We start from the raw sequence: 57,671 nt of genomic DNA on the forward strand, positions 1-57,671 counted from the left end.
CCAGCCGCGCCACTGCGCCAGGCTGCCGGAGATCGTCATCGACACCGGGCAGACCTTGAGCACCTGACCGCCGGCGCGCACGTGCACGCGCAGCCAGGGGTCTTCGGGGAGCCCGTCCGGGCGTGTGCGCCGCGCGTACTCGTCCATGGAAAGCTGCGGACGGCTGTGCTTGAGACTCGGCCGCACCGGCGCCACCATGTCGCCGTGGCCCGTCCGCCGCCCGTGGTCCTTGAGAGCGTCCAGTGCGCGCCGGGACAGGTTCTGCGCCTTGCGGTCGGGCACCACGGCGATCTCCATGGCGCACAGGGTGTTGAGTTCACGGCCCGAGTAGGTGTCGGTCATGCACTGGCGCAGCGCCTCGTCCCAGCCGGTGTCGGGCAGTGTGTCCGGGTCGCCGTCCCAGGCGAGGGGCACACTGGCCGCGCGGGCGACGACGGTGTCGTCGTCGTCGAACACCACGAGCTGGTGTTGTGCGTGCCGCTCGAACACCCAGTGGACCAGCGTCGGTTCGGGCCGGATGTACGCCGGCCAGGACGACTCCATCGTCAGCATCGCCGGCTCCAGGTCGGGCCGTTCGGCGAGACTGGCGACGTGCAGTTCGGTGCCGACAGCGCTGGTGGACATGGCGGGTCTCCTGACGTGTGTGGCGGAGGTCGTCTTCGGACGGTGTCGGTCGTCTTGGGGCGGCTTGGGTCGGCTTCAGTCGGCAAGCCGGCGAGCGGGCCGTGTACCGGTCGGAAGTGCCCTGCCCCGGTGGCGCGTTCGGAGCAGTTCGAGATACCGCGCCCGGGAGACGGGGCGCGCCCCGAGCAGCCTGGCGTGGTCGCCGTCGTGCTGTACGTCGACGGCGACGCCGCCGGCCTCGGCGAAGCGCCGCGTGAGCTCGGCGACGGCGACCTTGCCCGCCCCGCTGCGCAGGGTGAACTGCGAGTCGGCGCTGAAGACCGCGCCGATCCGCACACCGAACGTGCCTCCGACGAGTTCGCCGTCGTCCCACACCTCCACGCTGTGGGCGTAGCCGCACTCGTGCAGACGGCACAGGCCGGCGAGCAGTTCGTCGGTCAGCCAGCGTTCGGAACGGCCCTCACGGCACAGGGTGGCGACGCGCTCGAAGCAGACGTCGACGGTGGTCGTCCAGTCGGTGCCGCGCAGTTGGCGGCGCAGACTGCGCTGGATGCGGGCCTGGTCCACGAGGATGAGCGGCCGCGGGTCCGGTGAGCACCAGGCGACCGCGTACGGCTCCTCCGAGCCGGCGAGCAGTTTCACCCGCCCGGCCGCCACCTCGGACTCGTAGCTCATCTCGTTGAGGAGCCGGTGCTCGACGGTGTCGGCGGGAAAGGGGTACAACCCCTGCCGATAGGCGCTGAGCAGACTGTAGGGCCGCAGATCGTCTCCGAAGGCGACCGGTCCTTCGACGGGCGAGGCCGTCAGATCCAGTGACTCCCAGGCCGACTTGGGCCGCGGCAGGCCGGCGATCAGCATGCCCGCCTCACAGGAAGTCGATGTCGGTCAGATACCGGATGTAGCGGTCGAGCATCTCGTCGTCCACGGGAGGGATCCGGATGCCGCTGTCCCGCAGGGCCTCGTCCACGTTGTCCCGGGTGAAGACGGGGAACGTCGTCTCGAGATACATCTCCGCCACGCTCATCACGCCGGTCGAGCACCGGTCGATGAAGAGGGGGGCGAACGGAGTCATCGGGTGATCGGGCTGCTCCACCGCGATCTTGACCACCTGGTCGAGCCACTCGCTCCAGGGCACGTCGCGGATGGTGTGGCCGTGCGCCCGCAGCCGGTCGGTGAGTACGGCGACGTTGACCTTGCCCGGGTTGGTGAGGTGGTAGACCTCGCCCGCCGGGAGCTGCTTCGCGGCGATGTGGGCCACCGCCGCCGCGAAGCAGTCCACCGGCGTGTAGTCCAGCGGCAGTTCGGCGACGGGCGAGGTGCCGGTGTCCACGATGAACCGCTTCATCGCGCACATCTCCGTCGCGGTGTTCCACGCACCGGTCTCGCGGTCGCCCGAGATGTCGGCGGCCCGGTAGACGGCGACCGGGAGCCCTTCCTTCGCGGCGTTCTGCAGCAGCGCCTCGGCGACCCACTTGCTCTCGACGTAGCCGACGGACAGGTGATCGACGTGGGCGGCCGGGGTGCGCTCGGTGACGTGCCGGACTCCCGCGGTCCCGAAGCCGGAGACCACCGCCATGGTGGAGGTGTAGTGCACGGGGGCGTTGCGGTACCGGGCGGCCAGGCGGATGATCTCGCGGGTGCCTTCGACGTTGGCGGCGCGCATGTGCGTGTAGGGGTAGATGAAGTTGACGAGCCCGCCGGGGTGGTGGACGACGTCGACGAGGCGGGCGAGCCGGTCGAACTCCTCCTCCGGCAGGCCCAGTCGCGGTTCGGCCAGGTCGCCCGGCACGGCGGCGATTCGCCCCGCGGTGCGGTACGCGGCCAGGTCGTCGCCGAAGTAGTGCCGCGCGTTCGCCTGGACGCGGTCCATCGCGTGGCTCTCGTCACCGGCCCGTACGAGGCAGTGGACGGTCGCCCCGGTGGTGGCCAGCAGTTCGCGCAGCAGGTAGATCCCGAGGAATCCGGTGGCGCCGGTGAGGAAGATGTGGGCCGGCTGCTGCCAGGAGGCGGGTTCGGCCGGGACGCGCCGTACCGGCACGTCCAGCACGGTCTCGGCGGCGAAGTCCACCGCCTTGGCGTCGTCGGAGAAGGTCCCGGCCCTGGCCGATTCGACCGCGCCCGCGAAGCCGTGGAGCGTCGCGTCGTCGAGCAGCAGCCGGATCAGCGGACGCACCTGGGTGATCATGATGCCGAGGGACGCCCGGACCTTGGCGAGGAGCTGGGCCGCCAGGACCGAGTTTCCGCCCAGCTCGAAGAAGTTGTCGTCCGGCCCGACGTGGTCGAGGTCGAGCACCTGTCGCCAGATCCCGGCGACGGCACGCTCGACCAGCCCGGCGGGCTGCTCCGTGGCACTCGCCGTTGCCGGCCCCGGCGTAGGTCCGTGTTCGAGCTCGGGCTGGGGCTCGGGCAGGGCCGCCACGTCGACCTTGCCGTTGGTCTTCACCGGCATGTCGGTGATGCGGACGAACGCCGACGGGACCATGTAGCCGGGCAGCCGATCCGCGGTGTAGGCGCGCAGGGCCCGTGAGTCGAGGGAGTCGCCCGCAGTCGTGACGTAGTACGCGGCGATCTCGGTCTCACCCCGGCGGTGGTACGTGGTGACCACGGCGTCCGCGACCAGTGGGTGCGACGTGAGCGTCGCTTCGATCTCGCCCGGCTCGACGCGGAAGCCCCGTACCTTGATCTGCCGGTCGGCGCGCCCCACGATCTCGAGGTTCCCGTCACTCGTCCAGCCGCCGAGGTCTCCGGTCCGGTACATCCGCGTCCCGGCCCGCTCCGCGTGGGGATCCGGCAGGAACCGGGCGCGCGTCGCACTCTCGCTCATGTAGCCGCGGGCGACGCCGCGCCCGGAGACGTAGATCTCGCCGTGCTCCCCCGGCTGGACCGGGCGCATGTCCTCGTCCAGGACATGGACGTGGGTGCCCGGCAGCGGCCGGCCGACCGGGGCGGGCCCAAGCTCGGGAAGCGCCTGGGGTGTTATCTCCATCGTGCAGGAGGTGATCGTCGTCTCGGTCAGTCCGTACGCGTTCACCAGCCGGGACTGCGGCATCAGGCGCAGCGCGGTACGGCAGTCCTCCGCATGGACCGCACTGCCGCCCACAATCGTCAGCCGGACCGGGAGTTCCGTCGGCGCGGCGGCGAGCTCGGACAGGAACGCACGCCAGTACGAAGGGGTGAGGTCCATGACGCTGACACGGCGCTCGACCAGCTCGCCGGAGAGTTCGCTGGGTGCCCAGAGGCGGTCGGGGAGGACGAGCGTCGCTCCGTTCAGCAGCGTGACGAGGATCTGCTCGATGGAGGTGTCGAAGGTGATGGCCGCGAACTGCAGCACGCGGTCTTCGGGGCGGATTCCGTAGCGCTCGTTGATCTCGTCGAAGAGGTAGGCGAGCGATGCGTGCTCTACCCTCACGCCCTTCGGAGTGCCGGTCGAGCCGGACGTGTAGATGACGTAGGCGCAGTCCGTCCCGTCGACCGCCACGTCCAAGGGGCCCGTCGGTTCCTGCGAGGACGGTCCTTCGTCCGCCCCGGGAACCGGCACGGACAGGCCCTGTCTTGGGGAGCGGTCCGGTGTGCCCGGGCCGGTGAGTACGGCGGCACAGCCCGTCTCCTCGAGGAACGCTGCCACACGGTGGTCGGGCAGGCTCGGATCGACCGGCAGGTAGGTCGCCCCCGCCTTGAACACGGCGAGCATGGACACGATCAGTTCGATCGACCGCTCCATGTGGACCATGACGACCGAGCCGCGGCCGATGTCTTCGGCTTGCAGGCGGTGGGCCAACCGGTTGGCACGTTCGTCGAGTTCGGCGTAGGTGATCCGCAGCTCACCGTGCTCCACTGCGATCGCCTCCGGCTGCGCGGCAGCGCGGAGCGCGAAACGCTCGTGGACTAACGTTTTGCCGTCGTTTCCCATTGGTCCCCTCGGTTCAGTGGCGCGGGCACATCTGGTCAAGCGTCAGCAGCCCAACGGGCGTGGCTGTCTACTCAGCTCTTGCGGGTACGCAGCTCTTTTCGATACGCAGCGCTTTTCGGTACGCGCCTCTTTTCGGTACGCGTCTCTCACCGATACGACATCGCGAATTCCGGGCAAACGGAACCTCGATCCAACAGCCTTGCACTTCAGAAAGGCGTTCTGCCACTCACGTTCCGGTAGACAAATGAAGGGCGGTCCGGCGGCTCCCGGACTTACTCGGCGGTCCTTTACCCGTCAGAGAGAACCCCATCCGGCCGGAACTTGTCAACCAGCCCGTAGTCTTCAGATTCCGGTGCGTGACGGTCGCCACGTAAATCGATGTTTGACCTGATGGGAGGGTACCCATTGATGGGATGTGAGCACATTTCCGAATGGCGAAGCCAGGCTCCGGCGGAGCCTGCGCCGATTGACAAATGGAATTTCCATGGCAACCGCGAAAGACCAGAAAGAGCGTCGCCGTCAGGGTAGGCCGAACGGAAGCGTCATCCCGTCCAGCGCGTAGACACTTTGTCAAATGAAGTGCCGGCCCCACGGGCAGAACGTGTCATAAATGCTCGCCGAAACGAAAGGCCGCTCATACGGAACACCGAAATGTCGCCCTTGCCGGGCAGGTCCCGAACGCGAGGGCCCCGTTGGCGGCAGCGAGCAGCGGTGCGATGTCAGTGGTGGGTGACAGCATCGGACGTATGACGGACACCACGGCATTCGACTGGCGGTCCTTCCTGCTCAAGTGGAGCGCGGAGTGGGCCGATTCACTGACGGAGGGCGAGACGCGGAGCGAGGACGACGAGGCCGCGCGCCGGGCGCGCCGGCTGGGGTTCCCGCCCGCGTCCGAGGAGCGCATCTCAGCCATGGAGAAGCGCCTCGGCCGGCGGATGCCCCCGTCGTACCGGGAGTTCCTCGCGGTCAGCGACGGCTGGCGGCACGCGGGCGGTTTCGTCTGGCTGCTGGCGGGAACCGAGGCCGCGCACTGGCACAACGACGAGTCAGGACTCGCGGAGATGTTCGAGGAGGACCTGGACGAGGACGCCGGGCCCGAGGAGCAGCGGGACGTGGACATCTGGCGGCGCGGACTGCAGCTCGACGTCGAATCCGACGCCACCTACGTCGTCATGGACCCCGAGGACGTGGACGAGGACGGTGAGTGGCCGGTGTACACGTGGGCGGGCTGGCGGGCCGCGCCGCCCGAACGGCACGCGAGCTTCCTTGAGTTCATGCGGGACATGCACCGGGAGTTCCACTCCCTGCAGGCGCACCGGAGCGACGGCGAGCCGGCGTTCGTCAACGACACGACGCGAGAGCTGGACGCCCTGGTGGAGGAGGCCCGGCTGCAGGCGCTGTCCGGCTGCTGGGAGCGGGCCCGGAAGGCGCTGGACGAGGCCAAGGGGTACGGCAGACCGCGGGCAGCCGGGCTGGGCGACCAGATTCGCCGCCTGCTCGGACAGACGTACATGGTGTACTACGACGGCCTGGTGACGGACCCGCTGTACGCGCCCGAGCTGCTGCCACCGCTGGTCGCCGAGCACGCGGCGCATGCGTACCGGGACGACTCCACGCTGAGGTTCCATGTGCGGGGCGCCGACGAGGACCTGCTGTCACTGGCCTACGGGACGCTGGATCAGGTGCGGAACGGCACCTACCGGTACACGGCGGCCGGACCGTTCGGGGAGGCGGTCGAGCGGGCGCGGGAGCTGGCGCGGTGGGGAGACACCGACGGGGCGTGGCGGACGCTGAGGAACGCGCTGCCGCTGTGGGAGCCGCTGGGACCGGACCACTTGGCGCCGCTGGGGTGGGTGGCGGACCCGGTGCTCGGGCCGCTGCTGACTCCGGAGCGGGGCCGGGAGCTGCTGTCCACTCCAAGGGGCGGGCCGGTTCTTCGGTGACCCGGAGGGCGGCGCCGGGGCGGAACGGTCGCTGCTGGAGGCGGTGGCCGGGGAGTTCGGTGCCCAGCTGCAACGTCACGCGATGGTGAACGGCCGGCTGCACACGTTCACCACCCGTTCCTGGACGCGGCCGCCGAGGGATGGCGAGACGTACGCGACGATCCGCATACACCGATGAACCGCGACTGCGCCTATGAGCCGCGACGCCGGGTCCGGGGCTCCGCGCCGGCCGTCAGACCGCAGACAGCGGAAGGCTCACCCGTCGTCCCTGGCCGAACTCTTCGGCCTCGTCGTCACTGACGACCGCAAAGGCCCCGGCAGGAACCCCGGGCAGCGTCGCCACGCGGGACGCCGCCGCCAGCAGGGCCTCCTCACCGGCTCCGGTGAGGAAGAAGACGTAGACGTCCTCGGCCTCCTCTCCGTCGTCGAAGACCTCCACCTCACCCTGGTCTTCAAGATCGGACAGGAGGTCCTCGACCTCTTCGATCCAGGGAAACGGGTGGGAGCCGTCCGGCAGGCCGGGCATCGGCGGCAACGGCACGTGGACCTCGACAACCATGGTGGGCACGAGGCCATGGTCCCATCGGCGTGCCACGCTCCTGGAGTCCGGGGCCGATGAATCTCGCGGTGCCGGCGAGTCTGTATCCCCGACAGGCGATCAACCGCACTGGAGGAGAGCATCATGACCGCCACCTACACGTTCGACGTCTTTTCCAGCCTCGACGGCTTCGGCGCCGCCGGCGGCGACTGGACCGGCTACTGGGGCAAGCAGGGCCCCGAGCTCCTCGACCACCGCCTCGCCCTGTACGGCGACGAGCAGCGCATGGTCTTCGGGGCCACCACGTATCGGATGTTCGCTCGGATGCTGGCCGAGAGCACCGAGGACTCCGACGTGCGTGACCCATGGGTCACGCGGATGCGGAACACGCCGGCCACGGTGGTGTCGACGACCCTCGAAGGCCTCCTCGACTGGCCCGACGCCACCCTCGTGAAGGGCGACGCCGTCGACGTCGTCGCCCGGCTCAAGAAGGAGTCCGACGTACCGCTGCGCTCGCACGGCAGCCTGTCGATGAACCGGGCGCTGATGGCCGGCGGCCTGGTCGACCGCGTCCAGGTGACCCTCTTCCCTGTGATCACAGGCCGGACTGGACTGGACCCGATCTTCAAGGGCGCGGCCGACTTCGACCTCGAACTGATCGAGAGCCGGACGCTCGACGGCCACATCCAAGAGCTCATCTACCGGCCCACCCTGCACACCTGAAGTCATGCCGACGTCGCCGCCGCGCCGGTCTGCACCCTCACCGATACGCTCCGCGACCGCCTGAGCTTCGGGCGCACCGGCCCGCGCCCCTGGCCCGGCTGCCCGGCTGCCTGCCTCCCTGCCTCTCTGCCCGCGCCTGCGCCTGCGCCTGCGCCTGCGCCTGCGCCTGCGCCTGCGCCTGCCAGGAGCGTGCGCGCGACACGCGCGACAATGGAAGAAGAGCGCGTTCAGCGGTGACTGCGGCGGGCCGACGTCAGGCATGCATGGACCGGTTCGGCCCTGTTCGGGTGTACGGCCGCTTGGCGCAGAGCTGAGGGAGGCGGTCGGCATGAGCAACATCGCTCGCCGTATCGGCGACTTTTTCCGCATCAAGGCCAACAATGCCTTGGACCGGGCAGAGGATCCGCGCGAGGTCCTGGACTACTCCTACGGGCAGCAACTGGAGATGTTGCAGAGAGTACGGCGCGGTGTGGCCGATGTGGCAACCAGTCGCAAACGCGTCGAACTCCAGGCGACCCAGTTGCAGCAGTCGACGGGCAAACTGCAGTCACAGGCGCAGCAGGCGCTGGCGGTGGGGCGTGAGGACCTGGCCCGCGAGGCGCTGGCCCGGCGGACGGCGGTGACCTCGGAGCTCACGGATCTGCGGGACCAGCAGGCGTCGCTGCAGGAGCAGGAGGAGAAGCTCACGCTCGCCGCGCAGCGGCTCCAGTCGAAGGTGGACTCGTTCCGTACCCGCAAGGAGACGATCAAGGCCGGCTACACCGCGGCCGAGGCCCAGACCCGCATCTCGGAGGCCGTGACCGGCATCGGCGAGGAGATGGGCGATGTCGGCCTTGCCATGCAGCGTGCCCAGGACAAGACCGAGCAGATGCAGGCCCGCGCCGGCGCCCTGGACGAGCTGGTCGCCTCCGGCGCGCTGGAGGACGCCACCCTGCCGGCCGGCCGCGACGACCTCCAGGCCGAACTCGAGGCCGCGACGGCGGGCCAGGACGTGGAGACCGAGCTGGCCCGCATGAAGGCCGAGCTTCCGGCGTCCGGCGCTCCACCGGCCGTGGAGGGCGGCAAGGGCGGCCGGACTCCTCCGGATCAGGAGGCCGGCTCATGATCATCCGGATTCTGGGGGAGGGTCAGTTCGAGATCGCCGAAGACCGCATCGATGAGCTCAACCGGCTGGACACCGCTGTGCAGTCGGCCGCCGACGCAGACGACGAGCAGGCGTTCGCCGCCGCTCTGCCGGCCCTGCTGGACGCGGTGCGCACCCTCGGCGCGCCGCTGCCGGACGAGATGATCACACCGTCCGACCTGGTGCTGCCCGATGCGGACACCAGCCTGCGGCAGATACAGGAAATGATCTCCGACGAGGGTCTGATCCCGGGGTGAGTGGGACATGCGCAGCCGCTTTGAGCCCGATCGCCAGCTGACCACCCGCATGGTGGTCACGATGTTCCTGCTCGGGCTGCTGTACGTGGCGTTCATCGCCGCGCTGGTCGTGCTGCTCGAGTCGCTGCTTCTGGTGGTCGTCATAGCCGCCGGGCTGCTGGGTGCGCAGTACTGGTTCTCCGACCGGATCGCCCTGTACGCCATGCGCGGCCGCCTCGTCAGCCGCGAGGAGCAGCCACAACTGCACGGAATCCTCGACCGGCTGTGCGCGAGCGCGGACATGCCCAAGCCCCGAGTGGCCGTCTCGGACATGGACCTGCCCAACGCGTTCGCGACCGGCCGCAACGCGGACCACGCCGTCGTCTGCGTCACCACCGGACTGCAGCGTCGTCTGGAGACCGAGGAACTCGAAGGCGTCCTCGCCCATGAGCTGTCCCACGTCGCACACCGTGACGTCGCGGTGATCACCATCGCCTCGTTCCTGGGCGTGATCGCGGGCCTCATCGTCCGCTTCGCCTTCTACTCCCAGCTGTTCGGCGGACGCCAGCGGGACCAGAACACCGCGGCCGTGCTCGCGATCGTCATGGCCGTCTCCGCCCTGGTCTACGCGCTCAGCTTCCTGCTCATCCGGGCGCTGTCCCGCTACCGCGAACTGTCTGCCGACCGGGCCGGGGCCATGCTGACCGGCAAACCGTCCGTCCTCGCCGCGGCGCTGACCAAGATCAGCGGCGACGTCGCCCGGATTCCCACCCGCGACCTGCGCACCGCCCAGGCGTTCAACGCGTTCTTCTTCACCCCCGCGCTGGGGCCCGGCACCGTGGTGGCCAAGCTGTTCTCCACCCATCCCAGCCTTGAACGCCGGCTGGAGGCCCTGGCGGAGATCTCGGGGCAGCTCGGTGAGACGCCATGACGACGCACGACCTCACCGCCGGCCGGTCCGGCCCGGCCCGCCCCGTCCGCCCGATCCGCCGGCCGTGCAGAAGGAGCTGACCGCATGGGTTTCCTCGATGTCCTGTTCGGCCGGAGCAAGCCGGCCAGGCCCGACCTGGACCAGCTCTTCGGCCTGCCCTCGGCGGCGATCACACTCCAGGCCGCCACCGGCTTCGTCCCGACCGGCGCGGGCTCGGTGTGCTTCGCCTCCATCGAGGGCGGGGCGTTCGCCCGAATCCAGCAGGAGGTACGCGCCCTGCTGAACGCGGACTCCGAGCGAGGCGGCACCCAAGTGGAGTTCAGCCGCGACGCCTACGGCTACTCCTGGCTCCTCTCCCGCCGCGGCCCCGATGACCTGCCCGCGCTCGTAAGCGACCTGCACGCGGTGAACACCGCTCTTCAGGACAGCGGCTTCGGACCCCAACTGCTCTGCTCCCTGACCGTCTTCCACGACGCCGAGCAGCGCCCGCTCACCCTCGTCTACCTGTACAAACGCGGCACGTTCTACCCCTTCGCGCCCCTGCCGGGCGAGAAGCGCGACAACGCTCTGGAGCTCCAGGTCAAAGCCGCGGTCCAGGACGACCTCCGCCTCGAACAGGACCTGACCCGCTGGTTCCCGCTCTGGGGCGCCCCGGGTCTATGACCTGCCGGTCCCGGTGTCGGGCCGGGAGCCTCGCAGCCGTCCTCAGCGGTGTCAGAGGCGATCACCAGGCTGCCGCACATGACCAATGATCTCGGATTCACATGCTCGTGTTGCGGCGAGCACCACACCGAGCTGCCGATGGGCTACGCGGCCACGGCTCCCTGTGCCTGGGACCCCGGTTTCGCCGATGCCCCCGACAGCCTGCTCTCCTCGGACCAGTGCGTCATCAAGGCACAGCACTACTTCGTCAAGGGCCTGGTCGAGATACCGGTCATCGGCAGCGCTGACGTGTTCTCCTGGTCCGTCTGGGTCTCTCTGAGCCGGGGCAATTTTGCTCGCGCGGCAGACATATGGAATACCCCGGGGCGCGAATCAGAAGAGCCGTACTTCGGCTGGCTGGCTACAGAGCTCCCCCTCTACTCACCCAGCACCATCAACCTGAAGACCAACGTCCACACCCGGCCCGTCGGACAGCGCCCCTTCGTCGAGCTCGAACCGACCGACCACCCTCTCGCAGTCGAGCAGCGCACCGGCATCACCCTGGACCGAGTCCGCGGGATCGCCGAAGCACTCCTGCACTCCCCCGACAACGAAGCCTGAGCTCCGGCCGACGGGAGGGAGCACGATGAAAACGCTCTGCAGGACGGCTCCGACGCCGTGATCACATCAGCCACGTCGGGATCACCGCACCGGACCAGCGTGCTCCGTCAGCAAGGCCTCACTCCTCAGCGGAACTCGTGAACCACCTGGATCTCGCCGACCATGTGGGCGTTGAAGTCGTCAAGCTCCTCGGCCGGAACCCAGAGCTCGAGGATCGTCTGCCCGCCCGCCTGCTGGACGGGATACCGGTTCAAGAACCGCGACTCGACCTCAAAGCGAGTGACGAAGCCGGCGCCGTCGTGCTTCACGTTCCAGTCCCGCGCGATCCTGATGGCGTACTCCTCGTTGAGGACCGGGTAGAAGATCGGCTGCTCGGGCAGCCGGGGCGGCCAGGCACGCCAGTTCAGCTCCCGGACCAGATCCAGCTCCTTGGGGCCGGTGGGGCGCCACAGGGTCGTCGTTGCCTGCCGGCTGGCCATGTGCATCGCTCTCTGAACGTGGGCCGCTGGTACGGCGGATCGGGAGACCGGACGATACCGGCACCGCGAACGCGGCGGCTACGCAGTTTCCGCACTCGGCCGGCTCCGCGACCAGCAAGCGGTCTTCGTGTCAGCGAACGTGATCGCAGCGCGGGCTAAGCTGCGTTCATGAATACCGGGATGGCATTGCGCCGCGCACGGATTGGTGACCCGGTGCCCCTCTGAGCGCCGGGCGGGCCGGTGCGGGCCCGCTGGTCGGTCGAGGCTCCGGTGCTGTTGCGCGGGCTCCGCCTCCGTCGTGTTGATCACAGGCTCTACACATCAACCACGACAGGAGACTTCATGCCCACCGAGACGCTGCGGATTCCCACCACGGACGGCGAGGCCGACGCCTTCGCCGCCTTCCCCGGCCACGGCGAGCGGCACCCCGGGGTGCTGATGTACGCGGACGGTTTCGGCATCCGGCCCGTGTTGCGGGAGATGGCCCGCGAACTGGCCGGGCACGGGTACTACGTACTCGTCCCCCACCTCTTCTACCGGCACGGCCCGGCACCGCTGATCGACCTTCCCGCGCACATCGGGGAAGAGGCCCGGCCCGCGCTCATGGACCAGGTGATGCCGTTGATCGAGGCGCACACCGCCGACCGCGTACTGCGTGACGCCGACGCCTACCTCAGGTTCCTCACCACCCGGCCCGAGGTCGCCGCCGGGCCGGTCGCGGTGACCGGCTACTGCATCGGCGGGCTCTTCGCGATGCGCACCGCCGCGGCTCATCCCGGCCAGGTGGCTGCCCTCGCCGCGTTCCACGGTCCCGTGGGCGCGGACGGACCCGGCCCCCTCGCCGAGATCACCGCACAGGTGCACTTCGGCCACGCCGAGAGCGACCTGACGCCCGAGGCCCTGGGCGGGCTCAACCGGGCCCTGGACGCCGCAAAGGTCGAGTACACGTCCGAGATCTATCCCGGCACCGTGCACGGCTTCACCATGTCCGACACCGACGCCTTCGACCCCGCCGGACTGCAACGCCACTGGGACCGCCTGCTCCCCCTCCTCGACCGCACGCTGGCCAACGGCTGAGGCTCCGCAGCCGGGTTACCGGCGCGCTCACCGGCGGCGGGACCATCTCGCCGCCGGTGTAAGCCGGTTGCTCGTCGCCGGGGATGGCGGGTATCGCGTGTATCGCGGGCGTACCGAAATCGCATACGCCAGGACAGCGGCCCGCCGTCTCCAATGAGGGGCCCCACCGGTGGTCTCCTGGTCACGGTGCGACTTCCCGCCACACCGTAGAGATTCTCCCGAGCCGGGCCCACCGGATCGCATCGCCCGACTTCACTCAGCCCAGGCGGGATCCATCCCGGACCCACTCAGCGGTCACGCCACCCCGTCGCTCCGCAGGTACGCTCCCGCGCGCGCCGCTGTCGCGGCAGCCTCCGCGGCCCGGTCCGCGGCGGCTTCGTCGAGGGGATCGCCGCTGGTCAACAGGCGGTAGTAAAGGGGGGCGGAGACAGCGCGGATCACCTCGTGGGTGTCGGTGTCCTCGGGCAACTCGCCCCGGTCGACGGCCTGCTGGACGCATGGCGCCCACTCCTTGACGCGGATGTCGTAGAAGTGGTGCAGCGCCTCGGCCGTCCTCGGCTCGCAGGTGGCGGCCGCGATCATCGCCTTGAACAGCGCGCCCTGCCGCGGATCTGCCAAAGTGCGCTGCACAAGCCGGGCGTTGGCCTTCAGGTCGCCGAGCAGCGAGCCGGTCTCGGTACGCGGCAGTGACTGCTCTGCCATGTCCGTCAGCAGGTCGGCCACCAGGCCGGTCACCGTTCCCCAGCGGCGGTAGACGGTCGTCTTGCCCACCTCGGCACGCCGCGCGACGTCGCCGAGGTCCAGGTGGACGAAGCCGCGCTCGGCCAGGCAGTCCCCGGCCGCTTGGAGCACCGCCGCCCGCACCCGCGCCGTACGCCCTCCGGGCCGGACGGTCCCCGGCTCCGCACCGTCCACACCGCCCACACCCTCCGTACCAACCGAACCCATAACGGGACTCCAGTTTCATTAATTGCCGACGCCTGCTACGTTGAAGTCCATACTAACGGAACTCCAGAACCGTTAGACCTGTCGGCTGAGCAATTCAAGGAGTGGCCATGGAATACAAGCGGCTGGGTGCGTCCGGGCTCAAGGTTCCCGCGCTGAGCTTCGGTGCGGGCACCTTCGGCGGCCAGGGACCGCTGTTCGGCGCCTGGGGCACCACCGACGCGCGCGAAGCGCGCCGCCTCGTGGACATCTGCCTGGACGCCGGGGTCACGATGTTCGACACCGCCGACGTCTACTCCGGCGGCGCGTCCGAGGAGGTGCTGGGTGAAGCGATCAAGGGCCGCAGGGACCAGGTGATCGTATCGACCAAGACCAGCCTGCCGATGGGCGACGGCCCGGGCGACGCGGGTTCGTCCAGGTCGCGTCTGATCACCGCGTGCGAGGACGCGCTGCGCCGGCTCGGCACCGACCACATCGACCTGTTCCAGCTGCACGCCTTCGACGCCGGCACCCCCGTCGAGGAAGTCCTGTCCACGCTCGACGATCTCGTCCGAGCGGGAAAGATCCGCTACCTGGGAGTCTCCAACTTCTCCGGCTGGCAGGTGATGAAGTCCCTCGCCGTCGCGGAGCGGTACGGCCACTCCCGTTACGTCGCCCACCAGGTCTACTACTCCCTCGTCAGCCGCGACTACGAATGGGACCTGATGCCCCTCGGCCTCGACCAGGGCGTCGGGGCACTCGTCTGGAGCCCGCTCGGCTGGGGACGGCTCACCGGCAAGATCCGCCGCGACCGGCCGATACCCGCCGGCAGCCGGCTGCACCGGACCGCCGACTACGGCCCGCCGATCGAGGAGGAGCACCTCTACCGCGTGGTCGACGCCCTCGACGAGATCGCGCAGGAGACCGGAAAGGCCGTTCCGCAGATCGCCATCAACTGGCTGCTGCAGCGGCCGACCGTCTCCTCCGTCATCATCGGCGCCCGCAACGAGGAGCAACTCCGCCAGAACCTCGGCGCCGTGGGCTGGACGCTCACGCCCGACCAGATCGCGAGACTCAACGCGGCGAGCAGCAAGGCAGCGCCCTACCCGCACTTCCCCTACCAGCGCCAGGAAGGCTTCGCCCGCCTCGCCCCGCCCGTGGCGGACCTGGTAGCCCCTGCCGCTGCCTGACGTCGGCGCCCCGCACGCCAGTTCCGCCCCCTGGGAACAAGCGGGCCCGCGCGTCCCAGCGGCGTCACCGCGCGGACAATGACGGCTCAGGCGCCTGCCCGCGTCGTCAGCCGTGCGGTGGTCTCCATCAGCCGGACGGTGAACGGGTGTCGCGGAGCGGTGAGGAGCTGCCGCGCCGGTCCCTCCTCGACGAGGTCGCCGGCCTCCAGTACGGCGATGCGGGTGGCCGTCGCGGCCGTGGCCAGGTCGTGCGTGATCAGGACCAGGGACAGATCGCCCCGGTCGCGCACGAGTCCGGCGAGCGTGTCGAGAAGCGCCCGCCGGGTGACCGTGTCGAGGCCGGAGGTGATCTCGTCGCAGATCAGCACTCGCGGCCGGGCCAGCAGGGTGCGGGCCAGCGCGGCGCGCTGGAGTTCGCCGCCGGACAGCCGGCCGGGGCGACGGCGTACGAGGTCTTCGGTCAGGCCGAGGCCGGCGAGCGTGGTCAGCGCCTCGGCGAGGGCGTCCGCCTCGGCCAGACCTCGCAGCCGTACGGCCGTCCGGGCCACCTGGTCCAGGACCGGGCGGTGTTCGTCGAACGCCGCCCTGGCGTCCTGGAAGACGTACTGCACTGCGGCGAGTTGCCGACGTGTGCGGTCTCTCAGACTGCGCGGGAGAGGGACGCCGTCGAGAAGGATCTCCCCGTCGTGGTCTCGGTGCAGGCCGGCCAGGCAGCGGGCCAGGGTGGTCTTCCCGCTGCCCGAGCGGCCGACGACAGCAAGGCATTCGCCGGCGCGAAGGGTGAGTTCGGGCATGTGGAGCACAGCGGTCCGGCCGTGGCGGGCGGTGAGGGGCCCGGCCCGGAGGACCGCGCCGCCCTCGGAGTCCGGCTCGATGCGGGTGGCGGCGGCCTCGGACGCCAGGAGTTCGGCCGTCCAGGGGTGCCGCGGTGCGAGCCACAGGCGCTCGGCCGGCGCGGACTCCACCACCTGCCCGTCCCGCATGACCAGCACTTCGTCGGCGAGTGCGCGTACGACGTCCAGGTCGTGGCTGAGCAGGACGACGGCGATCCCTTCCCGTGCCACGGCGGCCAGTTGGTCGACGATGCTCCGCTTCGTCAGGGCGTCCTGGCCGGTGGTCGGCTCGTCGGCCACCACCACCCTGGCGCCGAGCAGCAGCGCCTGTGCGAGCACGACGCGCTGCTGCTGGCCGCCGGACAGCTGGTGGGGGAAGCGCCGCAGCATGGACGCCGCGTCGGGGAGCTGGGCCAGTGACAGGGCGCGCAGGACCCGCTCGCCGACGGCGGTCCGGCGCTCGCGGCGCGGCAAGTGGCGTACCTGCGTACGGGCGATGTCCCGCAGCAGCGCGCCGACGCGGCGCGCGGGATTGAGGACGGCGCCGGGCTGCTGCGGGACGTATCCGATCAGGCCGTCGGGCACGCGTACGTGACCGGTGACGCGTGCGCCGGCCGGGTATTCGCCGAGCAGGGCGAGGCCGGTGGTCGTCTTACCGCTGCCGGACGCGCCCACGAGGGCGGTGATGGTGCCGGGGAGCACCCGGAGGTTCACCCCGTCGACGATCGCCCGGCCGCCGACGTCCACGCGCAGGTTCTCGATCTCCGCGACCGCGTTCACGGCGTTCACGTCCGTTTCCCCTTCTTCAGCCCGGTCTTCAGTCCGGCGTCGACGAGCAGGTTGGCGCCCATGGTGAGGGCGACGATGAGCAGGGCGGGCACGACCACGGTCCAGGGCTGGACGAACAGACCGGTGCGGTTGCGGTCCACCATCACCGCCCAGTCGGTCGCGTCAGGCTCGACGCCGACGCCGAGGAAGGCGGCGGTGGCGACCAGGTACAGCACGCCGGTCAGCCGTACGCCCGCGTCGGCGGCGAGCGTGCGCGTGAGGGAGCGGCCGACGTAGCCGACGGCCGTGCGCCACCAGGTCTCGCCCTGCATGCGCAGCGCTTCGACCGCCGGGCGTGACGCGGCCTCGGCCGCCGCGGCCCGTACGATGCGGGCGGCGTCGGGGATGTTGACAAGGGCCACCAGCAGGGTGAGGCCGACGGCGCCCGGTGTGAACACGGCGGCGACGAGCAGGATCATCAGCAGCGACGGCACGGCGAGCAGCACGTCGAGGGGCCGCATCAGCAGCTCTTCCAGCCAGGTGCGGCGGGTCAGTGCACTGAGGAGCCCGACGGGGAACGCCACGAGGTAGGCCAGGGCGGTCGCGGCCAGCGCCACGAGCACCACCGAGCGCCCTCCGAGCAGCACTTGGCGCCAGACGTCGCGGCCGACGAAGTCGGTGCCGAGCCAGTGCCCGCCGCCGAGCGTGAACGACGCGGCGCGTGGGCCGGGTTCGCCCGCGAGCAGCGGTCCGAGGAGGGCCAGGGCGAGGGGAACGCCGATGACGACGGCGCCCAGTGCGAACCGGGATCTCACGCGGCCGCCTCCGACCGGGGGGCGAGGCGGCGCGCGACCAGGTCGGCGCCGAGGTTGAGGACGACCGTGGTGACGCCGAAGACGACGGCGAGGCCCTGGACGACGGGTACGTCGCGTTCGGCGACGGCGTTGATCAGGACGGTGCCGAGGCCGGGGATCACGTACAGCGCCTCCACGACGATGACCCCGCACAGCAGCCAGTCGATCGTGCGGGCCAGTTGCTGGGTGGCGGGCGCCATGGCGTTGGGCAGGGCGTGTCCGTACCGGATGCGGACGCCGGGGACGCCGTAGCGGCGGGCGTGTGCCGCGTACGGCGAGGCCAGCGCGTCGATCATGCCGGCGCGGACGAGGCGGGCGAGGGAACACACGGGGCGGGAGAGCAGGACGAGTACGGGGAGCACCAGTGCGGCGGGGTGGGCGAGGAGATCGGTGCCGTATCCGACGGCGGTCGGCGGGAGCCAGCCCAGGCGCAGGGCGAAGACGGTGACCAGCAGCACGCCGAAGGCGAACTCGGGTACGGCGTACACGCCGAGCGTCACCGAGCTGACCAGCCGGTCCACGGGTCCGCCCTCGTGACGGGCGGCGAGCACGCCGAGGCCGACGCCGATCGGGACGAGGAGCGCCACCGTCAGGGCGGCGAGCAGCAGTGTCGGTCCGAAGCCGTCCGTGATGTAGGTGGTGACGGGTCGCCCGGAGGCCAGGGAGGTGCCGAAGTCGCCGTGCGGCAGCCCGGCGGCCCAGTCGGCGAGGCGTTCGTGCGCGGGCCGGTCCAGGTCCATGGCCTCGCGGATGGCGGCGATGCGTGCCGGGTCGGGCTGGTCGCCGGCGAGGGCGACGGCGGCGTCGCCCGGCAGCGCCTCGGTGAGGACGAAGACGAGCAGCACGACGGCTGCCGTCTGCGCCGCACCGAGCAGCAGCCGCCGGGCGACCCAGGAGCGTGGTCCGCTCACCCGAGCCAGACCTTGTCGAAGCGGGCCCAGTCGAGGGAGTTGGCCGGCGCCTTGGTCTCGACGCCCTTGACGTTACGGGCGGTTCCGAGGATCCAGTCGGCGAAGCCCCAGATCAGGAAGCCGCCTTCGGCGTGCAGACGGCGCTGCATACGCTCGTACACGGCGGTGCGGGCGGTCTTGTCCTTGGTGGACTGCGCCTGCTGGTAGAGGGCGTCGAAGTCCTTGTGGTGCCACTTGGTGGCGTTGGTGGTGGAACCGGTGAGCAGGCGCTGGGAGATGTGGGCCTCGATGGGCATGGCGCCGGAGCGGTAGGAGGCGAGGGTCCCGGAGTCGAGGATGTCCTTCCAGTAGCTGTCCTTGCTGCCGGTTTTGACGGTGACGGTGACGCCCGCCTTGGCGGCCTGGTCGCGGAAGATGGTGGCGGCCTCGGTGAATCCGGCGGCGACGGGCGAGGTGTCGAGGGTGACCTTCAGGTTCTCGGCGCCGGCCTGCTTGAGCAGCGCCTTGGCGCGGTCGAGGTCCTGTTCGCGCTGGGGCAGGCTCGCGGCGTAGTACTCGTAGCCCTTGCCGAACAGGTCGTTGCCGATCTCTCCGGCGCCGGACAGGGCGCCGTCGACCAGTTCCTTGCGGTCGGCGATCAGGAAGAAGGCTTCCCGGACCCGCTTGTCGTCGAACGGCGGGCGGTCGGTCTTCATGACGAAGCCCTGCATGGAGCTGCCCGGGAGCCGGACGATCTCGATCTGTCCCTTGCCCTCGTGGGCGCGGGCGGTGGTGGGATTGAGCTCGTGGGCGTACTCGATCTGCCCGCCGAGGAGGGCGTTGACGCGGGCGGACTCCTCGTTGGCGACGACGAACTCCAGCTCGTCCAGGTAGGGGGCGCCGTCCCAGTGGTCGTCGTTGCGCTTGAAGACGGCGGACCTGCCGGGGGCGAAGGAGACGAAGCGGAACGGGCCGCTGCCGACGGGCTTGCTGTCGAAGTCCTGCTCGCCCTCGGGGACGATGTACGCGCCGAACGCGGCGAGCACGTTGGGGAATTCGGCGGTCGGGCGCTTGAGGACGAACTCGACGGTGCGGTCGTCCAGCGTGCGGCTGGCCTTGAGGTCGATGGGTTCGAGGGACGCCTTGGCGCGGAACGCCTTCGCCGGGTCCGCGATGCGCCGGTAGCTGTAGAGGACGTCCTTGGCGGTGACCGGCCTGCCGTCGTGGAAGACGGCTTCGCGCAGTGTGACCTTCCAGCGGTCCAGGCCGACGCCCGGCTCCCACGTCGCGGCGAGCCTCGGCTGCGCGGACAGGTCGGGGCCGTAGTCGGCGAGCTTGTCGAAGAGGGCCTTGGCGCGGGCGACGTCGGCGAACAGGTTGCTCAGGTGCGGGTCGAGCGTCTCGCTCGCGCCGCCGCCGGCGAAAGCGGCGCGCAGGCGGCCGCCGCGCCGGGGCTTGCCGCCGCCCTTGGCCGGGTCGGTGGCCGGTCCGGTGCCGGCGCAGCCGGCCAGGGCGAGGGCGCCGAGGCCGGCGGCGCCTGTGGCGGCGAGGAAGCCCCGGCGGCGCAGACCGGGGAAGCGCGGATCGTTCAAGAGGGCGTCGTTCACGGGGCCTTGGTTCACGGAGACGTCGTTCATGGGGACGTCGTTCATGGCGGTGTTCCTTGCTGCTGTGCGAGCGGATGGACGCGTGGGGGCTCAGGGAAGGACGGGGGTGAGGCGGGCGACCAGGTGGAGCCGGTCCCCGTCGGCGGTCGCGGCGGGCACGTCGCCCTCCCGCCACGGCGGTTCGGTGCGCGGGCCCGGCCCGTCGTACAGGGCCAGCACCTCGAAGCCGTGGGCCGCGAGGACGTGGCGCAGCTCCTGCGGGAAGAGCAGGCGCCACGCCGAGCGCTGCTCGACCGGCGGGGAGCCGTCGTCGGCGGTCCACACCCGCGTGCGGCGCAGCAGTTGGGCCGCCCGGTCCAGGCACAGGGTGGTGGTGGAGCGGTAGGCGGTGCCCTGCCGGGTGAAACCGCCGACGAGCGGGGCATCGAGGAGTTCCGTACGGCCGAGGAAGAAGGCGCCGTTGCGCATCTCGGCGACGAGCAGGCCGCCGGGCGCCAGCGATCGGCGGCAGCATGTCAGGAAGCCGTCGAGCTGGTCGTTGGTGTGGCAGTACAGCAGGGCGCTGTCCAGGCACACCACCGCGTCGAAGGTCCGCTCCCCCAGGTCGAATCCGTGCAGGTCGGCCCGGACGTAGTCGGGGCCGGGGTGCTCGGCGCGGGCGTACGCCAGCATCGCCTCCGACAGGTCCGCGCCGGTGACGCCGCGGCCGGCACGGTGGAGGTAGGCGGCGTCGCGGCCGGTGCCGCAGCCGATGTCCAGGACGCGCGGACCGGGCGGCCCGTACCGGCGCAGGCAGTCCTCGGTCCAGCGCCCGGCGAGCCGTTCCGGGTCGGGGAAGCGGGCCTCGTACAGCGCGGGGTTGTCGGTGAGCAGGTTCGCGGTGGTGGCGGTCATGTGCGGCGCGCTCCTCATGCTGTCGCCGGTACGGTCGCGGGGCGGGCGGGCAGGATCCGGCGGCGGTGCAGCCGGTGGACGCCGGCGGCGGAGGCGAGGCCGAAGGCCAGGCAGCATGCCCACGGCAGCCACGGCGTGTCCGTCCGCTCGCCCGCGTCCATGGCCCAGCCGACGATCGTGTTGCCGACGGCGGCGGCGATGCCGGAGACCACGTAGAACAGGCCGAAGTAGGTGCCGGTGAGTTCGGGCCGGCCGAAGCCCGGGATCAGTTCCATCACGAACGGCTGGGCCATCATCACACCCAGGTAGAGCAGCAGCGCGCCGGCCAGGACGGGCAGCGTGCGGAGCGCCGCGTCCGCGAGGCCGTCGGGGGCCGTGCCGTATCCCGACACCGCCATCGGCGGCACGAAGGACAGCCCCATCAGCGCGAGTCCGGCGCTGATCCAGCGCGCCCTGCTGCCCCGCCTCTTCAGCGCGCGGGTGACACGGAGCTGAAGCCAGAGGTTGGCCAGCGTGCCGATGAGGAAGACGAGCCCGGCCGCGCCGTCCCAGCCGGTGGCCCGCCGGGCCCCGTCGGGAAGCAGCAGGTAGAGCTGGTTCTCCATGGTGAACATGCCGACCATGGCCAGGGCGAAGGCCAGGAAGCCCCGGTTGCCGACCACCTCGCGCCAGTCGGCGACGACGCTGTTCCCGCTCGGCTCGACCCGGCGGGCCGGCAGCACCAGGGCCTGGGCGACGGTGAGCACCGCGAAGATCCCGGCCGCCGTGAGCGCCGAGGCGCGGAAGTCGACCAGCAGCAGGGCGCTGCCGAGCAGCGGCCCGATCAGGGCGCCGGTGGTGGCGAAGACGTTGAACAGGGCGAACGCCTCCGCCTTGCGCTCCCCCGCCTCCAGGGCGAGATAGGCCCGCACGGCCGGGTTGAAGAGCGCCCCGGCCAGGCCGCTCAGCACGGAGGCGGCGAGGAGTACGGGCAGCCCGTCGCCGAGCGCGAACAGCCCGAAGCCGACGGTGCGCAGGGCGCATCCGACGATGATGACGCCGCGTGCCCCCAGCCGGTCCGACGCCGTGCCGCCGATGAGGAACAGGCCCTGCTGGCTGAGGTTGCGCACCCCGAGCACGATGCCGACGACGGCCGCCGACATCCCCAGGTCCTCGCTCAGATGCAGGGCGAGGTACGGGACGAGCAGGTAGAAGCCGGTGTTGACGCCGAGCTGGTTGACCAGGAGGAGGCGTATCGCGAGCGGGAAGCCGCGTATCTCGCGCCATGTGTTCATGGACGCGCCTCCTCGGCGTCGCGCCTGCGTACCCCGAGGCCCGCGTCACGGCTCGCGCGTACGGTGCCGTCGGCGCCGCCGATGCCCGCCCACGGATCGTCGGCGAGCAGCAGATGGCCGTCGAGGTCGACCCAGCGGGCGCGGCCGGCGAGGTGGACGGCGGGGGCGATGCCGAGGGTGCTGGCGGTCAGGCAGCCGAGCATCAGGTCGGTTCCGGTGCCCGCGATCAGTTCGGCGATCCGGAGGGCGGCGCCGACGCCACCGCACTTGGCGAGTTTGACGTTGATGCCCTGGACGCGTCCGGCGAGGCGGCGCGCGTCCTCGTATCCGACGGCGTCCTCGTCTGCGATGACCGGCAGCGGCGAGCGCTCCGCGAGCTTCGCCAGCGCCTCCGGATCGCCGGGGGCCAGGGGCTGTTCGACGGCCTCGACACCCAGCTCCGCGAAGAGCGGCAGCAGTCGCTCGCACTCCTGGACGGTCCACGCGCCGTTGGGGTCCAGCAGCAGCCGGGCGTGCGGCGCCACGGCGCGGACGGCCCGTACCCGGGCCAGGTCCTCGGCCGGGTCCGGGGCGCCGGCCTTGAGCTTGAGGACCGAGAATCCGTCCCGTACGAGGCGCGCCGCCTGCGCCTCGGCCCGTCCCGGTGCGGTGATGCCGATGGTGCGGGCGGTCGCGGCGGAGGGCGGTTCTCCATGGCGGTCCAGAAGTTGGTGCACGGGGACGCCCGCGCGCTTGCCGACGAGGTCGAGCAGCGCGGACTCCACGGCCGCGGTCACGGCCGGCGGGGCGGCGGCGTCCTCCCCGGTGCCGGTCCGCAGGGCTTCCAGGGCGGTCTCGGGGTCGGCGAAACGGGCCAGCCACCGGGCCTGTGCGTCCAGCAGCCGCCCGAGGGTGTCGGCGTCGAGCCCGTAGTACACGCTGGTGACGGCCTCTCCGTGGCCGCGCCGGCCTTCGTGCTCGACGGTCAGCCACACGGCTTCACGGGCCGCCATCGTGGAGCGGGAGATGCGCAGCGGCTCGGTGAGGTCGAGGCGTACGGTGCGCCGGCCGGCCTTCACGGGTTCTCCTCCGGGGTCGTGGCGAGTGGATCGGTGACCGTGCGGCACCGGGCCCAGCCGGTGGCCTCCACGGCCGTGGGGTGCGGGATTTCCATGGGGCGAGTGGCCGCGGTGGCCGGGCCGACGCCGTGGGCGGCGGTGAAGTCGTCGTCGAACACGCTGCCGAGGTAGCGGTGCGGCCCGTCGGGGAAGACCGTGGCGACGACCGCGCCCGGGTGGACGCGGGCGGCCCAGGCGGCGACGAGGGCGACGGCTCCAGTGCTCCAGCCCCCGCTGACGAAGCTGGAGCGGGCGAGCCGCCGGCACGCGTCGGCGGCCTCGGCGGGGCCGACCCAGTGGACCTCGTCGAACGCGTCGTAGGCGACGTTGCGCGGGTGGATGCTGCTGCCCAGGCCGCGCATCAGCCGGGGCCTGGCGGGCTGGCCGAAGATCGTGGAGCCGGTGGCGTCCACGCCGATGAGCCGCAGGCCGGGCCAGTGGCGGCGCAGCGGGCCGACGATCCCGGCACTGTGGCCGCCGGTTCCGACGCTGCACACCAGCACGTCGAGGTGGTCGAGCTGAGTGGCGAGCTCGGCCGCGAGGGAGGCGTAACCGGCTTTGTTGTCGGGGTTGTTGTACTGGTCGGGCCAGTACGCGTCCGGGAGCCGCGTGAGCAGTTCGCGGAGCCGGGCGAGCCGGGCGGCCTGCCAGCCGCCGTCGGCCGCCGGGCGGTCCGCCAGTTCCAGCCGGGCCCCGTAGGCACGCAGCAACTGCCGCATCGCCGGCTCCAGTTCGGCGTCCCCGACCAGCACGATCGGGTGGCCGAGGGCCTGTCCGGCGAAGGCCAGTCCGATGCCGAGCGTGCCGGAGGTGGATTCCACCACGGGTGCTCCGGGCCGCAGTTCGCCGCGCTCCCTCGCGCCCAGCAGCATGGCGACGGCGGCCCGTGCCTTCATACCGCCGACGCCGAGTCCTTCGAGCTTGGCCCAGAAGCCGGGCTGCGGGCACGGCAGGTCGGCCGTGACGCGGGCGAGCGGGGTCCGGCCGAGCAGGCCGAGGAGCTCCCGGTTGCCCGCGGTGCTTCCGGTGCTTCCCGTACTTCCGGAGCTTCCGGAGCTTCCGGAGCTTCCGGAGCTGAGGACGGCCGTGGTCACAGGGCGGCTCCGTAGCGGTGGATGGTCCCCGGGCCGCCGTCCAGCCAGAAGAAGGGATACGGCTCCGCGCACACCGCGCTGACGCCGGAGCCGATCAGGCGGGGCAGGACCGCGCTGCCGGTCTGCGCGAACATCACCAGCGGTGTGCCCCGGCGCTGCGCGTGCCGTCGCAGCGGCTCGAAGGTGCCGTTGCCGAGGGTCATGCCGGAGGCGAGCACCGCGTCGCAGTGCTCCAACTCCGCCAGGGCGTCGGTGCGTACGGGCTCGCCCCATTCGGTCGTACCGCCCTTGAGGTCGCACGGGATGTACGCGAGGCCGCGCGCCCGCAGGGCCTCCAGCAGCGAGTTGACCACGCCCACCACGAGCACGGTCGCTCCGGGCGAGGCGTCGATCAGCTCCACCACGGCCCCGGCCCTCGCCCGGGACTTGTCCAGCGACGTGCCGGCGGGCAGTGGGCAGGGCTGTGCGCCGTGGGCGGGGCTGTGCGGGAGGGCGTGCATCAGGTAGGCGTCGAGGGCGGCGACCCGGACCGGTGGCAGCTCGTGTGCCAGGAGGCGGGCGACGTCCGCGCCGACGCAGTCCTCGACGGCGCCGTCGGGCAGTTGGCCGGGCTCGACCGCGCAGGAGCCCACGGCTTCGGCGAGGCGCAGGCTGAGTACTTCGTTGCGGTAGCCGGAGCCGCGTCCTTCGTGTCGTACGGCCTGACGGGTGGTGAAGGCCACCGCGATCCGCTGGGTGCGCGGTTCGGGGCCGATGCCGCCGGCCAGCACGCGCTCGACGAGGTCGTCGTACGAGGAGGCCAGGGCGGCTGGGCCGGTGAGGGCGGTCATCGGGTCACCACCCGGGGGCTCAGCCGTGCGAGGAGGGCCTCGGCCCGGTCGCGGGCGCCCGCGCCGTGTGCGTCGCCGGCCATGACGTGGCCGAGGTACTCGTTGTTGCTGCCCGCGGCTCTAACAGCCTTGCCGGGGTCGGCGAGCTGGAGTTCCAGCAGGCCGTCCGCCGTACGGACCGTGTCGGCGCCGTCGACGGCCTCCAGGACGCCGTCCTGGTCCGGCACCAGGAAGCCGATCGCGGCACTGGTCAGTCCGGTGGCGCGGCGGCGCAGGTCCGGCTCGCGGCCGAGGGCGACGTCCACGCAGGCGGCGGCGAGGTCGATGCCGGTCACGTGGCGTATGAGCTCGGTGATGCGGTTGCCGGCCGGCCGGGGGTTGACCTCGACCAGGCGTGGCCCGTCCGTCGTCAGTTTGATCTCGGTGTGGGCGACGACCCCGTCCAGCCCGAGCGCCTTGAGCGCCCGGCGCGCGGTCTCCTCGACGGCCCGGGTGTCCGCGGGGTCCAGGGCGGCGGGGAACATGTGGCCGGTCTCGATGAACGCGGGAGCCCCGCCGACGCTCTTGTCGGTGACGCCGACGACGTGCACGGCCCCGCCGTACGACACGGTCTCGACGCTGACCTCGGGCCCGTCGAGGAACTCCTCGAGCAGGACCACGGGGTCGCGGCGCTGGCCGCGGGCGTTGACGGGGAAGGCGGCGAGCGCGCGGTAGGCGTGTGCGAGGGCGGCCTCGTCGTCGACGCGGCGTACGAACATCCCGGCGCACAGGTCGACGGGCTTGAGCACCAGCGGGTAGCCGATGTCGCGCGCCGCGGCGGCGGCCTCGGCCCACTCCGCGCACACGGCGAAGCGCGGTCCCGGCAGGCCGGCCTCGGCCAGCACCCGGCGGGTGGCGTCCTTGCGGCACGCGTTCTCGACCGACTCGGGCGTGGGGCCGGGCAGTTCCAGACGTCCGGCGATCCGGGCGGCCGTCCGGAGGTAGTAGTCGCAGGAGGTGATCACTCCGTCGAAGCGCAGCGCGTCGTGGGCCCGCTCGACGAAGGACAGCAGCGTGTCGGGATCGTTGGTGTCGTCGGTCTCGTTGGTCTCCGCGGTCAGGACATGGCGGGCCGCGAGGAGCGGGTGCGCCGCGCCCTCCGGTGCGGAGCGCAGGTAGTGGTGCAGGTCACGGGTCAGAAGGGTGAACTCGTGACCGGCCTCCCGGACGGCCCGTGGCAGCAGTCTGCTCATGGACCCGACCCAGCTCTCGACCATCAGCAGATGAGCCACGACTTTCCCTTCACACAACGCGGTTGAGGTTTTTTCCGGTCAGGACGGCGGGCGCCGACGTCTGACCGGATGGACCTTAACGAAAATCGTTTTCATTGTCACCTGATGGGCCGCCCGGAACCGCAACGCGTGCGCGGAGCGGCGGCCGCGTCCCCGGTCGGCGGGACCGTGCCGACGGGCGACCGTGCACCGGTCCGGCCGCCGCCGAAGCGGCGGGGACGACCCGGAAGGTGATCACCCGTTTCCTTGAAGCGAACCTGCCATTCACCTTGTGCGCCGGTAGGCGCCGTGGCACGGTTACCCCCGGCTCGACCGGACGGCGGATGTGAACGCACAACCACCCCTCCGCGTACGTGCCTTGACCCTGCCCACGGCCTGACCACCCCTGGCGCGGGAGCCGACCGGAGACCCCGGACGACAGCACCACCGCACGGCCCGAATTGCCCGCAACCCGGACAACGAAAGGTCTGGTTCATCACATGAGATCCCCCGCGCGACGACTTCGCGTGCTCGTCCCCGCCGCCGCACTCGCCGCAGGACTCCTCGCGGCGGCCCCCGCGCACAGCGCGGACCGCCCCGACGTACGACTCGCGCCCGCCGCCACGGCCGTGGCCGACAGCTGGATCGCGGTCCTCGAGAACACCCCCGAGGGGTCCGTCCGGAGCGCCGCGGAACACCTCGCCGACACCTACGACGGCACCGTGACGCACCTGTACCGCTCATCCGTACGCGGCTTCGCGGCGAAGATGACCGCCGCCCAGGCGCACCGCCTCGCCGCCGACCCGCGCGTCGCATACGTCGAGCAGGACGCCCGGGTCCGCGTCAACGCGACGCAGTCGGACGCCACCTGGGGCCTCGACCGCATCGACCAGCGCCAACTGCCGCTCGACGGTTCGTACACGTACAACACCACGGCCTCCGGCGTCCGCGTGTACGTCATAGACACCGGTGTCCGCGTCAGCCACAACGACTTCGGCGGCCGGGCGAGCATCGGCACCGACACGATCGGCGACGGCCAGAACGGCAACGACTGCAACGGCCACGGCACCCACGTCGCCGGAACCGCCGCCGGGTCGGCCTACGGTGTCGCCAAGGCCGCCTCCATCGTCGGCGTGCGTGTCCTCGACTGCAACGGGTCCGGCACCGTCTCGGGCGTCGTCGCCGGCGTGGACTGGGTCACCGCCAACGCCGTCAAGCCCGCCGTGGCCAACATGAGCCTCGGCGGCGGCGCCAACTCCACCCTCGACGCCGCCGTGCAGAACTCCATAGCCTCCGGCGTCAGTTACGCCGTCGCCGCCGGTAACGGCAATCAGGGCGGCAGGGCGCAGGACGCCTGCAAGTACTCGCCCGCCCGCGTCCCCGAGGCCCTCACGGTCGGCGCGACCGACAACACCGACACGAAGTCCTCCTGGTCCAACTACGGCACCTGCCTGGACCTCTTCGCGCCCGGGGTGGGCATCACCTCGGCCTGGAGCACCGGCGACTCGGCCACCAACACCATCAGCGGCACATCGATGGCCTCCCCGCACGTCGCAGGCGCCGCGGCCCTGTATCTGGTCGGCAATCCCACGGCCACCCCGGCACAGGTCGGCGACGCGCTGACGGCCAACTCCACCACCGGCGTGGTCAACAGCGCCGGCAACGGATCCCCCGACCGGCTGCTGTACTCGCTCTTCTGATCCGCCCCGGCACGTGGGCGCGCCCCGGCCTGCCGGGGCGCGCCCACGCGCACGGTCAGGGCGGCGCATCGCCGAACTGCCGGGGCCCCGCCGACACCGGGGCCGCACCCGCACTCTGCCCGCCGCGCATGTGGACGGGCGCCTCCCTCGCAGCGCGATCCACCGCACCCCGTCAACCTCGCGTTCCACGAACGAGTGTGGATCCCACGCCAGTTCACGGCCCCGTACGTTTCAGGCAGACCACCGTCGACGCGTCGCGTGCGAGGATGTCGACCGTGACCACATCGTCTTCCCCACCTGTCGACGAGGGCACGCCTCGCAACGACGGCCTGGGTCCCCGTACCGCTGCCGCGCTCGTATTCGGGTCCTCGGCCGCGGTCCTGGTGGTCGAGATCGTCGCTCTGCGGCTGCTGGCCCCCTACCTCGGCCTCACCCTCGAGACCAGCACCATGGTGATCGGCATCGCCCTCACCGCGATCGCCCTCGGCTCGTGGCTGGGCGGGCGCCTCGCCGACCAGGTCAACCCGCGCCGGCTCGTGGGCCCCTCGCTCGGGGTGTCGGGAACGGTCGTGGCCCTCACCCCTCTCGTGCTGCGCACCAGCGCGGAGTGGGCACCGGCGATGCTCCTGTTGATCGCGTCGCTGACCATCCTCGTGCCGGGGGCGCTGCTCTCCGCGGTGACGCCGATCGTGACCAAGCTGCGTCTCACCAGCCTCGCCGAGACCGGAACGGTCGTCGGCCGGCTGTCGGGCGTCGGCACCGTCGGCGCCATCGTCGGCACGGTACTCACCGGCTTCGTCCTCGTCTCGCGGTTGCCGGTCAGCGGCATCCTGATCGGCCTCGGCGCACTGCTGGTGGCCGGCTCGGCGCTGTTCGAGTGGCGAACGCGCCGGTGGCGCGGCGCCCCCGTCCTCGCACTCGTCGTCGTCGCCGGCGGCCTCGCCACCGTGGTCGCGCCCGGTGGGTGCGACGCGGAGACCAGGTACCACTGCGCACGGGTCGTCGCAGATCCCGAACGCGGCAGCGGCCGCACGCTCGTACTTGACGGCCTGCGGCACTCCTACGTCGACGTCGACGACCCGACCTTCCTGGAGTTCAGGTACGTGCGCGCCATCGCGTCGGTGGTCGACGCCGCCTTTCCCGCAGGTGAGCCGCTCGCCGCCCACCACCTGGGCGGCGGCGGGCTGACCTTTCCCCGTTACCTCGCGGCCACTCGGCCCGGGACCCGCAGCCTGGTGTCCGAGATCGACAGCGGGGTCCTGCGCCTCAACCGCGACCGGCTCGGTCTGGGATCGGCGGCCGGCATCGACGTACGCGCCGAGGACGGCAGGCTCGGCCTGCGGCGACTGGACGCCGGCAGTCGTGACCTCGTCGTCGGCGACGCCTTCGGAGGCGTCAGCGTGCCGTGGCACCTCACCACGGTGGAGGCGATGAGGGACATACGGCGGGTGCTCGACGAGGACGGCCTGTACGTCGCCAACCTCATCGACCACGGCGCTCTGGCCTTCGCACGTGCCGAAGTGGCCACCCTCAGCGAGACCTTCGAGCACGTCGCCCTCGTCGGCGACCCCACCGACCTCGGCCTCGACCCGACCGCCACTCCCGAGGGCGGCAACATGGTGGTACTCGCCTCCAACCGGCCGGTCGACCTCCGCGCGGCCCAGGAAGCGCTGGACGACCGGCAGACCGGCTGGAAGATCGCCACCGGCGAGGACCTCACCTCCTGGATCGGCGACGCCCGACTGCTCACCGACGACTACGCCCCCGTCGACCAGCTCCTCCAGCCCTACAGCCCGCCAAGCAGCCGGTGACAGACACCTCGGGCGCCCCACCCGTGTGGCGGCCTCAACGCTTCTGCACGGTCGGCCGCGGGTACGGCCGAACCCTCCGGCCATGCGCCCGCCGGCAGCTCACAGCCACTCGAGGAAGACCGTGCCGAGGTTCAGGAAGTCATGTGAGACGTGCACGGTCTCCCCGTCGGACGTGAAGGCCCGGGGTTCCTCGCTAGATCACGCTGAAGGGCAACTCCGCCGCTTCGTTCTCCTTTTGGACTTCGCGTTCCGCCGATGCGAACGGACCGATGGACAAGTAGTCCAGAGCCCACCCCGTCGCTGCGGCAACGAGAAGAAAGGCGACCGAGGCGATCAGCGTCCGTTTCCTCTTCCGGGGGGAGGCGGACGGATCCACGCCCAATTGTGCGGCCGTTAACGCCGGATAGCTCTCGTCGGACGTCTCACCGGTGCTCGCTGGGGCACTGCGCCGCCGGGATTCTCCAGGGAAGCCGTTGCCCGGAGTGCTGCCGTCGGCGCTGCCGCCCGTCGGCCTCGAAGCGGTCGTTCCCTGTTGGGAGTTCTCACCTCCGCCCGGCCCCGGCTCCCCGGTGCCGCCTGAAGGTGTCGCTGCCGTCATCTTCCATCCCCCGGTGATCAAGGCACGTCATCACTCAACTGCTCGTGCAGAGCTCCTGTTCGGGAGTCGTGGCCCCACCGGCTCACCCTACTTTGAAGCTCCGTCACGCCACAGATGAGCGAGCGGCACCGCTCAGCCCGTCCATGTCGGTCAGGGCCACGCCGTCCGGGCGCTCGTCCTTGCGCGCCACATACGGAAGGACCCGGATATTCGAAGTCGAGCTCTGGATTTCGTCCTCGCGCACCCGTGACGGCGACCCACAACCCCCCGTTACCCGATCACCTGTCCGCATCCACGCCGAGGAGCCGCATGCATCCCGTACGCCGCCCCGCGCCCGCTCATCCTGCGTTCGGAGAACGCCGCCGCCTCCTCGGCCGCCTCCACTCGCCCTGCCGTCGCCTGCGCGGCCTCCCCCGCGGACGGCGTACGACCGGATACGAGGTACCGCCGTGTTCGTGGCCCGGTCCGGGACCGGTGAACCGCACCATGCCGAGCCGGACGGGCCCGTCGTACCGGACACTGAACCGGCCCACGTCGGGAGGCACTTGGTGAAGAGGTTCTTCGGACCGGTGAAGATGGCCGAGCCGCGGGTCTCCGACGCCGAACGGGAGCTGTTCGGCGGCCCGCTGCGCTACGACATGGGCTGGTCCCAGCACGAGCACGCGAGCCTGGACCTGACCATGATGAGCGCGCTGCGCTCCATGCCCGCGCTCGTCGGAGCCACCCTGCGCCTGGCCTGGCAGGCCGACCGGCGGGCGCTGCTGGCCGTAGTGGTCAGCGAGATCGGCCAGGGCATCGCCGCGGCCGTCGGGCTGCTCGCGGTCAACGCTGTCATGCACGCCCTGCTCGCCGGCACGGGCGACGCCGCCCAGCGGCTGCACGCGCTGCTGCCCGGGCTGCTGGCCGCCGCAGCCGTCGGCGTCGTCAATTCCGCACTGGCCGCGTGGTCGACCTCCCGCGCCGGGCGCCTGGAGCCGAAGGTCGAGCGGATCGCCACCACCCAGTACTTGGCCGCCGCCGCCGGCGTCGAGCTGGAAGCCATCGACGACCCCGACTTCCGCCGGCTGGTCGACATCGCCCAGCACGGCCCCGACTCCGCCCGCCGTATGATCGGCGCCTGCGTCGCCGCGCTCAACGGCCTGATCTCCCTGATCGCCACCGCCGGCGTCCTCGCGGTCCTGCACCCCGTCCTGCTGCCCATGCTGATCCTCATCGCCGCCCCGCGCGGCTGGGGCGCCATGCGGGTGGCCCAGGAACGGTACGTGTCGGTGATGAGCTGGATCGAGCACGTGCGGGCCGGCCGCCTCATCGGCAACCTGCTCACCGAGCGCACCGCCGCCCAGGAGGTCCGCCTCCACGCCGTCGGCGCCTTCCTCCTCAGCCGGTACCGGCGCATGGCGGAGAGCGCCGAAGCCGAACAGGAACGCCTCGCCTCCAGCAAAGCCCTGACCGAATGGGTCGCCTCCGCGCTGTCCGGCCTGGCCATGGCGGCGACCTACGGGTCCATGCTCTGGCTGATCACGGCCGGGCAGATGAGCCTCGCCATCGCCGGCACCGCAGTGATCGCGGTGCGGACCGGGTCCGCGAGCCTGGGCGCGCTGGTGATGAACATCAACCAGCTGCACGAGGAATCCCTCTACGTCCGCGACCACGGCCGCTTCCTCACGCAGGCAGCGCAGCGCGCCATCCCCGCAGGCGGCGCTCCGGTCCCCGAGCACATCCGGGAGGTCGTCCTCGACCAGGTCACCTACCGCTACCCCGACCGTGACACGGCCGCCCTGGACCGGGTGTCGCTCACGCTGCCGATGGGATCGGTCACCGCCGTCGTCGGTGAGAACGGCTCCGGCAAGAGCACACTGATGAAGATCCTTTCCGGTCTGCTGCTGCCACAGACCGGCACCCTGCGCTGGGGAGAGGCGGACATCACCGGCCTCGACCGCTCGCAGGTCTTCGAGCGTGTCTCCCTGCTCACCCAGGACTTCCAGCGCTGGCCCGTGACCGCCGCGATGAACATCCGCCTCGGCCGCCCCGACCACGCCGCCACACCGCAGGACCTGCAGCCATCGGTCGACTACGCCGGCGCCGCCCCCGTCGTCGCCAAACTGCCCGACGGCCTGCAAAGCCTGCTGGCCCGCATGTTCCGTGGAGCCATCGAACTCTCCGGCGGCGAATGGCAGAAAGTGGGCCTGGCCCGCACCCACTGGCGCAGCTCGACCTCGCAGGCCGACAGCATCCTCATCGTCGACGAGCCCACCTCCGCCCTCGACCCCGAAGCCGAGATCGAAGCGTTCGACCGCATCCGCCGACTCGCCGCCCCCGACCGGGCCGTCGTCCTGGTGACCCACCGCATGTCCGGCGTCCGCCACGCCGACCACATCTACGTCCTGCACCACGGACGCCTCGCCGAACACGGCACGCACGCCGAACTCATCGCCGCACACGGGCGGTACGCTGCCATGTTCGACGCCCAGGCCGCCCAGTACGCCCCCACCGCCACCATCCCGAACCCCACCGCACCCACCGTCGCGGATCCCGCATGACCCGACCGACCACAGGGCCCGCCGTGACAACACCCCCGCCACCGACCACGACGGGGCCTGCGCCCCGCGCCACCAGCCGGCCGATGGGGCGGTGCGGCAGGGCTCAGGTGCGGGCTCGGGCGGGGATCCCGAGCATAGAATGAGGGGAATTGCCCGCCTTTGGGATTGTGTCTCGCTGACGCCTGTCCACCACGCCATGGGCGCACGTGTGGGAAGCAGGCGCGGCGGGCGCGTCCCCGCCGTGTGACAGGTCGACCCGTATGGCTTCGCTGGAAGATTCCGCCCGCATGCTGCGCGCGCTGCTGCAGCAGAGTCATCTGGCCCCGTTCGAGGAACTCCCGGGCATGGTGGCCCGCTGCGCGGGCGAGGCCGGCCTGCGCGACGTGCGGATCTTCGTGGTGGACATGCGGGAAGAGGTGCTGCGCGAGGCGACCGGGCGGGGTCGGAACGCCGGGGAAGGGGGGCAGGAACTGCGGATCGACACCACCTTGGCGGGCCGTGTGTTCTGCGCCGTCGAGCCGCTGTCCGCCCCGGCCGACGGGCGGGTGCGGCACTGGCTTCGGGTGACGATCGCGGCGACCATGGAACCCGCCTACGCGACCGCGGGCGACGCCTTCGACTACGCGCTGGCCGGCGACACCGTCCACCTGGCCGTCTTCGACGCCATGGGCCACGACACCTCGGCCGGCCTGACGGCCAACCTGGCCATGGCCACCTGCCGCAACCAGCGGCGCCGGAGCAAGAGCCTCGCCGAGACCCGCGACGCCATCGAAACCATGCTGACCGATCAGTTCGCCCACACCCGCTACGCCACCGCCGTACTGGCCGACCTGGACCTGTCCACGGGCCTGCTCAGCTGGATCAACTGCGGCCACCACCCTCCCATCCTGATCCGGGACGGACGCTGGACCACCCACCTGGAATGCGACCCCACCCATCCGCTCGGCACCGATCTGGACCTGCCGGCCACCGTGTGCCGTGAGCAGCTCGAGCCCGGCGACCGGCTGCTGCTCTACACCGACGGCGTCATCGAAGCCCGCGACGCGAACGGGCGGGAGTTCGGACGCGACCACTTCGTCGACTTCGTCATCCGACACCAGGCCGAAGGCCACGCCGCCCCCGAAACCCTGCGCCGCCTCGTCCACGCCGTCCTGGACCACCACGACGGGCGCCTCACCGACGACGCCACCGTCCTGCTCTGCGAATGGCACGGCCCCGCCGCCCCGACCACGGCGAAGGACTACGCCGACTGAGGATCGCCCCTCGCGTGCGTCGGGGTCGGGGCACGGTGTGCTCCGTGACGGCTCGATCCCGCTGCTCGGTCCCTGCGGCGCCGCGGCGCCGCAGGGACACGGTCAGTCGCTCAGGTCGGGTTTACCGAAGAGGACGGCGTAGCCCGAGGGGAGCTGGCTGATGATCTGGTTGAGCTCGCCGGGGGAAACGGCGTCGGCCAGGGTGCTGAGTACGGCACTGGCGTCCCACTGGGCGGTTTGCGGACGGGCCCCGGTACGTTCTCCCACCCGTCGGCAGAATTCTTCGACGCCGTACGACTCGGCCCCCTGGCCCCCGTCGACCCTGAGAGCGTCCTTCAGCGCACCGGGCAGCTGGGCCGACAGGTCCTTGGCCTCCCCGGGCGTGATGCGGTGCGCCAGGATCTCCAGCACCGCCGTCGTGATCTTGGCGGCTTCCGCCTGATCCGCGTACTCACCGCGCTCACGCACCCGAGCCAGGAATTCGTCCTGCCTCATCGGTCTCTCCTCGGTTCGACAGCGGCGCACCCGACCGATCCGGTTCTTCCCCGGTCAGGTCCCGGGCTTCGTATCCCGTACCCGGGGGCCGAGGTCGTGTGCCGGCCCGGCGCCGGCGCCTCGCAGCGACGCCGTCCACCGGACGCGCCGACCTCGTCACTCCGGGATTCCACCCGGAGGCGGCGGGACCTGGCCGCCCTGCTGAGCACCCTGCCCCGGCTTCGTCCCCTGGCCTGGCTGGGCGGGCTGCCCGGGCTGGAGCGTCTCGCCGGTGAGCTGGCGACGGCCGCCGATTTCGATCTTCCGTCGCTGTGTCTTCTCCGTTTTCGGAATCCGGAGGGTGAGGATGCCGTCGGTGAGGTCGGCATCGATGTTGTCGCTGTCGGCCCCCGCCGGGAGGCTCGTGCGGTAGGAGAACCGCCCGGTCCGGCGGCTGAGCACCTTGCCCCGCTTCTCCTCGCTCAGCTCACCGGTGATCGAGAGCTCGTCGCCCTCCACCTCGATGTCCACGTTCTCAGCCGGAACACCGGGCAGTTCGGCCCGCACCACGTACGCGCCCTCTTCCTCCGCCTCCTCCGCCGTCGGCATCCACACACCCCCGCCGGCGGCTATCGGGGCCGCGGCCTGCTCCAGGAGCTTGCCCATCTCGCTCCACATGTTCTCGAACTCGCCGAAGGGGTCCGTCCAGGCCGGCCGGCGCCGTTCCGGAGCGCCACCTCCGCGTCGTATGGGCAGGGCCATGACTGCCTCCCACCGTGAGATCTGACCTCGTGCCGGGCGGGTAACCGCCGACCTGGCGATCAAACGGCCTTGACGACGGCGGAGCCGCCCACTGCTCCCGCTTCAGCTGTTGCCCGGTGCCCGGCCGGCTCACCGGCGAGCAGAGGAAACTCCGGCGGCTCTCATCGCCGTGCACCTGCTCGAACAGGACGCTGACACCACTCAGCGCCCTGACGCCGACCGGGCCGGCCGCTTGACCCTGCGACCCGGAGCGAGGTGAGCCGCACTGGAAATCCTCCCGTCCCGGCGTACAGAGCACGTACATATTCCGTCCAGCGGGCCCCTTGCAGAATGGCAACGCCCGCCGCCCACGCGGCCCCGCAAGAACGCATTGCCGCAGTACTGGTATGGCAGGCCTTCGTGTTGGAAATCTGATTCGACCAGTGAATCCAAGGGGAAAACACATGCCAGAAGCCGGCGGCTCAAAGGGTTCGACCGTATCCGACGACCCGTTCCTGTCCACCGTGGACAGGGTGTGCGCATGGCTCGGTTCCGCACCTGAGAAGGTCGACGCCCTGTCGGGCAGCGAGCGGAGCCGCGTCCTGGGTGAGGTGGCCGACATCAACACCGCGGCGGCCGGGGGTGACATGGGCGCGCTGTACGCGCAGCAGTATCTGCTCGACCAGATCTACCAGCTGTACACGAAGCTCCCGCGGCAGCAGAGCGCCGAGGGTTCCGTCGTCGTCTACGAGATAGCCCGACTCCTGGAGACCGCCACGGCGGCCGCCCAGGACCGGCTGATCGAGCCGGGCCTGCTCGAGGAGGCACCCACGGAGCCTCGTGAGTACCTGACCTGGCTCAAGAACACCGCTCGCGGCCACCGGGTGTACAAGCACCCCTACTACCACCAGTTCATCCGCAACACGGCCACGCACAGCGACCTGCGGAACTACGTGATGCAGGAGTCGGTCGTCGACGGCCGCTTCGACGACCTGCTCGCCATGCTGCAGGTGGGTACCGCCGGCGCGGCCAAGATGGAGATAGCGGCCAACTTCTGGGACGAGATGGGCAACGGCGACCACGAGCAGGTCCACACCCACCTCTTCAACAAGATCTACGAGGTCTTCGAGATCTCCGAGGACGAGCTCGCCCGCTCGCTCACCGCCACCTCGCTGCTCAACGGCAACCTCGCGGTCATGCTGTGCCGTCACCGCACGATGTACCCGGAGGCCGTCGGCTTCCTCGGCATGACCGAGTGGATGGCGCCGGACCGCTTCGTCCAGGTCGTGCACGCCTGGGAGCGGCTGGGCCTGCCGGAGGTGGGGATCACCTACCACAAGCTGCACATCACCATCGACTCCCAGCACGCGCAGGGCTGGTTCCACAACGTGGTGCTGCCCGCCGCCGAGTCCGCGGACATGCGGCGTGCCATCGCGCGCGGCATCCTGTGGCGGCTCAACTCCTCTGCCGCCTACCTGGACGAGCGCATGCCTTCCGTCGCCGCCTGACGTCCGACGTCCGACGCCCGACGACATCACTCTTTTCTGGAGGAGAGATCATGGCACTTGGCAGCGAACGCTTCGCCATCATCGACCTGCCGGAGGTCTCGGCCGACATCCTGCCGAGCTACGACGACTGCCCGGTCGACGAGTACATGGGCAACGGCACCCGCTTCAAGCGGTTCTCGCAGTACCGCCTGCGCCCGCAGGGCGACGACGCGTGGTCGTTCGAGCGCCTCGCGCACCGCGACTACACGACGTACAAGAAGTTCAACTCGGTCGGCGGCGGCATCCGCCGCGTCTACGAGCCGATCAAGGTGGACTTCACACCGCTGATCGAGCACGGCGTCCGTGAGTTCGGTCTCGACCGGTCGGAGGACTGGCAGATCAACGTCCACCAGAACCGGACCCGCGCCGACGGCGGGAAGCCCGGCCCCCTCACGCCCGAGGGCGTGCACCACGACGGCCACGAGTTCGTGATGATCGCGATACTCAACAAGGTGAACGTCGCCGGCGGCACCACCCGGCTGTGGATCCCCGGCGCCGACGAGCCCTTCTGGAGCGGCACGCTCGAGCCGGGTCAGGCGGTCCTCCTGGACGACCGCGCGCTGGCCCACGACGTCACCGACGTGCTCTCCGCCGATGGCGGTCCCGGCCACCGCGACATCGTGATCGTCGCCTTCTCCCGGTGGGCGGAGAAATGGTACGGCGAGGAGCACGACGCCGCAGCGCTCGCCGAGCAGTGATCCCGGGCGCCGCCCCGGGGTGAGGCACCACGCCTCGGGGCGGCGCCGCGCCCAGCAGCCAAGGGAGATCCTCCGTGATCGACTTCTTCAAATATCAGGCAGCAGGCAACGACTACTTGGTGATCGACCCTCGCAGCACCGACTTCCCCCTGACCCGTGAGGCGATCCGGCTGGTCTGCGACCGGCACCGGGGCATCGGTGCGGACGGCGTCCTGTACGGACCGCTGGAGACGCCCCGCCCCGGTATCCCGGTCACGCTCGATCTGTACAACTCCGACGGGTCCGACTGCGGCAGAAGCGGCAACGGCCTGCGGATGTTCGCGCTCCACCTCGCCGGGCAGGAGGCGGGTGCCTGGGCCGACGGGCGCGAGTTCATCCTCCGTACGGCCGCCGGCGACTGCCCCGTGCGGGTTCTGGACGCCGCCGAGGGCCGTGTGGAGGTCGGCATGGGCCGTCCCAGTTTCGACGCCGCCGATCTGCCCCTGCTCCAGGACGACGGCGTCCCGTACGGCGGCCGGGCGGTGCGCGTGCCGCTGACCGTGGACGGCGACGAGCTGACGGTCACCTGTGTGTACAACGGCAATCCGCACACCGTGGTCCTCGTGGACGCCCCGTCCGCGGACCTCGCCCGGCGGCTCGGCCCGGGGATCGCCCGGCACCCGCGGTTCCCGAACGCCACCAATGTGCAGTTCATCCGGATGGTGGACCGGTCCGTGATGGAACTGGAGGTCTTCGAGCGTGCCGCCGGATATGTGACGGCGTCCGGCAGCAGCGCCTGCGCCGCGGTGTCGGCGGCCCGCGAACTGGGGCTGTGCGACGGCCGGGTGGAGGTACGGATGCCGGGCGGCAGTCTGGAGATCACGGTCGCCGAGGACGGCGCGGTCACGATGACCGGCGACGCCGAGCAGGTCGCGGCCGGTTCCTTCGCCCCCGCCCTGCGCGCACGGCTCGACCGGACCGCGACCGCGACAGCGACCGCGTCGGCGAGGGCCGTACGGTGACTCTCTCCTCGTACGCGCGGGAGTCGCGCGACTATCCGGTCCAGCGGTGGGTCTTCGAGGACGCCGTGGGCCGCTTCGACATCGACCTCGGGGACAGCAACATGGTCCCCCGACGTCTCGACGCGCTCAACGTGCCGTCCGGGCTCGAACTGGACTACGGCCACGACCGGGGCCTCGACACCCTGCGTGCCGCGGTCGCCGGGCTCTACGGGGGCTCGGCCGAATCGGTGCTCGTCACCGTGGGCGCGCAACAGGCGCTCTACCTCGTCTACTCCGCGCTGCTGACCCCCGGGTCCCGGATGATCGCCTTCCGGCCCGGCTGGCAGCAGTCCTGGGACGTGCCGCCCGAGTTCGGCTGCAAGGTCGACCTCGTCGGCTTCCGGCCCGATCTCAGCTTCGACATCGAGGCCGCCGAAGCGGTGGCCGGGCCGGACGTGAAGCTGATCGTCGCCAACAGCCCGTGCAATCCGACCGGTCGGAGCATCGCCGAGAAGGACCTGCGCGGCCTCCTCGCACTGGCGTCGCGCACGGGGGCACATCTGCTGCTCGACGAGGAGTACGCGCTCGACCTCTCGCGCTCCGCCGCCGTCGGCGCCGACCGGGTGATCTCGGTGTCGAGCCTGTCCAAGGTGTACGGCTTCCCGGGGCTGCGGGTCGGCTGGCTCTACGGTCCTCCGGACGTCGTGGAGCTCTGTGCCCGGCGCAAGTTCCTGTCCACCATCTCCAACTCGGTGCTGTGCGAGACGCTGGCCGTCGACGTCCTGGCCCACCGCGAGGACCATCTGCGCGCCTACCGCGAACTCACCGGCCAGGGGCTGGAGCTGGTCCGGGACTTCGCCCGGCGCAACGCGGACGCGGTGACCCTCGTGGAACCCGAGGCCACCCCGTTCGCCTGGCTCTGGCTCACCACCGGCGAGGAGCCGCTGGCGATGTGCCGCAGGGCCCTGGACCTGGGCGTGCTGCTCATGCCCGGCGAGACGCTCGGGGCCACTGACGGCTTCCGGATCTGCTTCGCGCGCTCCGCGGAGACCGTGACCGAGGGGCTGAGCCGCGTGGAGCGGGTACTCAGACCCACGTCGTCCGTGACCGGTCCGGCCAGGCCGGCTCCACCGCTGAACCGCTGATCCGCCGAGGCCCTCCCGGTCGCCCGAACCGAAGGGCCGCACGGGCCGGCCAGGGTCCGGTTCCCGCTTTCCCTCTCCCGTACCGCCCCCGCCCTACCCCGCGATGCCCGCCCTACCCGCTCTGCCCGCTCTGCCCGCTCTGCCCGCTCTGCCCGCTCTGCCCGCTCCCTGCCGCACCGGGGCCCGGGTCGCTCACCCGCGCCCCCTGGGCGACCACCGTGAACAGCCGAACGGAGTTCTGTGACGATGAGCCTGCACACCGCCGAGTCGCGCATCCAACTGTCCTTCGGACAGGAGCAGTTGTGGTTCCTCGATCAGATGAGTCCCGGTGAGACCACCTACAACGTCCCCATCGCCTACCGGCTGCGCGGTGCGCTCGACACGGCCGCCCTGGAGGGCGCGCTCAATCTGCTGCTGAAGCGCCACGAGCAGCTGCGGGTGACCTTCCACGCGGCCGACGGTGTCCCGTACCAGGTCGTCTCGCCGGCCGAGGACCGGCCGCTGCCACTGCGGGACCTGTCCGGGCTGGCGCCCGACGAGGCGGAGAGCGAGCTGCGCGAGGCGCTGCAGACCGAGGCGGACACGCCGTTCGACCTGGCCGCCGGACCGATCTCCCGGTTCCAGCTCTTCCGGCTGGCCGACGACCATCATGTGCTCAGCATGAGCTTCCACCACATCGTCACCGACGGCTGGTCCGGCGGTGTGGTCAGCCGTGAGATCTCCCAGGCGTACGGCGAGCTGGCCGCCGGCCAAACGCCCGCGCTGCCGGAGCTGACCATCGGCTACGGCGATCACATCCAGCGGCAGCGCAAGCAGCGGGCCGACGGGGTGTGGGAGGAGGAGCTGAAGTTCTGGGAGGAGCGGCTGGCCGGTCTCGAGGCGCTCGAACTGCCCGCCGACCGGCTGCGGCCGGCCGCGCCCACGCAGAACGGCGAGACCTTCGTGGTCGACTTCCCGGCCGAACTGCTCACGAAGGCCCGGGCCTTGGCGCACGAGCAGGGCGGCTCTCTCTACATGGTGGTCGCCGCGGCACTGAACGTCGTGCTGAGCCGCTACAGCGGGCAGGACGACATCGCCCTCGGGGTGCCCATGCTGGGCCGTACCGACCCCGAACTCGAAGACGTGGTCGGCCTGTTCATCAACATGACGGTGCTGCGCTGCGACCTGTCGGGCGAGGTCACCTTCGCCGAGCTCCTCGAGCGCATCGCCGACGCGAACCTCGATATGTACGACAACCAGGACGTGCCGTTCGACCACGTGGTGGACCGTGTGCAGACGACGCGGGACGCGGGGCGCAATCCGCTGTTCCAGATCGCCTGCCAGCTCCTCGGCGAGGCGGCGACCGGCGACGCCCTGGAGCTGGCCGGGCTGACCTCCGAGTCGATCACGCTGGCCACCTCCCGCTCGCGGTTCGACCTGTCCTTCAGCTTCGTGGAGGGCGCCGAACGGCTGCGTCTGATCGTCGAGTTCGCGACCGACCTGTACGACCGCTGGCGCGTCGAGGCCATGATCGGGCACTTCCAGAACGTGCTCGCCGCCGCCGCCGACGCGCCGGAGACCCCGGTCTCCGCGCTGCCGCTGCTCTCCGAGGCGGAGCGCGCCGAACTCCTCGAGGTGGGCCGCGGCGCCGACTTCGACTACCCGACGGAGCCGGTGCACGCGACGATCGCCCGCATCGCGGAGGAGAACCCCGACCTGGTCGCGGCGGTCTGCCGCGGCAAGGAGATGACGTACGGCGAGCTGATGCGCAGGGCCGGCAAGCTCGCCCGGTACATCCGCTCCCGGGGCGTGCGCCGGGAGAACATCGTCGCCATCGCGATGGACCGCGACCTGGACGCGCTGGTGGCGATCCTCGGTGTCATGGTGTCCGGCGCCGCGTACACGATCATCGACCCTTCGCACCCCAACGCCCGCCTGGACTACATGCTGCGGGACACCGACTGCCCGCTGGTCATCACGCGGGCCGGCTCGGTGGGTGACCTGCCGGAGTCGTGCGGCTGGGCGAGCGTCTCCATCGACACCGACTGGGACGCCATCGAGGCGCAGCCGGACGACGAGACGCTGGAGGAGTGGGCCGAGCCGGACTCGCTGATCTACGTCCTCTACACCTCGGGGTCCACCGGGAGCCCGAAGGGCGTGATGATCGAGCAGCGGGGCCTGCGGATGTTCATCGAGGCGTACCGGCGCAGCTTCGGCGAGTGGACCACCGAGGACCGGCTGCTGCAGCTGCCCGCGCTGACCTTCGACATGTCCCAGGGCGAGATCTTCGCCGGCCTGATCAGCGGTTCGGCGCTCGTGCTCGTGGCGCCGGAGGACGCGTCGTCCCCGGAGGCCCTCGGCTCCCTCATCCGTGACCAGCGGGTGACGTACGCCGGCTTGTCGCCCGCGATCCTGTCGGTGGTGGAGTCGGGACCGTACCCGGATCTGAAGTACATCATGGGTGGCGCGGAGGCACTGCCGGCCGAGCTGGTCAACAAGTGGAACCTGCCGGGGCGCATGTTCGTGAACCTCTACGGCCCCACCGAGGCGTCGGTGGCGACCACCGAGTACCTCTGCGAGCACAAGGAGTGGCTGTCCTCGCCGCCCATCGGCCGGCCCGAGTTCAGCCGTCTGCACTACGTGGTGGACAAGGATTTCAACCTGGTGCCGGTCGGTGTCCCGGGTGAGCTGCTGATCGGCGGCGACGACGGGCTGGCCCGCGGCTACCTCAACCTGCCGGAGCTGACGGAGGAGAAGTTCGTCCCCGATCCGTTCCTGGGCGAGGGCCGGGTCTACCGCACGGGCGACCTGGTGCGCTGGACCCGCGATCTGCAGATCGACTTCATCGGACGGCTCGACAACCAGGTCAAGCTGCGGGGTCTGCGGATCGAGCTCGGCGAGATCGAGTCCGGTCTGCTGACCCACCCGAAGGTCCGGATGGCCCTGGTCCTGCTGCGTGAGGACTTCGGGGAGAAGCAGCTCGTCGCGTACTACACGGTCCTCGGCGACACCTCGCCGACGGTGGCCGAGCTCCGTGAGCACCTGGGCAGCACGATGCCGGAGTACATGGTGCCGACGGGCTGGGTGGAGCTGACGGAGTTCCCGCTGACCCCGGCCCGCAAGATCGATCGGGCCAGGCTCCCCGCCCCGGCATCGGGTTCGGGCGACGGGACGGCCGGCTTCGTCGCCCCGGTGACCGCGACCGAGGAGAAGGTGGCCGAGGTCTTCGGTGTCGTACTGTCCATGACGCAGGTCGGGGCGGACGGCAACTTCTTCGAGCTGGGGGGCAATTCGCTGCAGGCGATGCGCGTGGTGAGCCGGCTCAACAAGCACTTCGGCGTCAAGGTCAACGTCCGTCTTCTGTACGGTGGCGCCACGGTCGCCACGGTCGCCACCGCCATCGACGCGCTGGTGGAGTCCAAGGCGGGCACGCGTGCTTGAGGTCCCACGGGTGGCCATCCCGTTCCCACAGGCCCCGCACGCGCCGCAGGCCCCGCACACCTTCCGCCACGGCGCCGGCTCCGGATCCGGTTCCTCCCCCGACTCGGCGCAGGCCGTGCTGCTGCGCCAGGGAGTGGCGCAGCTGAACCGGACCGACCCCGAACTGGGGCTGCTCCTCGACCGTGAGGTGGAGGAGCAGGCCATGACCCTGGCCATGGTGGCGTCCGCCAGCGTCGCGAACCCGGCCGTCCTGGCCACGGGCGGCGCCGCCCTGTCGAACGTGACGGCCGAGGGCTATCCAGGGGCCCGGTACCACCCCGGCGCCGGGCGGTTCGACGCGGTGGAGCGACTGGCCGTGGAGCGGGCCGAGCACGCGTTCGGGGCGCGGTACGCGAATGTGCAGCCGCACTCCTGTTCCTCGGCCAACCAGGCCGTGCTGGCGGCGCTGCTGCCCCCGGGCGGGGTGCTGCTCGCCCTCGACCTGGACTCCGGCGGCCATCTGACCCACGGGTCCGCCGCCTCGGTGACCGGACACCACTACCGGGCCGTCCACTACGGCCTCGACGAGCAGGGGTTCATCGACTACGACCAGGTGGCCGAACTGGCCCTGGCCCACCGTCCCCAGGTGCTCATCGCGGGAGCCAGCGCCTATCCGCGGACGCTGGACTTCGCCCGGTTCCGCGCGATCGCGGACTCCGTCGGGGCATACCTGGTGGCCGACATCTCGCACATCGCCGGCCTGGTGGCCGCCGGGGAGCACCCCAGCCCCATCGATCTGGCCCACGCCACGACCACCAGCACGTACAAGCAGCTGGGCGGGCCGCGCGGCGGGCTGATCCTCATGGGCTCGGAGTACCGGGCGCCCGGCCCGGACTCCCGCCGGACCCCGCTCGACCGGCTGATGCAGCGCGCGGTCTTCCCGCGGTCCCAGGGAACACCGAGCCCGGCGTCGGTCGCCGCCAAAGCGCACGCGCTCAAGCTGGTGGCGCAGCCGGAGTTCCGGGAGACGATGCGGCTGGTGCGCGACGACGCGGCGGCGCTCTCCGACGCCCTGGCCGGGTACGGCTACCGGGTCCTGACCGGCGGCACCGAGAACCACATGGTGCTGCTGGACATGCTCGACCGCGGCATCACCGGTTTCGTCGCCGAACGCGCCCTGGAGGACTGCGGAATCCTCACGAACCGCAACCGTATTCCCAAGGACACCAAGGCCCCGCTCGTCGCCAGCGGTCTGCGCCTGGGCACCAACGTGCTGGCGCAGCGCGGCATGGGCCCTGCCGAGATGCGGGTCTGCGCCGGTCTGCTGCACGAGGTGCTCATGGGCACCACCGTGCTCGGCGACACGGAGTTCCGCACCGACCCCGAGGTGCGCGACCGGGTGGTGGCCGAGGTGGCCGCCCTGTGCCGCACCCACCCTCTGCCCTTCGGCGCCGGCCTCGGCCCCGCCGAGGGCTCCGACCGCGAGGCAGGAGAGAGGTCTTGAGCCGGAACACGACGCCCGTGACGCCTCCCGCACCGACACCCGCGACGCCTGCCGCACCGACGCCCGTACCGGCGCCGCCCGCGCTGCTGCCGGCGGACCGTCCGCGACGACCCGGAGCCGCTCCGGACCGCGGCGGCTCCGCCCGGCTGCCGCTGGGCCCGTCGGCGCGGACCGCCCCGCCGGAGTTGCTCCTGGCCGGCTTCACCGCGCTGCTCCACCGCTGGACCGGTCAGTCCGAGTTCGGCTTCGTCGTCACGACACCCGCTTCGGGGAGGGTCCGGCTGAGCCGGACCGTCCCCGAAGGGGCGACGCTGGCCGGGCTGGCCCGCGACGCGGGGGCCGGGCGGCAGCCCCTCGACGAGTCAGACGAGTCAGCCGGGCAGGACGAGTTCGAGCTGATGCTGTACGCGCCGGGCGAGAGCGAGGACGGTCCGCCGACCGCGGAGCTGCGGTACGCCCCCGAACTCTTCGACCGGTCCACCGTCCTCCGCCTCCTCGCCTCCTACGTCACGCTCCTGGAGGACGGGCTGACCGACCCGGAGCGACCGGTGGCGGAGCTGCGGCTGCTCCCGCAGGACGAACTCCACCGGATGCTCGTCGAGTGGAACGACACGGCGGCGGAGCTTCCGCACGACGTGTGCCTGCACTCCGCCTTCGAGGCCCGCGCCGCAGAGGCCCCCGACGCCCTCGCTCTGGTGGGCGGCGCCGGGGCCGGAGCCTGGACGTACCGCGCCGTCAACGAGGCGGCGAACCGGCTCGCCCACCACCTGAGGAACCTGGGCGTCGGCCCGGACCGGCGCGTCGGCGTCTGCCTGGACCGGAGCGCCGAGCTGCTGATCGCCGTCCTCGGGGTGCTCAAGGCGGGCGGCGCCTATGTGCCGCTCGACCCCGACTACCCGAGCGAACGCCTCGCCACCATGGTCGCGGGCACGTCCTGCGCGGTGGTGATCAGCCGGCGCGGGCCGGCCGAGAGCCTCCCGCCGCCGGACACCGGCCCGGGCACGCCCGTGGTGCTTCTCGACCGGGACACGGCGGTCCTCGCGGCGCTCCCCGCGCACAACCCCCCGGGCGGGGCCACGCCCGACGATCTCGCGTACATCATCCACACCTCGGGCTCCACCGGTGCCCCCAAGCCGATCGCCCTGCGCCATCGCGGGGTGATGAACAACATCGCGGACCTCAACACCCGCTTCGGCGTGGGCCCCGGTGACCGGGTCCTCGCCCTGTCGTCGCCCAGCTTCGACATGTCGGTGTACGAGTTCCTGGGGCTGACCGCCGCGGGCGGCACGGTGATCCTTCCGGAGCCGGAGCGCGCCAAGGACCCGGAGCACTGGGCCGACCTGCTGGCCGACCACCGGGTCACCGTGTGGAACTCCGCCCCGGCCCTCCTCGACATGGTCGTCGGCCACCTCGAGAGCACCGGCGCGCGACCGCTCGACGATCTGCGGCTCGCCCTGCTCGGCGGCGACTGGATCCCCGTGTCGCTCCCCGACCGGGCCAGGGCGAAGGCCCCCGCCCTGCGCTTCATCGCCCTCGGCGGTGCCACCGAGTCGTCCATCCACTCCACGATCTACGAGGTGACGAAGACCGACACCCGCTGGACGAGCATCCCGTACGGGCGTCCGATGGCCAACCAGCGCACGTACATCCTCGACGAGAGCCGCCGGCCGGTTCCCCCCGGAGTCCCCGGTGAACTCCATCTGGCGGGAATCGGGCTGGCCCGGGACTATCTGGGCCGGCCGGAGCAGACGGCGGAGCGCTTCTTCCAGTGGTCCTGCGGCGAGGTGTCGGACGAGCGCCTCTACCGGACGGGCGACATCGCCCGCTACGGGCCCGACGGCGTCATCGAACTGCTGGGCAGGGCGGACTTCCAGGTCAAGCTGGGCGGTCTGCGGGTCGAGCTCGGCGAGATCGAGGCCGTACTGCGCGCCCACGACACCGTCCGGGAGGCGGTCGTCACCACACACCCCGACGGGTCGGGCGACCGGCGGCTGGTCGCGTACGTCGTCGCCGAGGCGGGCCGGAGCGTGGAGCAGCCGGCGATCGGCGAGCACGCCGCCCGGTCGCTGCCCCGCTTCATGGTGCCGAGCACCGTACTCGTCCTGGACGAGCTGCCCCTGACGCCCAACGGCAAGGTCGACCGCAAGGCCCTCCCGGCCCCGCCCGACGACCTCGCCGAGCCCGGGGCGGGCTACATCCCACCGGCCACGGAGACCGAGAAGACGGTGGCCGGGATCTTCGCGGCCGTGCTCGGCGTCTCGCGGCTCGGGGCGGACAGCGGCTTCCTCGCCGTCGGCGGCAACTCCCTTCAGGCCATGCGCGCCGTCACGCGGCTCAACAAGCACTTCGGGGTCGGGGTGAACGTCCGTCTCCTGTACGGCGGAAGCACCGTCACCAGCATCGCGCAGGTCATCGACGAGCGGCTCGCACAGCCCGCACCCACTCCGAACGGAGCCTCCACACCATGACCGAACCCTCCGCCGGCAGTCTCGTCGCCCTCCGCGCGGAGGGTGACCGGATCCCGCTCCACTGTGTCCATCCGGTCTCCGGTTCGCCGTTCTGCTACTCGGCGATGGCGCACCGACTCCGCGCCGGGCAACCGGTGTTCGGGTTCGAGGCGCCGGGGTTCGACGGTGTCTTGGAGCCCCTCACCTCGATCCGGGCCCTGGCCGAGCTGCACACGGCGTCGCTCCGTGCGGCCCGCCCGCACGGCCCGTACCAGCTGCTCGGCTGGTCGCTCGGCGGCGTCGTCGCCCATGAGATGGCGCGCATGCTCGCCGCAGCGGGAGAGGAGGTGCCGCTGCTCGTCATCGTCGACGCGGCGCTTCCCGGGACGCAGTCGGTGCCGCCCGACGACGAGCTGGCCCGCTACTTCCTGTACGACTTCCTCGGCGTGACCCGCGACCGGGCCCCGGGTGTCGACAAGGCGCTGACCGGCGTGCGTCCGGGGGCGGAACCGGCCGAGGTCTTCGCGGCGGCCGAGCTCCACGGCGCCGTGCCGGAGGAGTTCGACGCGGAGTTCCTGATGGAGCGGTACGCCCTCTTCCGTACGCATGTCGTGGCCATGCGCGAGCACCGTCTCGACGCGGTCCACGACGGGCCCGCGATCCTGATCAAGGCAGAGGACTCGGTGGAGCGGCTGCTCGACTGGAGTCCGTACGTGAGCCGGCTCACCGTCCACACCGCACCGGGCGACCACCACTCCGTGTGGCAGGGCCCGGGTCTCACGGCCATCAGCGCCCTCGTCGACCAGGCCCTGGAAGAGGTGACTCCAGCATGACGGAGCACGGCACGCCCACGGCGTCGGCCCCCGCGGCCGAGGCGGAGGCGCCCCCTCGGTCGCTCTGGCGCGACAGGGACTTCATGGTGTTCTGGACCGGCGAGGCGCTCTCCCTCTACGGCACCCAGATCACCCAGCTCGCGCTCCCGCTGACCGCTGTCCTCGTCTTCGGGGTCGGGGCCGGGGAGCTGGGCATGCTGCGGTTCGCCCAGCTGGTTCCCTTCCTCGGCCTCGCGCTGCTCTTCGGCGTCTGGGTGGACCGGATGCGCAAGCGCCCGGTCATGCTGGGCGCCAACGTGGTGCGGATGGTGCTGATCGGCCTGGTCCCCGTCCTGTACGAGCTGGACCTGCTGACGCTCCCGACGCTGTACACCCTGGCGCTCGGCATCGGGGTGGCGACGGTGCTCTTCGACGTCAGCTGGATGTCGTACGTACCCGTCCTGGTGAAGGACCGGCGCAGTCTGCTGGAGGCCAACACCAAGCTGAACGCCACGCTCTCGTCGGCGGACATCGCCGGGCCCGGGCTCGCCGGCCTGCTGGTGAGCGCGTTCTCCGCGCCGTTCGCCATGGCCGCCAACGCCTTCTCGTACGCCCTGTCGGTACTGTCGCTGATCCTCATCAGGAAGCCCGAACCGGCCCCGGAGCCGCCCGCGGAGAAGCGCCGGCTGCGTGCCGAACTCGCCGAAGGGCTGCGGTGGGTGTTCGGCAACCGGTGGCTGCGGGCGATGGGGCTGGTCGGCTGCTCCTGCAACTTCCTGCTCACCATGGTGCAGACGCTGTTCCTGCTGTACGCGGTGCGCGACAAGGAGCTGTCCGCCGCCGCGGTCGGCTTCGTCATGGGCGCGGCGGCCGTGGGCGGGCTGCTGGGCGCGCTGGTGTCGGGCATGGTGGTGCGCCGGCTGTCGGTGGGCACCGCCTACCGGGTGTCGGTGTCGATCATCTTCCTCGGCCCCCTGCTCGTTCCGGCGGCGGGCGGTCCGCGCTGGCTGCTCGTGGGCCTGTTCGTGGCCTCCTTCTTCCTGGAGTACTTCGGCGCCAGCGTCTCGAACGTCCTCATCGTGAGTCTGCGCCAGACCATCACGCCGCAGCACCTGATGGGACGGATGACGGCCGCGATGCGCATGCTGCTGTACGGCGGCGGTGCGCTGGGCGGACCTGTCGGCGGTCTGCTGGCGGCGGTGGCGGGGCTGCACGGCGCCCTGTGGATCGGTGGTCTGCTCTCCGCCGCGATGCTGATCCCGATCTTCCTGTCCCCGGTCGGCAAGCTGCGCACCATGCCGACCGGACCGGAGGACGCGGCCCTCACCTCGACGTGAGATCCGTCGGCCGTGTGACGTCCTCGCGCTGGCGGAACGCGGCCCTCCGGAGCACCGCGGCCCGGCGCAGCACGAGGGCGTAGCCCTCGCCCCGCTCCTTCTCGGCCCGGTCCTCCTCGGTAGCCCGCTCCGGCGCGCCGACCGGCCGTGTCTCGGCGAGGCGCGAAAGGGCGGCCCGGCGGTTCAGCATCGGCTCGCGCTGCGCGCACTCCGCCGCGTAGATCCCCACGAGGTCGTGGAGGCGGTACTGATGACCGTGGTCCTCCAGGAGGTGGCGGCTGACGAGTGTGTCGAGCAGCCGTCGGGCGGTGTCCCGGTCCGTGTCGGCGAGCGCCGCCGCGAGGGGGACGGTGATCGGCCCGTCCTTGGCCAGGCCCAGGAAGCGGAACATCCGCGCCGCCTCGGCGGACAGCGCCTGGTAAGAGGTCTCGAACGCGTCGCGGACGCTGGCCAGGGCGTCGTCCGCCACGGTGAGGCGGTCGAGCCTGCCGGTCTCCGCCGTGTACTGCTCCACCAGCGTTCCCAGCGGGACACCGGGGTTCGCCGCGATCCCCTCGGCGGTGATGCGCAGGGCGAGCGGCAGCCCGCCGCAGAGCGTCGCCAGTCGCCACGCGGTCTCCGGCTGTCCGACGAGCCGGCCTCCGGACAGGGCGGTGAGCAGGTCCGACGCCTCGTCGACGGAGAGCGGGCGGACGGTGTACGTACGTGCCCCGTCGCGGGCGGCGAGTCCGCCGAAGCGCTGTCGGCTGGTGGCGAAGAGGCATGACGAGCCGCGCGGTATCAGGGGCCGGAGCTGGTCCACGCTCAGGGCGTCGTCGAGCACGACCAGCATCCGTCTGTCGTACAGCATGCTGCGGTAGAGCGTGGCCCGGCCGGCGAGGTCACGCGCGATGCGCGTGCTGTCGGCCCCGAGGCTGGTGAGCAGTTGGAGCAGCGCGTCCGACGCGGTGAGCGGCCTGCCGCGCAGTCCGTTGCCGCAGAGGTCCACATAGAGCTGGCCGTCGGGGAAGCGGCCCGAGAGCCGGTGGGCCAGTTCGAGGACGAGTGCCGATTTGCCGACCCCGGCGGGGCCGTCGACGACGATCACGGGCGTGCTCCGCTGGGCGAACTCGTCGTCGACGAGGACCTCCAGCTGCTTCAGCTCGGCGTCCCGCCCGGTGAACCCGCGGGCCACCGGGGGGAGTTGGGCCGGCACGTGAACGCCGGAACCGAGCGAGCCGAGCCCCTCCCGTGGCCGGGGGGAGAGGCTGCCGCCGGGGAGCCGTAACTCCCGCTGTCCCGCGAGGATCCGCCGGTGGAGGTCCTGCAGCTCGGTCCCCGGCTCGATGCCCAGCTCGCTGCGCAGGAGCTGCCGGGTCTCCGTGTAGACGGCGAGGGCGTGCGCCTGCCGGCCCGCGTGGTAGAGCGCCAGCATCAGCAGCCAGCGGAGCTTCTCGCGCAGCGGCTCCTCCGCCGCGGCGCGGGAGAGGGCGTAGACGGCTTCGGCGTGCCGGCCGGCCTCGATCATGACCGCCGCCCACTCCTCGACCGCGGTCAGCCGCAGGTCGCGCAGGCGGACGCCCTCCATGGCGGCGAAGGGCCCCGGCACTCCGGAGTACGCCTCGCCCCGCCACAGCGCCAGGGCGTCCTCGTACAGCCGTAACGTCGTTTCCGCGCTCCCGCCCTCGCGTGACCTGCGGGCGTGGCCGTGGCGTTCGACGAAGAGCGCGGCGTCCACGTCCGTCGGTTCCAGGCGCAGGCAGTAGCCGCCCGGCTCCGAGGAGAGCACCGTGCTGGCCGCCCGGTTGCCGCGTCCCGGCTCCAGCGCGCGGCGCAACCGGGCCACATAGGTGTGGATGCCGTTGGCCGCCGTCTGCGGTGTGTCGCTGCCCCAGAGGGCGCCGGTGATGGTGTCCGCGCTCACCACCTCGCCAGCCCGGCTGGCCAGCACGCTCAGGACGGCGCGCTGTTTGGGCGAGCCCAACGCGACTTCCTCTCCGTACCGCCAGGCACGGACCGGTCCTAAGAGCTGTATGCGAAGAGGTGCCCCCGTGCAGGTCATGGTCCCGTTCACCCCTCAGGGTCGCGTGCTGTTCATCCGGTTCCCGGTGGTGGCCGTTCTGGCCCCGGGTGCGCGAAGGCGGCGGGTCGCGCCGCGTATCGCGTTGTTCATGAAGAGCGGTGTGTCCGCGGGCGGCGACAGGCGCGGACAGCGGCCGCCCGGTCGCTCGGGACGGCCGCGACGCCCGCGACGGCCGCCGACGCGGGCCGACCTGACCATTGCCGTGATCATGACACGCGCCGGGCCGGAGCATCCCCACCGCGTGCCGGGAGGTGAGTCTCGCAAGGCGTCACTCGAGGCATGGGCCGAATCTAATCCGGACACCATGGCGACACCAGGCCTTCAGGGAACATCGGGCAAACTCCGCAAAGAGTATGTCAATCACGCTTGTACGGAGCGGTCTTCGCCGTCATACGACACGGCGGCGCACCGGCTCCGGGACCGGGTGGCCGACCCTCCCCGGAGTGTTCCGCCGGTGTCGCTTCACGGTGGCCTCGGTGCTGCCGAGCCGGTTCACGACCCGACGGTTGTTCAGCGCCCCGGCGACCGCGGCGAGGGCCTCCCGTTCGCGAGGGCGAGAGGGAGTGCCCGCCACCCCGGACGGCCGTCTCCGGAGCGACCCTGTCCGGCAGGGCGATCACGACCTGGGGATTACATGCCACGGCTCCGGCCGCCGGGCGCGGCGCCGGACCTCCGCCCACCCCCGACTCCACGGAGTCTCCGCAACTGTGCATGAAACAGAGCGAGTTGTGGCACGTCTGTTCACGGACAGCCCATAGATCGCCGGCTTCCCCTCAACATCGTTCGCACCGGGAAGGACCTCTGTGCACGCATCACATCGCAGAGCCGTGGCCACCCTGGCCGCCGCCGCTCTCGCGACCCCGCTCCTGCTGGTCTCCGCCTCCCCCGCCGCCTCTCAACAGGACAGGCCGGGCAAGGACACCGCCGCGCTGTCGAAGGCGCTCGTTCGCGAGGCGTCCGCCGAGGACGCCTACCGGCACCTGAAGAAGTTCCAGGCGATGGCCGACTCGGCCGGCGGTCACCGCGTCGCAGGCTCGCTCGGGCACGACGCCTCGGCGGCCTACGTCTACCAGCAGCTGAAGAAGGCGGGCTACCGCGTCTCGTACCAGAAGTTCGACTTCGTCTACACCCAGACCCTGGCCGAGAAGCTCTCCACCGTCACGCCCGCCCCGCGCGACATCGAGGTCAGAGCCTTCACGTACACCACGTCGACACCGGTCGGCGGGGTCAGGGCCGAGGTGGCGGCCGTCCCCGTCGACGCCGACGGCACCACGGGCTGCGAGGCCGGCGACTACGCCCCGGGCACCTTCACCGGCAGGATCGCGCTGATCAGGCGCGGCGGCTGCGCCTTCGCCGTCAAGCAGGAGCGGGCCGCGGAGGCGGGCGCGATCGGCGCCCTGATCTACAACAACATCGACGCCGGCTACGGCCCGCTCTCTGGCACGCTCGGCGACCCCGCCGCCGCCAGGATACCCACCGGCGGGATCAGCAAGGCCGAGGGCGAGACGCTCGCCGCGGACCTCGCAGGCGGCCCGGCGACGCTCTCCTTCGAGATCCGCCAGCTCCAGGAGAACCGTTCCACCAACAACGTCATCGCCGAGACCAGGCGCGGCAACGCGGCCGACACCGTGATGCTCGGCGCCTCCCTGGACTCGGTGGTCGCGGGCCCGGGCATCAACGACAACGGTTCCGGCTCCGCCGGGCTGCTCGACGTCGCGCTGAAGCTGGCCGCGAAGGAGAAGAACCCCCGCAACAAGGTGCGCTTCGCCTGGTGGTCGGCCGCCGAGAGCGGCCTGGTCGGCTCACACCACTACGTCGCGAACCTCACGCCGCTCGCCAAGCGGGAGATCAGGCTCTATCTGAACTTCGAGTTGATCTCCTCGACCAACGGCGGCATGTTCGTCTACGACGGCGACAATTCGGACGGCGCCAACACCCAGGCCGCCCCGGCGGGCTCGGCCGTACTCGAACAGGACATCACCGCGTTCCTCGGCAAGCAGGGGCTGCCGCACGCCGGCACGCCCTTCGTCGCCCGCTTCGACTACGGCCCGTTCCTCGACGCCGGCATCCCCTCGGGCGGGACGTTCTCCGGCGCGGAGGCGCTCAAGACGCCGGCCGAGGCCGAGAAGTTCGGCGGTACGGCGGGGGTCGCGTTCGACCCGAACTACCACGCGGCCGGCGACACTCTCCGCAACGTGGGAATGACGGTGCTCGACCGCAACATCGACGTCATCGCCAACGCGGTGGGCACGTACGCGCACGACCTCAGCACCCTGAAGCAGCCGGTCGCCGGTGCGCGGACGGCTGCGGACGCGGACGCGGTGTCACCGCCCGGCGGCTCCGGCCCGCGTGACGGGAGCGCCTACGGGGTGACCGAGTAGTCCGGCGCCGGCGCCGGGCCGCGCCCGGTGCCGGCGTCCCGATCGACGGCCCCGGCACCGGGAGGTGCCCCGCCCCGAGGCACCAGGCACCGGGGCCGTGCCCCGCCGGACACCCCGCTCCGGGCGGGCCCACAGCACCGCCGCCCCACCGCGTCGCCCTCACCACGTCGCCCCACCTCGCCCACAGGCGCCCCACCGTCGCCCGACAGAAAGCAGAGGCCATGGCCATCGACGTCACCGCTCTCCGGGCCCACTTCCCCTCCCTCGACCACGGCCTCGCCTTCTTCGACGGGCCGGGCGGTACGCAGACGCCCCGCCCCGTCGCCGACGCGATCACGACGACGCTGACCGGGCCGCTCTCCAACCGGGGGACCGTCAGCCCCTCCGAGCTCAACGCCGAGCAGACCGTCACGGACTTCCGCGCAGCCTACGCCGACTTCCTCAACATGCCCGCGAACGGCATCGTCCACGGGCGCAGCGCCACCCAGCTCACGTACGACTTCTCGCGCACCCTGGCCAAGGGGTGGAAGGCGGGGGACGAGATCGTGCTCAGCCGTCTGGACCACGACACCAACGTCCGCCCCTGGACCCAGGCCGCCGGCCACGCGGGCGCGACGGTCCGCTGGATCGAGATCGACCCGGCGACGGCGGAGATCGATCTGGAGTCGTACGAGCGGGCCCTCTCTCCCCGGACCCGGCTGGTCGCGGTGACGGGAGCCTCGAACGTCCTCGGCACCAAGCCGCCCCTCCGCCGGATCGCCGACCTGGCTCACGAGGCCGGCGCCCTGCTGTACGTGGACGGGGTGCACTACGCGGCGCACCACCTCGTGGACGTGCCCGCGTCGGGTGCGGACCTGTTCGTGTGCTCGCCGTACAAGTTCCTCGGCCCGCACTGCGCGGTCCTCGCCGGTGCGCCGTACCTCCTCGAAACCCTCCGCCCGGACAAGCTGCTGCCGTCCTCCGACGACGTGCCGGAACGCTTCGAGTTCGGAACGCTCCCGTACGAGATACTGGCGGGCGCCCGCGCCGCCGTGGACTTCCTCGCCGCGGTGGACCCGGGCGAGGGGATCACCCGCAGGGAGCGGCTGGCGCACTCCTGGAGCTCCATGCACCGGCACGAACTGGCGCTGCGTACCAGGCTCGAGGAGGGTCTTCGGGCCTTCGGCGACGCCGTCACGCTGCACTCCAGGGCCCAGGACCGGACTCCGACGCTGCTGATGACCCTCGAAGGCCGTGACCCGCGCAAGGCCCAGACCCACCTGGCGGCCCGCGACGTCCTGGCCACCGCCGGCCAGTTCTACGCGCACGAGCCGTTCACCGCGCTGAAGCTGGAGGGACCCGCGCTCCGGGCGGGCCTGGCGCCGTACAACACGGCCGATGACGTGGACCGCCTGCTCGACGGTCTCGCCTCCTTCCTCTGACATGCCCGGTGTGCGGCGGATCCGGGCCCTCGCCACCGGCTGTCTCCCCGACAACGAACGGGCGCGCGACCAGCCGCGGTCTCCGAACCGAAGACGAGCGGTTCATGTTGCTGATGCCGTCCGACGGAGCCCTTCGCCTCGTGAGTCCGGCTTCGCATCTGTCACTGGAAGTCGTACACCGCGAAGTCGGTGACCGGGCGGTACCCGATCCGCTGGTAGAGGCCGTTGCTGGTGGGGTTGGCCAGGTCCGCGAACAGCAGCACCTCCGCCGCACCTGCGGCCGACGCGGCTCGACTCACCTCGACCGTCACGGCGCCCGCGTAACCGCGACCGCGCAGACGGGCGGGGGTGTAGACGGGGGTCACCCGGATCTGGCCGGCGACCATCGGGGTCACACCCGCCATGGAGACCGGGGTGCCGTCCGGGGCCTCCCAGAACGTGACGCGTCCGGTAGCGATGCGTGTGTCGGCCCAGGAGCCGGCATCCGCGGAGGCGGATCCGCCGATGGCTGCGAGGAACTCGCGGTACCAGAGCATGAGTTGCCCGCGATCCTGCTCGTCCGCGACTCGACCCCGGCCCTCCGGGGCCGGCTGTGGTGGCGTGAGCGTGCCGAGGCGGTACAGACGCTTCCGCTCGCGGAGCGTCGGAGTCGCCCCCGTGTGCCGCTGCCAGGCCGCGGCGAAGGCGGTGGCCGTGTCGTGGTCCGCGCTGACGCCGGGGAGAAGCGAACCGAGCCCGGCCAGGCGGTCGGCGAGGGTGTCGGCTTCCTCAGAAGTGAGCGGCGTGAGGTAAATACGGCGCGGCGGGGTCCGGAAGAAGGCCGCACGAACCTCACCCGCCCGCTCCAGCCGACCGAAGACGGGGGCCTCGGCGCCGTACGCGTCCACCCCGCGCATACGCAGTGTCTCGGTCACCGTCAGCGGGACGGTGTGCAGGTCGGGGCGCGAGTGCAGGAAGTCTCCGGCTCGAGAGAGAAAACTGTTGAGGTCTTCGGTGAGGTGCCAGCCATCCGGGCGCATGCCTCATGTTCCCTGGTGCTGTAGGCAGTGCGCCTGCAATTTTTTGCTGAGGTGAGGGGACAGCGGCTGGCGTGCCGCGCTGGAGGCCCGTCGAAGAACTCTGGAGGACCCGTGGCGGGCAGCATCGCGAACACATCTGCCATCAAGCGTCTTCCCCCCGCCGTTGTTCTTCAACGAACTTGGGACGCAGGACACCGGCGGGAGCCGTACGGGATCGATCTCTTCGGCAGCGGGGAGCCCTTCACGTGCCTCAGCCCGACCTCGTCGATCGCAAGACCGGGCCAAAGCGGCAGCATCTGTTCTGCCACCGAGGCCGGCTCGTCGGCAAGGACTACCTCAACCACAACATTCTCCCGGCCCTCCGCCGCAAGTCCGGCGTCCCACAGACCGACTCCCGCGGCGCGCTGACCCGTCACCCCGACCGCGCCACCATCGCCACCCAACTCCTCAACGCACGGGAGCCGCTATCCCTCAACGACCTGCAGCAATGACTCGGCCACAAACACCCGGCCGGCACCCGCTACTACGCGCCAATCGTGCAACGCACCCTCACCGCGGCCTACAAGAAGGCCGGCTACTTCGCCAAGTGCCCCCACCGGCTGGCCTGCGCCAGCTGCCCGTTCTACGTCCCCAAAAACAATTGCCACCCTTGCCCAACGCCTCGCGGACACCCGCACCCCCGCCCGGCCCCAACCCCGAGAGAGCTTGGAACGACCAGCGGCTTCGTCCCACTGACTCAGTTCATGAAGACCGTTCCTGCGCAGACGTCGAGGCGGCACGACAAGCGAGATACCGATCGAAAACCGCCTGAGTGTCAGGAGTGAAGGCCCACTGCCGCAGAGCCCGCCGCAGCTCGAACTCGGTCAGCCACGTGCCAGGCCACCTCTCCCGGATCGGGGACGAGGTCTCCGGAACCACGGCGTCGCACACCCCCAGCCAATGAGGGCTGAGCCCGCCCCGGTTGAGGAACGTGAACCGAAGGCAGACTGATGCCCGCACTCCCAGCTCCTCACTGAGCTCGCGGGCAGCTGCCTGCTCATAGGACTCGCCGACTTCCGCAGCGCCCCCGACCCCGAGCTCGCAGTGCCCTGGGAAACGGGACACCTGCTCGGGCCTGAGCAGCGGAAACGCGGCGATCACATTCGGAAAGACAAAGGCTTCTCAGGGTGGTTTCAGGAAGCGGCGTCGACGAGAGCTTGGAGCAGGCGCTGGGGGTCCTCGGCGAGCCGGTTGCAGACGTAGAGCCACCACTCGGTGCCGAAGACTACGTACTCGCGAGTGGGGTGGCCGTGCTCGGCCATGGCGTTGAGGCGGTCAGGTCCGAGTCCGAGGAGGGTTTCGAATTCCCAGGGAGCGGTCGCGTGACCCTTCCCGCCGAGGTGGTGGTCAATGCGGCGGATCAGGTCCCAGTCATGGGTGGCGAACGAGCACAGGTGACCTGAGTCGGCCA

Annotated in this window: 45 protein-coding genes and 2 pseudogenes (2 of these 47 only partly in view); 25 read left to right on the forward strand and 22 right to left on the reverse strand. The window is 71.3% G+C overall.

Annotation, left to right across the window (positions count from 1 at the left end):
* The 3 genes from ACWD01_RS15145 to ACWD01_RS15155 all read right to left on the reverse strand — a co-directional run.
* Positions 1–624, reverse strand: the 5' portion of a protein-coding gene (locus ACWD01_RS15145) for an N-acetyltransferase (protein ID WP_451161813.1). 150 nt of this gene lie to the left of the window's left edge; only the first 624 of its 774 coding nucleotides appear in the window; the start codon lies at positions 622–624; the stop codon falls past the left edge of the window.
* A gap of 75 nt (positions 625–699) precedes the next feature.
* Positions 700–1,482, reverse strand: coding sequence for a leucyl/phenylalanyl-tRNA--protein transferase (locus ACWD01_RS15150; RefSeq protein ID WP_451161815.1), 783 nt, complete (start codon positions 1,480–1,482; stop codon positions 700–702).
* Between the two features lie 7 nt (positions 1,483–1,489).
* On the reverse strand, positions 1,490–4,534 hold the full coding sequence (locus ACWD01_RS15155) for an amino acid adenylation domain-containing protein (RefSeq protein WP_451161817.1): 3,045 nt from the start codon (positions 4,532–4,534) through the stop codon (positions 1,490–1,492).
* A gap of 746 nt (positions 4,535–5,280) precedes the next feature.
* Between ACWD01_RS15155 and ACWD01_RS15160 the strand changes: the two are divergent.
* Positions 5,281–6,462: pseudogene (locus ACWD01_RS15160) on the forward strand (SMI1/KNR4 family protein); the annotation flags it as partial.
* Positions 6,463–6,709: 247 nt separating this feature from the next.
* Here the strand turns inward: ACWD01_RS15160 and ACWD01_RS15165 are convergent.
* Positions 6,710–7,036, reverse strand: coding sequence for a hypothetical protein (locus ACWD01_RS15165; protein ID WP_451161921.1), 327 nt, complete (start codon positions 7,034–7,036; stop codon positions 6,710–6,712).
* 123 nt (positions 7,037–7,159) lie between these two features.
* Between ACWD01_RS15165 and ACWD01_RS15170 the strand changes: the two genes are divergently transcribed.
* From ACWD01_RS15170 to ACWD01_RS15195, 6 genes are all read left to right on the forward strand, one after another.
* The gene (locus tag ACWD01_RS15170; RefSeq protein WP_451161819.1) at positions 7,160–7,738 is read left to right on the forward strand and encodes a dihydrofolate reductase family protein; all 579 of its coding nucleotides are present in this window, start codon (positions 7,160–7,162) and stop codon (positions 7,736–7,738) included.
* A 328-nt stretch (positions 7,739–8,066) separates the two neighbouring features.
* Positions 8,067–8,843, forward strand: a complete 777-nt coding sequence (locus tag ACWD01_RS15175; RefSeq protein WP_451161821.1) for a PspA/IM30 family protein — start codon at positions 8,067–8,069, stop codon at positions 8,841–8,843.
* Positions 8,840–9,118: a PspA-associated protein PspAA gene (gene pspAA / locus ACWD01_RS15180; RefSeq protein ID WP_451161823.1), complete on the forward strand. Its 279-nt coding sequence runs from the start codon at positions 8,840–8,842 to the stop codon at positions 9,116–9,118. Before ACWD01_RS15175 ends, pspAA begins: the two co-directional genes overlap by 4 nt.
* Before the next feature lie 7 nt (positions 9,119–9,125).
* Entirely contained in the window at positions 9,126–10,028 is a 903-nt protein-coding gene (htpX, locus tag ACWD01_RS15185) for a zinc metalloprotease HtpX (RefSeq protein ID WP_451161825.1), read from the forward strand.
* Between the two features lie 84 nt (positions 10,029–10,112).
* On the forward strand, positions 10,113–10,691 hold the full coding sequence (gene pspAB / locus ACWD01_RS15190; protein ID WP_451161827.1) for a PspA-associated protein PspAB: 579 nt from the start codon (positions 10,113–10,115) through the stop codon (positions 10,689–10,691).
* 138 nt (positions 10,692–10,829) lie between these two features.
* Positions 10,830–11,291: a DUF2199 domain-containing protein gene (locus ACWD01_RS15195; RefSeq protein ID WP_451161923.1), complete on the forward strand. Its 462-nt coding sequence runs from the start codon at positions 10,830–10,832 to the stop codon at positions 11,289–11,291.
* A 125-nt stretch (positions 11,292–11,416) separates the two neighbouring features.
* On the opposite strand, the gene ACWD01_RS15200 is transcribed toward ACWD01_RS15195, so the two are convergent.
* Positions 11,417–11,770 carry a hypothetical protein gene (locus ACWD01_RS15200; RefSeq protein WP_451161829.1) on the reverse strand — a complete coding sequence of 118 codons (354 nt, stop codon included), beginning with the start codon at positions 11,768–11,770 and terminating at the stop codon, positions 11,417–11,419.
* 342 nt (positions 11,771–12,112) lie between these two features.
* Here ACWD01_RS15200 and ACWD01_RS15205 point away from each other — a divergent pair, with 342 nt between their 5' ends.
* Positions 12,113–12,847 (forward strand): dienelactone hydrolase family protein, encoded by a 735-nt coding sequence (locus ACWD01_RS15205; protein WP_451161831.1) that lies wholly within the window; start codon positions 12,113–12,115, stop codon positions 12,845–12,847.
* Between the two features lie 294 nt (positions 12,848–13,141).
* Here the strand turns inward: ACWD01_RS15205 and ACWD01_RS15210 are convergent, their stop codons facing one another.
* Positions 13,142–13,795, reverse strand: a complete 654-nt coding sequence (locus ACWD01_RS15210; RefSeq protein WP_451161833.1) for a TetR/AcrR family transcriptional regulator C-terminal ligand-binding domain-containing protein — start codon at positions 13,793–13,795, stop codon at positions 13,142–13,144.
* A 107-nt stretch (positions 13,796–13,902) separates the two neighbouring features.
* On the opposite strand from ACWD01_RS15210, the gene ACWD01_RS15215 reads away from it, so the two are divergent.
* On the forward strand, positions 13,903–14,961 hold the full coding sequence (locus tag ACWD01_RS15215) for an aldo/keto reductase (RefSeq protein ID WP_451161835.1): 1,059 nt from the start codon (positions 13,903–13,905) through the stop codon (positions 14,959–14,961).
* Between the two features lie 86 nt (positions 14,962–15,047).
* Here ACWD01_RS15215 and ACWD01_RS15220 read toward each other — a convergent pair whose 3' ends face one another.
* The 10 genes from ACWD01_RS15220 to ACWD01_RS15265 form a co-directional block, all read right to left on the reverse strand.
* Positions 15,048–16,574 carry an ABC transporter ATP-binding protein gene (locus ACWD01_RS15220; protein ID WP_451161925.1) on the reverse strand — a complete coding sequence of 509 codons (1,527 nt, stop codon included), beginning with the start codon at positions 16,572–16,574 and terminating at the stop codon, positions 15,048–15,050.
* Between the two features lie 5 nt (positions 16,575–16,579).
* On the reverse strand, positions 16,580–17,377 hold the full coding sequence (locus ACWD01_RS15225; protein ID WP_451161837.1) for an ABC transporter permease: 798 nt from the start codon (positions 17,375–17,377) through the stop codon (positions 16,580–16,582).
* The gene (locus ACWD01_RS15230) at positions 17,374–18,327 is read right to left on the reverse strand and encodes an ABC transporter permease (protein WP_451161839.1); all 954 of its coding nucleotides are present in this window, start codon (positions 18,325–18,327) and stop codon (positions 17,374–17,376) included. The genes ACWD01_RS15225 and ACWD01_RS15230 overlap by 4 nt, the downstream gene beginning before the upstream one ends.
* On the reverse strand, positions 18,324–19,943 hold the full coding sequence (locus tag ACWD01_RS15235; protein WP_451161927.1) for an ABC transporter substrate-binding protein: 1,620 nt from the start codon (positions 19,941–19,943) through the stop codon (positions 18,324–18,326). The genes ACWD01_RS15230 and ACWD01_RS15235 overlap by 4 nt, the downstream gene beginning before the upstream one ends.
* A gap of 60 nt (positions 19,944–20,003) precedes the next feature.
* Positions 20,004–20,807 (reverse strand): class I SAM-dependent methyltransferase, encoded by an 804-nt coding sequence (locus tag ACWD01_RS15240; RefSeq protein WP_451161841.1) that lies wholly within the window; start codon positions 20,805–20,807, stop codon positions 20,004–20,006.
* Between the two features lie 14 nt (positions 20,808–20,821).
* Positions 20,822–22,081, reverse strand: coding sequence for an MFS transporter (locus ACWD01_RS15245; protein WP_451161843.1), 1,260 nt, complete (start codon positions 22,079–22,081; stop codon positions 20,822–20,824).
* The gene (locus tag ACWD01_RS15250) at positions 22,078–23,139 is read right to left on the reverse strand and encodes an enolase C-terminal domain-like protein (protein ID WP_451161845.1); all 1,062 of its coding nucleotides are present in this window, start codon (positions 23,137–23,139) and stop codon (positions 22,078–22,080) included. Before ACWD01_RS15250 ends, ACWD01_RS15245 begins: the two co-directional genes overlap by 4 nt.
* The gene (locus ACWD01_RS15255) at positions 23,136–24,170 is read right to left on the reverse strand and encodes a PLP-dependent cysteine synthase family protein (protein WP_451161929.1); all 1,035 of its coding nucleotides are present in this window, start codon (positions 24,168–24,170) and stop codon (positions 23,136–23,138) included. The genes ACWD01_RS15250 and ACWD01_RS15255 overlap by 4 nt, the downstream gene beginning before the upstream one ends.
* Positions 24,171–24,268: 98 nt before the next feature.
* Entirely contained in the window at positions 24,269–25,102 is an 834-nt protein-coding gene (locus ACWD01_RS15260; RefSeq protein WP_451161847.1) for a Rossmann-like domain-containing protein, read from the reverse strand.
* Positions 25,099–26,373, reverse strand: a complete 1,275-nt coding sequence (locus ACWD01_RS15265) for an ATP-grasp domain-containing protein (protein WP_451161849.1) — start codon at positions 26,371–26,373, stop codon at positions 25,099–25,101. Before ACWD01_RS15265 ends, ACWD01_RS15260 begins: the two co-directional genes overlap by 4 nt.
* Positions 26,374–26,852: 479 nt before the next feature.
* On the opposite strand from ACWD01_RS15265, the gene ACWD01_RS15270 reads away from it, so the two are divergent.
* The 4 genes from ACWD01_RS15270 (at position 26,853) to ACWD01_RS15285 (ending at position 34,254) form a co-directional block, all read left to right on the forward strand.
* Positions 26,853–28,052: a S8 family peptidase gene (locus ACWD01_RS15270; protein ID WP_451161851.1), complete on the forward strand. Its 1,200-nt coding sequence runs from the start codon at positions 26,853–26,855 to the stop codon at positions 28,050–28,052.
* Between the two features lie 275 nt (positions 28,053–28,327).
* Entirely contained in the window at positions 28,328–29,863 is a 1,536-nt protein-coding gene (locus tag ACWD01_RS15275) for a fused MFS/spermidine synthase (RefSeq protein ID WP_451161853.1), read from the forward strand.
* A 1,146-nt stretch (positions 29,864–31,009) separates the two neighbouring features.
* Complete coding sequence (locus tag ACWD01_RS15280) at positions 31,010–33,001, forward strand: ABC transporter ATP-binding protein (RefSeq protein WP_451161855.1); 1,992 nt, start codon at positions 31,010–31,012, stop codon at positions 32,999–33,001.
* 260 nt (positions 33,002–33,261) lie between these two features.
* Positions 33,262–34,254, forward strand: coding sequence for a PP2C family protein-serine/threonine phosphatase (locus ACWD01_RS15285; protein WP_451161857.1), 993 nt, complete (start codon positions 33,262–33,264; stop codon positions 34,252–34,254).
* Positions 34,255–34,356: 102 nt separating this feature from the next.
* On the opposite strand, the gene ACWD01_RS15290 is transcribed toward ACWD01_RS15285, so the two are convergent.
* Complete coding sequence (locus tag ACWD01_RS15290) at positions 34,357–34,749, reverse strand: DUF2267 domain-containing protein (protein WP_451161859.1); 393 nt, start codon at positions 34,747–34,749, stop codon at positions 34,357–34,359.
* Between the two features lie 156 nt (positions 34,750–34,905).
* Complete coding sequence (locus ACWD01_RS15295; protein WP_451161861.1) at positions 34,906–35,490, reverse strand: Hsp20/alpha crystallin family protein; 585 nt, start codon at positions 35,488–35,490, stop codon at positions 34,906–34,908.
* Between the two features lie 443 nt (positions 35,491–35,933).
* On the opposite strand from ACWD01_RS15295, the gene ACWD01_RS15300 reads away from it, so the two are divergent.
* From ACWD01_RS15300 to ACWD01_RS15340, 9 genes are all read left to right on the forward strand, one after another.
* Positions 35,934–36,977, forward strand: a complete 1,044-nt coding sequence (locus tag ACWD01_RS15300; protein ID WP_451161863.1) for an iron-containing redox enzyme family protein — start codon at positions 35,934–35,936, stop codon at positions 36,975–36,977.
* 50 nt (positions 36,978–37,027) lie between these two features.
* On the forward strand, positions 37,028–37,714 hold the full coding sequence (locus ACWD01_RS15305) for a 2OG-Fe dioxygenase family protein (protein ID WP_451161865.1): 687 nt from the start codon (positions 37,028–37,030) through the stop codon (positions 37,712–37,714).
* 74 nt (positions 37,715–37,788) lie between these two features.
* Positions 37,789–38,715 carry a diaminopimelate epimerase gene (dapF, locus tag ACWD01_RS15310; protein WP_451161867.1) on the forward strand — a complete coding sequence of 309 codons (927 nt, stop codon included), beginning with the start codon at positions 37,789–37,791 and terminating at the stop codon, positions 38,713–38,715.
* Positions 38,712–39,839 (forward strand): pyridoxal phosphate-dependent aminotransferase, encoded by a 1,128-nt coding sequence (locus ACWD01_RS15315; RefSeq protein ID WP_451161869.1) that lies wholly within the window; start codon positions 38,712–38,714, stop codon positions 39,837–39,839. Before dapF ends, ACWD01_RS15315 begins: the two co-directional genes overlap by 4 nt.
* A gap of 246 nt (positions 39,840–40,085) precedes the next feature.
* Positions 40,086–43,259 (forward strand): non-ribosomal peptide synthetase, encoded by a 3,174-nt coding sequence (locus ACWD01_RS15320; RefSeq protein WP_451161871.1) that lies wholly within the window; start codon positions 40,086–40,088, stop codon positions 43,257–43,259.
* Complete coding sequence (locus tag ACWD01_RS15325; protein ID WP_451161873.1) at positions 43,252–44,742, forward strand: serine hydroxymethyltransferase; 1,491 nt, start codon at positions 43,252–43,254, stop codon at positions 44,740–44,742. The genes ACWD01_RS15320 and ACWD01_RS15325 overlap by 8 nt, the downstream gene beginning before the upstream one ends.
* The gene (locus ACWD01_RS15330; protein ID WP_451161875.1) at positions 44,739–47,210 is read left to right on the forward strand and encodes a non-ribosomal peptide synthetase; all 2,472 of its coding nucleotides are present in this window, start codon (positions 44,739–44,741) and stop codon (positions 47,208–47,210) included. Before ACWD01_RS15325 ends, ACWD01_RS15330 begins: the two co-directional genes overlap by 4 nt.
* The gene (locus ACWD01_RS15335; RefSeq protein WP_451161877.1) at positions 47,207–48,022 is read left to right on the forward strand and encodes a thioesterase domain-containing protein; all 816 of its coding nucleotides are present in this window, start codon (positions 47,207–47,209) and stop codon (positions 48,020–48,022) included. The genes ACWD01_RS15330 and ACWD01_RS15335 overlap by 4 nt, the downstream gene beginning before the upstream one ends.
* Complete coding sequence (locus ACWD01_RS15340) at positions 48,019–49,338, forward strand: MFS transporter (protein WP_451161879.1); 1,320 nt, start codon at positions 48,019–48,021, stop codon at positions 49,336–49,338. The genes ACWD01_RS15335 and ACWD01_RS15340 overlap by 4 nt, the downstream gene beginning before the upstream one ends.
* Here the strand turns inward: ACWD01_RS15340 and ACWD01_RS15345 are convergent.
* Positions 49,325–51,301 (reverse strand): BTAD domain-containing putative transcriptional regulator, encoded by a 1,977-nt coding sequence (locus tag ACWD01_RS15345; RefSeq protein WP_451161881.1) that lies wholly within the window; start codon positions 51,299–51,301, stop codon positions 49,325–49,327. The two genes, ACWD01_RS15340 and ACWD01_RS15345, sit on opposite strands and share 14 nt — an antisense overlap.
* A 902-nt stretch (positions 51,302–52,203) precedes the next feature.
* Between ACWD01_RS15345 and ACWD01_RS15350 the strand changes: the two genes are divergently transcribed.
* Both ACWD01_RS15350 and ACWD01_RS15355 read left to right on the forward strand, forming a co-directional pair.
* A complete protein-coding gene (locus ACWD01_RS15350; RefSeq protein WP_451161883.1) occupies positions 52,204–53,781 on the forward strand; it encodes a M28 family peptidase in 1,578 nt (525 codons plus the stop codon).
* Positions 53,782–54,002: 221 nt separating this feature from the next.
* Positions 54,003–55,202: a cysteine desulfurase-like protein gene (locus tag ACWD01_RS15355; protein WP_451161885.1), complete on the forward strand. Its 1,200-nt coding sequence runs from the start codon at positions 54,003–54,005 to the stop codon at positions 55,200–55,202.
* A gap of 161 nt (positions 55,203–55,363) precedes the next feature.
* On the opposite strand, the gene ACWD01_RS15360 is transcribed toward ACWD01_RS15355, so the two are convergent.
* Positions 55,364–56,221 (reverse strand): GNAT family N-acetyltransferase, encoded by an 858-nt coding sequence (locus ACWD01_RS15360; RefSeq protein WP_451161887.1) that lies wholly within the window; start codon positions 56,219–56,221, stop codon positions 55,364–55,366.
* Between the two features lie 245 nt (positions 56,222–56,466).
* Here ACWD01_RS15360 and ACWD01_RS15365 point away from each other — a divergent pair, with 245 nt between their 5' ends.
* Positions 56,467–56,712 (forward strand): hypothetical protein, encoded by a 246-nt coding sequence (locus ACWD01_RS15365; protein WP_451161889.1) that lies wholly within the window; start codon positions 56,467–56,469, stop codon positions 56,710–56,712.
* A 250-nt stretch (positions 56,713–56,962) separates the two neighbouring features.
* On the opposite strand, the pseudogene ACWD01_RS15370 reads toward ACWD01_RS15365, so the two are convergent.
* Together ACWD01_RS15370 and ACWD01_RS15375 are read right to left on the reverse strand one after the other, a co-directional pair.
* Positions 56,963–57,337 (reverse strand): annotated as a pseudogene (locus ACWD01_RS15370) (NUDIX domain-containing protein); the annotation flags it as partial.
* 56 nt (positions 57,338–57,393) lie between these two features.
* Positions 57,394–57,671, reverse strand: the 3' portion of a protein-coding gene (locus tag ACWD01_RS15375) for a proline dehydrogenase family protein (RefSeq protein ID WP_451161891.1). 682 nt of this gene lie beyond the right edge of the window; only the last 278 of its 960 coding nucleotides appear in the window; its start codon lies beyond the right edge, outside the window; the stop codon is at positions 57,394–57,396.

This window comes from Streptomyces sp. NPDC002835, from assembly GCF_053591995.1.

Bases quoted from the DNA above. Each gene is read 5' to 3' on its own strand.
- ACWD01_RS15295 (WP_451161861.1), bottom strand. From the start codon at position 35,490: ATGGCCCTGCCCATACGACGCGGAGGTGGCGCTCCGGAACGGCGCCGG.
- ACWD01_RS15285 (WP_451161857.1), top strand. From the start codon at position 33,262: ATGGCTTCGCTGGAAGATTCCGCCCGCATGCTGCGCGCGCTGCTGCAG.
- ACWD01_RS15300 (WP_451161863.1), top strand. From the start codon at position 35,934: ATGCCAGAAGCCGGCGGCTCAAAGGGTTCGACCGTATCCGACGACCCG.
- htpX (WP_451161825.1), top strand. From the start codon at position 9,126: ATGCGCAGCCGCTTTGAGCCCGATCGCCAGCTGACCACCCGCATGGTG.
- ACWD01_RS15210 (WP_451161833.1), bottom strand. From the start codon at position 13,795: ATGGGTTCGGTTGGTACGGAGGGTGTGGGCGGTGTGGACGGTGCGGAG.
- ACWD01_RS15170 (WP_451161819.1), top strand. From the start codon at position 7,160: ATGACCGCCACCTACACGTTCGACGTCTTTTCCAGCCTCGACGGCTTC.
- ACWD01_RS15215 (WP_451161835.1), top strand. From the start codon at position 13,903: ATGGAATACAAGCGGCTGGGTGCGTCCGGGCTCAAGGTTCCCGCGCTG.
- ACWD01_RS15245 (WP_451161843.1), bottom strand. From the start codon at position 22,081: ATGAACACATGGCGCGAGATACGCGGCTTCCCGCTCGCGATACGCCTC.
- pspAA (WP_451161823.1), top strand. From the start codon at position 8,840: ATGATCATCCGGATTCTGGGGGAGGGTCAGTTCGAGATCGCCGAAGAC.
- ACWD01_RS15235 (WP_451161927.1), bottom strand. From the start codon at position 19,943: ATGAACGACGTCTCCGTGAACCAAGGCCCCGTGAACGACGCCCTCTTG.
- ACWD01_RS15305 (WP_451161865.1), top strand. From the start codon at position 37,028: ATGGCACTTGGCAGCGAACGCTTCGCCATCATCGACCTGCCGGAGGTC.
- ACWD01_RS15320 (WP_451161871.1), top strand. From the start codon at position 40,086: ATGAGCCTGCACACCGCCGAGTCGCGCATCCAACTGTCCTTCGGACAG.
- ACWD01_RS15165 (WP_451161921.1), bottom strand. From the start codon at position 7,036: ATGGTTGTCGAGGTCCACGTGCCGTTGCCGCCGATGCCCGGCCTGCCG.
- ACWD01_RS15355 (WP_451161885.1), top strand. From the start codon at position 54,003: ATGGCCATCGACGTCACCGCTCTCCGGGCCCACTTCCCCTCCCTCGAC.
- pspAB (WP_451161827.1), top strand. From the start codon at position 10,113: ATGGGTTTCCTCGATGTCCTGTTCGGCCGGAGCAAGCCGGCCAGGCCC.
- ACWD01_RS15175 (WP_451161821.1), top strand. From the start codon at position 8,067: ATGAGCAACATCGCTCGCCGTATCGGCGACTTTTTCCGCATCAAGGCC.
- ACWD01_RS15155 (WP_451161817.1), bottom strand. From the start codon at position 4,534: ATGGGAAACGACGGCAAAACGTTAGTCCACGAGCGTTTCGCGCTCCGC.
- ACWD01_RS15270 (WP_451161851.1), top strand. From the start codon at position 26,853: ATGAGATCCCCCGCGCGACGACTTCGCGTGCTCGTCCCCGCCGCCGCA.
- ACWD01_RS15340 (WP_451161879.1), top strand. From the start codon at position 48,019: ATGACGGAGCACGGCACGCCCACGGCGTCGGCCCCCGCGGCCGAGGCG.
- ACWD01_RS15335 (WP_451161877.1), top strand. From the start codon at position 47,207: ATGACCGAACCCTCCGCCGGCAGTCTCGTCGCCCTCCGCGCGGAGGGT.
- ACWD01_RS15360 (WP_451161887.1), bottom strand. From the start codon at position 56,221: ATGCGCCCGGATGGCTGGCACCTCACCGAAGACCTCAACAGTTTTCTC.
- ACWD01_RS15240 (WP_451161841.1), bottom strand. From the start codon at position 20,807: ATGACCGCCACCACCGCGAACCTGCTCACCGACAACCCCGCGCTGTAC.
- ACWD01_RS15200 (WP_451161829.1), bottom strand. From the start codon at position 11,770: ATGGCCAGCCGGCAGGCAACGACGACCCTGTGGCGCCCCACCGGCCCC.
- ACWD01_RS15195 (WP_451161923.1), top strand. From the start codon at position 10,830: ATGGGCTACGCGGCCACGGCTCCCTGTGCCTGGGACCCCGGTTTCGCC.
- ACWD01_RS15260 (WP_451161847.1), bottom strand. From the start codon at position 25,102: ATGACCGCCCTCACCGGCCCAGCCGCCCTGGCCTCCTCGTACGACGAC.
- ACWD01_RS15205 (WP_451161831.1), top strand. From the start codon at position 12,113: ATGCCCACCGAGACGCTGCGGATTCCCACCACGGACGGCGAGGCCGAC.
- ACWD01_RS15290 (WP_451161859.1), bottom strand. From the start codon at position 34,749: ATGAGGCAGGACGAATTCCTGGCTCGGGTGCGTGAGCGCGGTGAGTAC.
- ACWD01_RS15150 (WP_451161815.1), bottom strand. From the start codon at position 1,482: ATGCTGATCGCCGGCCTGCCGCGGCCCAAGTCGGCCTGGGAGTCACTG.